Annotated in this window: 29 protein-coding genes and 1 riboswitch; of the genes, 16 read left to right on the forward strand and 13 right to left on the reverse strand. The window is 32.8% G+C overall.

Translation table 11 applies throughout. From position 1 onward, the window contains the following. Positions 1–66 precede the first annotated feature (66 nt). Positions 67–276, reverse strand: a riboswitch (cobalamin riboswitch). 339 nt (positions 277–615) lie between these two features. Both OA93_RS05545 and OA93_RS05550 read left to right on the forward strand, forming a co-directional pair. Further along, entirely contained in the window at positions 616–1,458 is an 843-nt protein-coding gene (locus tag OA93_RS05545; RefSeq protein ID WP_039112124.1) for a GNAT family N-acetyltransferase, read from the forward strand. Positions 1,459–1,777: 319 nt separating this feature from the next. Next, a complete protein-coding gene (locus tag OA93_RS05550; protein ID WP_039112125.1) occupies positions 1,778–2,239 on the forward strand; it encodes a DUF1810 domain-containing protein in 462 nt (153 codons plus the stop codon). A 92-nt stretch (positions 2,240–2,331) separates the two neighbouring features. Here the strand turns inward: OA93_RS05550 and OA93_RS05555 are convergent, their stop codons facing one another. The 6 genes from OA93_RS05555 to OA93_RS05580 form a co-directional block, all read right to left on the reverse strand. Further along, positions 2,332–2,613 (reverse strand): hypothetical protein, encoded by a 282-nt coding sequence (locus tag OA93_RS05555; protein WP_131474456.1) that lies wholly within the window; start codon positions 2,611–2,613, stop codon positions 2,332–2,334. A gap of 938 nt (positions 2,614–3,551) precedes the next feature. After that, complete coding sequence (locus tag OA93_RS25325) at positions 3,552–3,869, reverse strand: redoxin domain-containing protein (RefSeq protein ID WP_240474682.1); 318 nt, start codon at positions 3,867–3,869, stop codon at positions 3,552–3,554. Positions 3,870–3,895: 26 nt separating this feature from the next. Continuing rightward, the gene (locus tag OA93_RS25330) at positions 3,896–4,189 is read right to left on the reverse strand and encodes a redoxin domain-containing protein (protein WP_240474683.1); all 294 of its coding nucleotides are present in this window, start codon (positions 4,187–4,189) and stop codon (positions 3,896–3,898) included. 289 nt (positions 4,190–4,478) lie between these two features. After that, positions 4,479–4,880, reverse strand: coding sequence for a hypothetical protein (locus tag OA93_RS05570; protein WP_039112128.1), 402 nt, complete (start codon positions 4,878–4,880; stop codon positions 4,479–4,481). 263 nt (positions 4,881–5,143) lie between these two features. Continuing rightward, positions 5,144–5,437 (reverse strand): DUF1493 family protein, encoded by a 294-nt coding sequence (locus OA93_RS05575; protein ID WP_052259386.1) that lies wholly within the window; start codon positions 5,435–5,437, stop codon positions 5,144–5,146. Positions 5,438–5,758: 321 nt separating this feature from the next. Beyond that, a complete protein-coding gene (locus OA93_RS05580) occupies positions 5,759–6,157 on the reverse strand; it encodes a hypothetical protein (protein WP_039112129.1) in 399 nt (132 codons plus the stop codon). 557 nt (positions 6,158–6,714) lie between these two features. On the opposite strand from OA93_RS05580, the gene tyrS reads away from it, so the two are divergent. Further along, the gene (gene tyrS / locus OA93_RS05585) at positions 6,715–7,920 is read left to right on the forward strand and encodes a tyrosine--tRNA ligase (RefSeq protein WP_039112130.1); all 1,206 of its coding nucleotides are present in this window, start codon (positions 6,715–6,717) and stop codon (positions 7,918–7,920) included. A 199-nt stretch (positions 7,921–8,119) separates the two neighbouring features. On the opposite strand, the gene OA93_RS05590 is transcribed toward tyrS, so the two are convergent. The 7 genes from OA93_RS05590 to OA93_RS05620 form a co-directional block, all read right to left on the reverse strand. Beyond that, positions 8,120–8,623, reverse strand: a complete 504-nt coding sequence (locus OA93_RS05590) for a hypothetical protein (protein WP_039112131.1) — start codon at positions 8,621–8,623, stop codon at positions 8,120–8,122. A gap of 549 nt (positions 8,624–9,172) precedes the next feature. Next, the gene (locus OA93_RS05595) at positions 9,173–9,562 is read right to left on the reverse strand and encodes a hypothetical protein (protein WP_039112132.1); all 390 of its coding nucleotides are present in this window, start codon (positions 9,560–9,562) and stop codon (positions 9,173–9,175) included. Between the two features lie 10 nt (positions 9,563–9,572). Next, positions 9,573–15,251, reverse strand: a complete 5,679-nt coding sequence (locus OA93_RS25545) for a DUF6443 domain-containing protein (RefSeq protein WP_346425742.1) — start codon at positions 15,249–15,251, stop codon at positions 9,573–9,575. Between the two features lie 10 nt (positions 15,252–15,261). Beyond that, a complete protein-coding gene (locus tag OA93_RS05605) occupies positions 15,262–18,525 on the reverse strand; it encodes an RHS repeat domain-containing protein (protein ID WP_131474457.1) in 3,264 nt (1,087 codons plus the stop codon). 10 nt (positions 18,526–18,535) lie between these two features. Next, positions 18,536–20,191, reverse strand: coding sequence for a T9SS type A sorting domain-containing protein (locus OA93_RS05610; protein WP_039112134.1), 1,656 nt, complete (start codon positions 20,189–20,191; stop codon positions 18,536–18,538). A 386-nt stretch (positions 20,192–20,577) separates the two neighbouring features. Continuing rightward, positions 20,578–21,399 (reverse strand): alpha/beta hydrolase-fold protein, encoded by an 822-nt coding sequence (locus tag OA93_RS05615; protein ID WP_039112135.1) that lies wholly within the window; start codon positions 21,397–21,399, stop codon positions 20,578–20,580. Between the two features lie 71 nt (positions 21,400–21,470). Then, a complete protein-coding gene (locus OA93_RS05620) occupies positions 21,471–22,043 on the reverse strand; it encodes a Crp/Fnr family transcriptional regulator (RefSeq protein ID WP_039112136.1) in 573 nt (190 codons plus the stop codon). A 240-nt stretch (positions 22,044–22,283) separates the two neighbouring features. Here OA93_RS05620 and OA93_RS05625 point away from each other — a divergent pair, with 240 nt between their 5' ends. The 13 genes from OA93_RS05625 (at position 22,284) to OA93_RS05685 (ending at position 49,381) form a co-directional block, all read left to right on the forward strand. Then, positions 22,284–23,498 (forward strand): glycoside hydrolase family 88 protein, encoded by a 1,215-nt coding sequence (locus OA93_RS05625; RefSeq protein WP_039112137.1) that lies wholly within the window; start codon positions 22,284–22,286, stop codon positions 23,496–23,498. Positions 23,499–23,513: 15 nt separating this feature from the next. After that, positions 23,514–25,496: a heparin-sulfate lyase HepC gene (gene hepC / locus OA93_RS05630; protein WP_039112138.1), complete on the forward strand. Its 1,983-nt coding sequence runs from the start codon at positions 23,514–23,516 to the stop codon at positions 25,494–25,496. Between the two features lie 146 nt (positions 25,497–25,642). Beyond that, complete coding sequence (locus tag OA93_RS05635; RefSeq protein ID WP_039112139.1) at positions 25,643–28,426, forward strand: chondroitinase family polysaccharide lyase; 2,784 nt, start codon at positions 25,643–25,645, stop codon at positions 28,424–28,426. A 122-nt stretch (positions 28,427–28,548) separates the two neighbouring features. Further along, positions 28,549–30,531, forward strand: coding sequence for a heparin-sulfate lyase HepC (gene hepC, locus OA93_RS05640; RefSeq protein WP_039112140.1), 1,983 nt, complete (start codon positions 28,549–28,551; stop codon positions 30,529–30,531). 1,080 nt (positions 30,532–31,611) lie between these two features. Beyond that, the gene (locus OA93_RS05645; protein WP_039112141.1) at positions 31,612–34,761 is read left to right on the forward strand and encodes a TonB-dependent receptor; all 3,150 of its coding nucleotides are present in this window, start codon (positions 31,612–31,614) and stop codon (positions 34,759–34,761) included. A gap of 16 nt (positions 34,762–34,777) precedes the next feature. After that, complete coding sequence (locus OA93_RS05650) at positions 34,778–36,664, forward strand: RagB/SusD family nutrient uptake outer membrane protein (RefSeq protein WP_039112142.1); 1,887 nt, start codon at positions 34,778–34,780, stop codon at positions 36,662–36,664. 11 nt (positions 36,665–36,675) lie between these two features. Continuing rightward, complete coding sequence (locus tag OA93_RS05655; RefSeq protein WP_039112143.1) at positions 36,676–38,103, forward strand: alpha-L-fucosidase; 1,428 nt, start codon at positions 36,676–36,678, stop codon at positions 38,101–38,103. Between the two features lie 28 nt (positions 38,104–38,131). Continuing rightward, positions 38,132–38,470: a hypothetical protein gene (locus OA93_RS05660; RefSeq protein ID WP_131474458.1), complete on the forward strand. Its 339-nt coding sequence runs from the start codon at positions 38,132–38,134 to the stop codon at positions 38,468–38,470. A 467-nt stretch (positions 38,471–38,937) separates the two neighbouring features. After that, positions 38,938–40,317 (forward strand): sulfatase-like hydrolase/transferase, encoded by a 1,380-nt coding sequence (locus OA93_RS05665; protein WP_039112145.1) that lies wholly within the window; start codon positions 38,938–38,940, stop codon positions 40,315–40,317. Beyond that, positions 40,289–43,021 (forward strand): DUF4962 domain-containing protein, encoded by a 2,733-nt coding sequence (locus OA93_RS05670; RefSeq protein ID WP_240474684.1) that lies wholly within the window; start codon positions 40,289–40,291, stop codon positions 43,019–43,021. Before OA93_RS05665 ends, OA93_RS05670 begins: the two co-directional genes overlap by 29 nt. 260 nt (positions 43,022–43,281) lie before the next feature. After that, entirely contained in the window at positions 43,282–47,337 is a 4,056-nt protein-coding gene (locus OA93_RS05675) for a two-component regulator propeller domain-containing protein (protein ID WP_039112146.1), read from the forward strand. Between the two features lie 61 nt (positions 47,338–47,398). Continuing rightward, positions 47,399–48,241 (forward strand): 5-dehydro-4-deoxy-D-glucuronate isomerase, encoded by an 843-nt coding sequence (kduI, locus tag OA93_RS05680; protein ID WP_039112147.1) that lies wholly within the window; start codon positions 47,399–47,401, stop codon positions 48,239–48,241. Positions 48,242–48,247: 6 nt separating this feature from the next. Beyond that, complete coding sequence (locus OA93_RS05685) at positions 48,248–49,381, forward strand: DUF4861 family protein (RefSeq protein ID WP_039112148.1); 1,134 nt, start codon at positions 48,248–48,250, stop codon at positions 49,379–49,381. Positions 49,382–49,733 lie beyond the last annotated feature (352 nt).

Consider the following 49,733-nt stretch of genomic DNA (forward strand, 5'->3'; position numbering starts at 1 on the left):
ATAAGAAAGTCCCGCTATAAAATAACAGGCTAATTTTCTTGTTCTTCAACTTTATTCCTCGAAAGTTTTAAACTATGTGATTTTGGCAGGTCTCCTGACTTGTTCCATCTTTAAACAACCTTCTCATCCCGAGAATCGGGACAATGGCATAAGTAACGTTTAAAGACTTATATAGAACTTACAGTAGCGGGTCTGTTCAGGATTTACACCTGATTCCCTTTTAACTATTTTTCCTTAAATTTTAAGAAAAAGTAGACCAAAATTTTGAGCAAATATATAACATAAGTTTATGAAAAAAAGTTCTTATTTAATTTAATTAGAATTAAGACAATAAAATAAGGGCATAATCTGCTAATTTGATAATTTTCATTTATATCCAATAAATTTAAAAATATGACAATATATCAGTTTGAAAACTAGACGATTCTTGTAAAAAAACAATATCTCGATGTTTCGACATCCATGTGGTTACCTCCTATTTTTTAATAAAATGTAAAATAGTTCATCATTGTTTTTTACATAAAATGTATATTTGATTTTCTCTATTTCAATATTTAGAAAACCTTTATAAATTAGAGAAACTCAATCTTAAACTCAAAAAATTTAGCATAAAAAATGGAAGTAAAAAGTTTAGAAAACATTGATATTAAAGATCTATTAGCGGTTATTAATTTATCTTTTTCAGATTATATCGTGCCTTTTAGTCTTAATTTAGAGCAACTTAAAGCTAAGATTTCTGCCGAAAATATTAAATTAGATTTGTCTATCGGAGTTTATGCCGAAGATAAATTAGTTGGATTTATGCTGCATGCTTTAAATACTACAAACGAAGAATTTGTTGCTTATAATGCTGCAACAGGAGTTGTTCCAGATTATAGAGGAAAAGGTTTAGTTGGTAAAATGTATGCTATTTTAGTGCCGAAATTAGAAAATCTTGGCGTTAAGCAAATGGTTTTAGAAGTTATAGAAGGAAATCATCCTGCAATACGAGTTTACGAAAAGATGGGTTATACAATACATAGAAAACTAGATTGTTTTAAAGGTAAAGTACCGGCATTAGATATAAATCCTAAAGTTGATATAAAGAATCTTAAAGAAGCTCAATGGGAATTGTTTAAATCTTTTTGGGATATAGAACCTTCATGGCAAAACGATATTATGGCAGTGAACAATAGTATAGAATTTAGCCAAATTCTTGGAGCTTATATAGATGCTGAATTGGTAGGTTATGCAATATATAATCCTACATCCAAAAAAATTAATCAAGTAGCTGTAGCTCCTAATTATCGCCGTAAAGGAATTGGTACGAGTTTATTTAATCATATTAACAATGCTGTGGATCAAAATGAATTATTAGTATATAATGTTCAGAATAGTTCTGCAGAAGCAAAAGGATTTATAAAAAATTTAAATATACCATATACAATTTCGCAATTTGAAATGAAAAGAAATCTTTAAGTAAAAAAGAAATATAAATTTTCGGTTGTAAAATTAATTAGGCAAAAGAATTAGTGACAATTAGTGTAATTCGTGTTTAAAATTGATTTATAATATTTGAACCTGGACGAAAGTTTACTAAAATTTGATTTTTTTTTATAATTTTTCAACAGAATTGTATATTTAATTATATCAGTTATTTGAAGCTGTTTTTTATAAAATTTTAAGTAAGATTATTACTCAACTTAGTCATAAAACTCACATAGTCTGAGTCTTCCATTAGGAAGAACCTATATTTTTTAGTATTTTTGCACCCTTTTTTACACAATATAATACAACAATGGCACATTCAAACAATGATTTAATCCGTTTTTTAGAAGCGCAAAACCAGCTGTATCTTACCGCTCTTTCTGAAATTAAAAAGGGGAAAAAAGAAACCCACTGGATGTGGTTTATTTTTCCACAAATTACGGGTTTAGGCACTAGCGATACAGCCAATTTTTATGCTATTACCGATTTAAAAGAAGCTACAGAATTTGCAGCACACCCAATTTTGGGAAAACACCTTGTTGAGATTTCTGAGCTTTTATTGACTTTTAAAATGAAATCAGCAGAATCACTTCTGGGAGAGTTAGACGCTAGAAAATTACGTTCTTCGATGACGCTTTTTAGCTTAGTAGAAAACTGCCACCCTATTTTTCAGGAAATATTAAATGCTTTTTTCTCAGGAGAACAAGACCCACGCACTTTGACCATTATTAATTCAATTATAGAGCAATCTATTGAAACAACTACGCTGTAATTATACAGTAATGTAATAGATTATTTACTCAAAAAAAGACACTACATTGTATTTGCTTTCGCAAATCGGTAGTGTCTTTTTAGTTTTGTTAATTAGTAAAGAAATTCATCAATAAATTCGTTTTCTTCATTGATATATAGATAATATGAACTAACATTTACGTCATCATCTTGGTGATGAAGTTCTAATCTTATTTCGATACATGGTGTCGGAATGAATTCATGATCAACTAATATTGAGATTGATTTATTTACAATCTTACTTATGTTGTCTAAATATTCTTTATCAATATTATAATAATACTTAATAGCTAAATTATAAAACTCTTCTTTTTTATCTAATATATCTTTATAGGAATTCATGTTGAGGATCATTTCTAAAATGTAAATTATTCATTCAATTAGTAGTAGTTACAATTTCTGAAGTACTAAAATTTATTATTATTGATAATTTATTTTTTTGATCTCTGCATTAGCTCCTCAAAGTACACATTATAATCAAATACTTGCTTTACGTTTCTTAATACTATAACAACAATTGGCTTTGTATAAATTGAATAGATTGAGTTAAATTATTGAAAATTAGTTTTAATATATAATTGCTTTAAAAAAATATATTACTGAAAAAAGCGCAGTTCTTAAAATAATTACCCAATGTTTTACTATACTTAAACGGTTACCCTCTTTTACAAATAGTTCGTTTTTACTGTTTTTAAGCCAAAACTTATGAAATTTATAAAAGATAAATGAAAAAATAGCCAAACAAACGCTAATAAGCATGTTATATATCATAAACTTTAATTTTATATTACGTAATATTTAGGAAAGGTAAAAATCATCTAACAGATTTCAATAATAGCTATAATTTATGATGTGATTAATTATATGATATCATTTATAAGATATATTATACAGCATATGTAAAAAATGAAAGACGGTATTACAAAATAAAAAGCTTTAAGAGGTTTTTTAAATTTATTTTTAAGATAAAATTGAAGCACTTTTATTGCTAGTATTAAATTAATAATGAAAAGAGGCAAGTGAAAAAAATAGGATAGTATAACTTTTGATCCTCTAATATAAGTACCATAACTATTAATTCTATTATCTATCATAATAATTTCCAAAATTAGAAGGATTATTAGAATAGTAAATGAAATGTAGGAAGTTCTTAGTGTTTTATTTTTCATATAGTTAAATTCCAACCTCTTTTGCTTGAATATATACAAATATAACATTGATTTACAATCAGTGTTTACAATAAGAATTAAAATAAAAAAATTCCCGTTCATTAAAACGTGATTTTATGTAGATCATAATTGTTCAATTAATTCTTGAATGTTTATTCTGTTCATATAATTGGAATCAACAAATTTATAGGTAATACGATAATCGGTATCGATAACAAAAACTGCAGGAATAGGTAATTCGTTGTTATCATTATCGTTATAATCAGATAACTTTATTCCTAGGCTGTTGTAAGTAGGAATTACATACTCTTGAAGTTCAAAAGAAATACCAAGTTGTTTGGCCAAAGCATTATCTTTATCCGTTAATAACTCAAAATCTAGTTGGTGATTATTCTTTAATTCTTTGCTATAATCAGTTTTTTGCGGAGAGATTACTAACAATTTTGCCTTTCTGCCGACAATCTGTTTTAGGTATCCTGCAATGCTTTCAATTCTAAATTACAATACGGACACCAACTGCCTCGAAAAAAAGCTACAATCACTTTCCCGTTTTTAAGAAGCTCTTTTAATTCTATTTTTTCATCATTTGTATTTGAAAGACAGAAATCAGGAAACCGTTCGCCTATCTCGATGCTACTCTCTTCAATGCTCTGATCTTTCAATTCCTCTATGGATTTACTAAATATTTCTAAAACTTCTGTCGGAAGCTGTTTTGCCAAATTTTCATTTAACTCCTCTATCTGTTGCGCTAAAATCTTCATATTTTGTTTACTATTTCCGCAAAGATTTAAAAGTTAATTCAGAACCGCAATACCGCATAAAATTGTCCTTATGGGATAAAAAAGTCAATTTTAAGAAAACAAAGGAATTAGTGATATAATAAAAAAATATCAACTGGAATTTTTAACTTTTATCCGATTGCTATGACAAAATTCACTAATGCTGAGATGGCTAGTCCAATTATAATAAGCCAATGTTTAAAAGTGTCAGCGTATGTAATAAGAACGCTTCGGAGAAAAGGATTGTGCTATTGATATACTATCTAAAATATTATCCACCACCATACATATAAATATCTTTAGTCTGAATATCTTTCTCTTTAACAAATTCAACTTTTTTCTTCATACTACCTAGCACAAAAGTTCCTATATAATTCTGAGGAGGAATCTTCATCCAAAACTTCCCTTTCAAAGTAACTGTTCCGTCATTCTTATTAATAATATACCAACTACTATCACAATCAATTAATACATAAGAATTGCCGTTGTTATATAAATAACTTTTTGCTCCGGTTCCTATATCACCTTGTATCTTGATTTCATAAATATTTTCCTTATTACAAGTTATTAGTAAATAACGATCATATTCTCTCAAAATAGGATTGCTTTTCTCAATCTTAATCTTTATATTTTTTAAACCAATCTTACCCTCACATTCTATTTTTTTTTTCACAAGAAATAAAAGTTAATATTAAAAAGATAAAGTATTTTTTCATTCTAATTAAAATTTATAAAAGTTAAACCTATTGCTAAGATATACGCAACGATAGCGCTGATTTACAATCAGTGCTCACAATAAAAATTAAAAGAAATAGTTTTTGTTTGATAAAACGGAAATCATTTACTATACATTCAATTACATCTAATTTTTAAAACGTTATAAGCATAAGATAGTGTATTACTAACCTTGAAACTTGCAACCGGCACAATCTTATTTTACAACAATTTACCATTAATCATTCCATTGTATAAATCATTAATTCTAATTGGTGATATTGTTTTTTTTAATGCATTAAAAATTCCAGGCTCAGGATAAAAATATTTATCAAACTTAAAATCAGTTATATCAACATTAAATTGTTTACTATAATTACAAATAAGTTCAATCCCATCATCTCCTGTAACACCTAATTCATCTTCTATCAAAGTATCTTTCTTAATTTCTAAATGAAATTCACCGATTTCTCCTCTGATAAAAGAAATAAGCATTTCAAATTTTAAATCTTCCATTTTGTTTTTGTTATAAGCTAGAACAGAACTGTTTGTTAATACTATCGCCTCAATAATGCAATAACAAACTCAAGGTTTTACTTTTTAAACTTGATTGTTCAGATATACGCAACGATAGCACTGGTTTACAATCAGTGTCCACAATCAAAATTAAACTAAAATTTCGTTAGCTAAAATGAGATTTTAAACTAAGTCAAGATTGTTTAATGTGATTCCCTTTGTGGGTGCGAAGTCTGGCGACATTCGCACAGCACTTCGGAGAGCGGGTTTATCAATGTCTTTTAGTTTTTAAAAACAAGAACTACACTATTGAGGCATTACCTAATTGAACTTATTATTATTTACTTGTATGGACTCTTTTCCTTTTTGTGTTGTTGTTGCCCAAAATAGTTCATTCGGAAGTGGTAATTCATAGTTTAACTTTGACCATCTTAAATCAATTTCTTTAATAAATTTAGAAATATCATCATCTGAATCATAATAATATGATTCAAATTCAGTTTCACTTACATAGTAAACATCTATTAATTTTTCGTGCATTAATTCTTGTAGTATTTTTAATGTAAAAAATATTTTACTTTCCTTACTTACAATACTATCAAATTCACCTAATACTGAGATCATCATATCCGCAAAAATATAATCATCTTCTCCAAAAACCAAAATTTTATCTTTAATATAGTCCCAATCCATAGTTTTAGTAATTAAATCTTCACTCATTCTGGGATTCAATAAATTCTAATGTTTAATAATTTAAAAACCCTTTTGTAGAAAAGTTACGCAATTAAATGATACCCCGATTTCTCAGATATCCGCAAAGATATCGTTGAATTAAAATCAGTGCCTGCAATCAAAATTAAACTAAAATTTCGTTAGATAAAACGAGAATTTAAACTAAATCAAAATTGTTTTATGTCATTCTCTTTGTAGGTGCAAAGTCAGGAGATATTCAAACACCGTTTTTATTAGAATACTTCGAAGAATGAGGAACGTCTGACTGCATTTTTCAATAATACGTAAATAGAAGTACTTTAATTATTTTCTTAATTATCAATGTATAAAAACTTGTAGATAAAACAATAAAAATTACCTTTGCTTACCAAATGAAAATTTTGAACAACATATTACATTTAACTTTTTTCAGCACTTATTATTATAGAATAGTATCTGTTCGGAAAGATTATGTATATATGTCAAAGTAAATCAATAAGAAAAAAGACTTTAATTATATAACCTAAAGCCCGAGCAGATGCTCGGGCTTTTTTATTTAAAAAAAAATGGAAACAATAAAGAAATTAAAAGAAAACGTAGAAATCATTCTTCCTAAAAATGGATTGGAAGAAAAAATGGAACAAGCTAAAAAAGAAAATCGAAAGTTGATTATCAAACTTGGTTTTGACCCGACTGCCCCTAACTTGCATTTGGGACATGCTGTTGTTTTGAAAAAACTAAAACAATTTCAGGATTTAGGACATCAAATTGTGATTCTGGTTGGAAGTTTTACAGCAAGAATTGGTGATCCAACAGGAAAAAATAAAAGTAGAAAACCTTTATCTATCGAAGAAGTTCAGCATAATGCAGAAACTTACCTCAATCAGTTATCTCAAATAATTGACATTACAAAAGCAAAAATTGTTTTTAATTCTGATTGGTTAAACGAACTGTCATTTTCTGAGGTTATTCAGATATTATCAAAAGTTACTGTTGCTCAGTTAATGCACCGAAACGATTTTAACAAACGCTTTACCGAAAATACACCTATAGCAATGCATGAATTGATTTACCCTATTTTACAGGGATTTGACTCTGTAAAAATTAATGCAGATATTGAAATGGGTGGTACAGATCAGCTTTTTAATTGTACGATGGGCAGACAATTGCAGGAAACTTTTGAAATGAATCCTCAAATTGTTATGTGCATGCCATTGTTGAAAGGGCTTGATGGAAAAGAGAAAATGAGTAAGTCACTCAATAATATCATCGGATTAACAGACGAACCAAACGAAATGTTTGGAAAAACGATGTCTATTCCCGATAGTTTGATTGAAGAGTTTTTGAATTTGACCACCGATTTTTCAATTGTAGAACAGCAATTAATAAAAGAAAGACTGGCAAACGGAGAAAACCCAATGAATATCAAAAAAATAATTGCACAAAACATCATTACACAATACCATAACAAAGATGAAGCTCAAAAAGCAGAAGATTTTTTTACCAACCAATTTCAAAACAAAAACTTTCAAGAAAAAACATTTGAGCCTATTTTATTTTCTTCCATTCAATTTGAAAATGGGGTAATTAGTTTGGTAGATTTATGTGTACAATTAAAAAAAGGACATACTAAATCAGCTATTAAAAGACTTATTGAAAGTGGAGCTGTTCAAATTGACAATGAAAAAATCACTGAACCTTACATGCATATTGAACTAAAAGTAACATCTAAAATTAAAATTGGAAAAAGAGATTTCTATGAGCTAAAATAATGATACTTCCTGATATCAAATTAGATACAATAAATAAGGAGTTCATATTTTAGCACTGATATTATTTGAATTAGTTTAAAATACTTCGGAGATGTGGGACATTCTACTCCATAATTAAACCTCGCCAAGTATTGGCGAGGTTTAATGTATTTTCTTTTGATTGTGAGTGCGAAGTCGGAGACGTTCGCACAGCGCTTCGTTAGAATACTTCGGAGAGCGGGGTAACTTTATATGTTCCACTTCCATCAAAGTCATTTTCTGAATCTGAACCTGCTAAGACTAATCCAACGTCTACCAACTTAAACTTTGAAATTATTTGTTTCCAATATATTTCATTTATCAATTCATTTTCTGAATCAACTAAATCTTCATAATTGAAATCTTTTAAAAATTCTATTAATATATCTTCTGAAATGAATACTATTAATCCTGTATCAGTCGAAAAAAAAGAGAAATCTTCTAAAATAACTTCATCATAATCTACTTTTATAATCTGATTTATATAAAAAGTACTCTCATCTGGTTTATATAGTGCAAAAGGTGTATCTGTATAAAGAAAAACCTCCTTTCTAATATCTTCTGGCAAAGAACTAGCTTTTAAAAATTCATTTTTTATATCTGTCAAATAAAGAACATCAATAATATAATATTGACTGTATACATTCAATTCTAAAGATTCATTATTAATAGACACGTTTTTCATCTTTCTTTATTTTTTATCTTTCAGGGAACATACCTATTCCCACTACCATGTACAGAGTTTAAGTGATTTTTCACACTCATTTGAATTGTGTAATCATCTATGTTTTTAATTCCTCTACTTGCAAACCATTTTCTAAAATGTTGAGAAAGGACATGATGTTTATGAAGCTTCCCAGATTTAAGTGAACCAATTATTGTTCTCTAGATCGCTCTGATATACGCAAAGATAGCGCTGATTTGGAATCAGTGCCCGCAATCAAAATTAAACTAAAATTTCGTTCGCTAAAACGGGAATTTTATTTAGGACATTATTGTTTTATGTGATTCTCTTTATGAGTGCAAAGTCTGGCGACATCCGCACAGCTTGTATAAAGAGCAATTCGGAAAGGTGGAACATTCTGCTTAATAAATGAAACCTCGCCATTTCTGACGAGGTTTCATTGGTTTAAATGATTCGCTTTGTGGGCACGGAAAGGATTTCCGCGCTATCGTTGCGCATATCCGAGCGGTCGGGTCACCTTCTCATTTGTTCCGCCAATGGACATTATTTTTACTTCTCCTTATATTTCTTTAAATATTCATTGGCAATTTCTTTTGTTTTATTATCTATTTCAGTTGAATTTAAAATTTCATATACATCATAATACGCTTGATTATAATTATATTTATTAGCCATTATAAGTGCATAATACAATGCTGATGTTCTTTTTTGTTCAGCAATATTATATATAGATTGAATTTCAAAATAAGCTATAGTGTCGCCGTATTCTGTGACTCTTTTGCTCAAAGAATCCATAAGGACAAGATTATTCAATTTCTTTTGAAAGTAACTAGCTGAATTTTCAGATTCCACGATTTCATCAACGTCATTTTCTTTCTTACAAGCTGCGAAAATTATTAATAAAATAAAAAAATTCAAGGCAATTTTAATTTGTTTCATAATGATTGTTTTATTTTTTTCTAACTCTTTTTAAGACATCTGTATACAGTTCTCTACTTACTCTTACTCCGTTTTTATACGAAACCATATAACCTAGTTCATTGGCAGAATGTTGAATTGATTCAATTCCTGCTATTTTGTATTTATCACTTTTTAGTTTTACAAATCTATAAAATCCTTCAGCTCCTACTACTCTCATTTTTGGGTGTGCTTTAGAAATTATTTGTGCCAAATTAATCCCATTCCTATCATTAGTTGCACCAGAGTTACATGAAAATAAAAAAAGAACAGTTCCTGCTTTGTCTTTGGCATTGACCCAATTTGGGCTCATTTTTTCCATCATAGCCTCAAATGCTTTTAAAGTAGTAATATTGCCGCCATTTATATAGTCAGCCATGAGACCTGGTGCACCATGCGTCCAAACACTAAATACTCCATCTCCATCATTATATTTCCTAGTATTTACAACACTATTAAAAACATCACCTTTAAATGCAGTGAATAGATTAACCGGTGGCTCACTATCATTATTTACTGTTTCATCACTTTTATTTTCGCTCTCATTACTGCCCATACCTTCACTAGATGAAATAGTTTTGTCATTTTCATTATCCTCTCCTTTATTATTACTACTTTCAGTTTTGTATTGATCACTCCAGTGTCCTCCATTTTTATTCAAAAATTTACTTTTAAAAAAAGTACTTGCTTCCATCCCGTCTGGGTCTATGAAAAATACAGGATTATTAAGAGCGTATGTGTATGGTGAAAAACGTCTTGATGTCTCTGATAATGGATCAATATTCATCCAACGTCCCAAAGTAGGGTCATAATTTCTTGCACCATAATCGTACATGTTCAGTCCCAGTTCATCTTGTAGCTCTTTACCGTTGTACTTATATTTGTAATTCGACTGGTTATCTTCTGCATTATATCCTTGATGTTTTAAACCAAACGGATAATAATTATTTTCTTCAAAAATCTCAAGAACGTTTGCAGCATTTTTTTTGTAACTAACACGAACATTTCCTAAATGATCCGTATAATTAAATACATAATTGTAATTATTCGTTCCATTTACAAACGTATTATTTACATACCCCTCTGCCGTTGGGAAAAATTGCAACGTAGGTGTAGATGGAATTTCTTGATTTACCGACTGGCCTCTTAACGCATTATTCCTATTGTTTTCTATAGGTGGAGGATCTGTACCATCAATAGGAGGATCTTTAGGGCCTTGTGGATCTTCAGGTACAGGAAGATCTCCACCACCTTGGTTTTCTCTATAGTAGTACTGGAACCCTCCCAAATAATTGGTGTAGGTATTAATCGTTCCTTCTGTTATAATTTTTTCTATCTTTTGACCTGCTGCGTTGTAAATATAAGTAATTGAATTTCCAGCTCCAAAAGTTATTTGAGTTGGCAAATTAAGATGATTATAGTGTATTTCGGTAATATTTTTGTTTTCATCTGTGATCAAATTACCGTTAGCATCATAGCTATAATCGTCTGAACTGTCATTATATCCATTACTATCATCCTTAAATCCTTGCGGAGAATTAGAGGTATCGCTTACTTTCATCAACTGGTTTGAGCTATCTGAATAAAAATATCCTAAATTATCCATGTCTCCAACATAAGGATTACTTAATACCCCAGCCATGAACTTACGCTGTAGTCGGATAATATTTCCGTTTTTATCGTAATCCAGATTCTCTCCAAAATAATTCTTGTTATCTGTAAGATTTGGAGTTTGATAGGTAGCATCTTTCAAACGGTTCAATTGGTCGTATTTATATCCATACCCTCGTGTAACACCAGTAATATCATTTCCAGTTATCCAGGAAGTTTCTGCGATATTACCGTTATATAGTTTTTGGGTAGCTCCTGCATCCCAATCAACTTTATTATAATTAATCTTAAAAGCAAATAAATCCTTTGGATCAGTATCTTGCTGTAGATTATCTGTTTTATTTATTCCAGTTAACCAGCCTCTTATGTTATAACTATAATCAATTTTTTGAAGAGGATTTCCAGTGCTTTCGCCTACCTTTTTAGCTTTAAGTTGTCCTAACACATCATAAATATTTTCGGCAAGAAGTTGCATTACCCCTCCGTTAATTTGGTGTGTATGGGTAAGTAGGAGACTTTGTGCTGAATAAGTAAATTCTTCTCTTACCGTAAGCTCTACGTCTCCTGTTGCACGCCTATGTTTGGTTGTTGTATACAACAGTTTTCCTGAAAAATCTAGTTTGCTATCAATACCCGTATATCCGCCTAAATAGTTTTGAGAATAACTGCGTATCGTTCTTGCTTTACTATCATAAAAAGTGCTTGTAGTTTCTCCCGAAATCACAAAAGCTGATCTAAGTACTCGTATCCATCTACCTGTTGCCAACCCTTTAGCATTAGCCAAAACAGCTTGTCCTTCGATAGTTGTAGCTATAGTCGAAACATTAGGATACTCATAATTGTCATAATAGTTTACTGTAAGTAACTTAAAACTAGTTGGTGCTATAAGATTACTGTAATTGGCAGCAATTCCGTCAATCATACCCGATGTTTGTTTGGTTTCGAATAATTTTATTGCTGTATTTTGTGCATCTTGCATGTTTTTTCTGCTCGAACTATTTGAGGTAGAATTTAACCAGCCAGTATAAATTGGTCTGCTAAAAGCATCATATTTAGTTATTAACCAACCTATTGTTGTTTCTCCTTTAAAGGGAGAATTTGCAGGTCCAGTAGCCACAGGACGATCCAATTTATCGTACACAATAAACTCCCATTGCTTTCCTGGTAGTTTCTTCTCGACCAAACGGTTGCGATAATCGTATTTGTACTGGTAACATAACCCTTTTAAAACTTCGTCACTTATAGCTCCATCAGCTTTTGGAGGAATTACATAGGTTAGATTCCCGTAATCATCATATACATAATAGGTATCGTATTTTTGTTGTGATTCGTAGCTTCTCTTTAAAATTACCTTGCCTTCTCTATCTTTAAATTCTACTGTGCTTCCTGCTGTTTCGGTTGGATTTGCCGAAGTGTTCTCATCGTAAGTTACCATTTTAGATAACTCATTAGCATCGTAAAATAACCCATTATCCGAAAAGGAAATATCAAATATTCCCGCCGAAGCATTCCAGCTTGTAGTTGCTGTATATAATTTTACTTCACTACCTGAATTAGTTTGGTAATCCAATTTAATTTCATGACCTCCGCCCATAGCCCAGTCCGTTCCAGGAGCAGCTTGTTTTAGAACTCTGCTAAGAGGAGATGATTCTAATTCCTTTACAGAAAAAGGATTTGCTGTATTTTCATATTTTTCTGTATTATAAAAATTAATAGTATTTACATCAGCATTTGCTTCATAAGCCATATTAGTTGATGTTGCTTCATAAGGCAAGTATTCCTTCGTTTGTCGGCCAAAATCATCATAGCCAATATGTGTTATAATATCTTTACCCAAATTAGATTGCTGATTAGCAATTTGTTGTATTGGTCTGCCTAATCCATCAAAATAAGTAATACTAGTTTGAGCTTGATTAGGTGATGGATTCGATAAAACAGTTTTAACTGGCTCTTTGTAATTTGTCGTTATGACATAATTATGATCTGATGAAGGATTTTTAATACTAGAACAATCTGGATCTGAGCCATAAAGCAATGGACAATTATCAGAGTAATTATCTACATAATTCCCAGCCGGTTTGGTACATTGTTGCACAAAATTAGAAGGATCTCCCAAGCCATCAACTTCGTTATCTGCATACCATTTTGTATTGGGATTTATAAGTATAGCTCTATCATCGCAATCTGAAGCATTGGCTACATAACCTGTAGGCTGAATACTGTAATACAGGCTTACATTTGGATTCCCAAAAGTATCTTTATCAAAATCTTCATAAAAAGTTTGTGGAGGAATATTAGTAATATTTCCGGTTCTATCGTTATAGTCTGAATTATTCGTTACATATCCTACAGGCTGAATACTGTAATACAAACTTACATTTGGATTCCCGAAAGTATCTTTATCGAAATCCTCATAAAATGTTTGTGGAGCGATGTTGGTAATAAACTCTGTTCTATCATCATAGTCAGAATTATTGGTTACATATCCTGTAGGCTGAATACTGTAATACAAACTTACATTTGGATTCCCAAAAGTATCTTTATCAAAATCCTCATAAAAAGTTTGTGGAGCTATATTGATAATATTACCTGTTCTATCATCATAGTCTGAATTATTAGTAACATACCCATCAGGTTGAACACTACATCTAACACTCACATTCAGATTCCCAAAAGTATCTTTATCAAAATCTTCATAAAAAGTTTGCGGAGGAATATTAGTAATACACCCTGACTCATCATCATAATCACTGGCATTATCTACATAATTAGCAGGTGGGATACATCTATCTAGCGTAGTTGTACTTCGTCCATAAGTATCCCCATCTTTGTCATAGTACCAAGTTCTAACATACTTATATGACGGGTTATAATCATCACAATCGTCGAAATTTTGAACATACCTGTCTGGTTTTGTACAACTTTGGATAAATACAGAAGCATCACCAGCTCCGTCTCCATCATTATCAAAATACCAAATATTATTAGGATGTATTGTTACATTGCCATCATCACAATCTCCAAACTTATCAGTATACCCCTCAGGTCTTGTACAATTCAATACAAAATTAGCAGTCACACCAAATCCATCACCATCCACATCACGATACCATATTGTATATTTATCTATTTCTGGATTATCATCATCACAATCGCCTCCTCTTCTTACATATTTACGAGGTGCAGCACATCCTTTAACTGTTATATTATCGTTTCCGCCACCATCGCCATCGTAATCATAATACCAAACCGTATCAGGATTTAGATCTGTAGCTGCATCGTTACAATCAGTATCATTATCTACATAATCTGTAGGTTGGGTGCAGCTTACTACCGTTACTGCGCGATTTCCAAAACCATCATGATCTCCATCAAAATACCAAACCGTCTTAGGATTTATTAATTTTTCTCTATCATTACAATCCAGATTATTGGTTACGTAACCATCAGGCATTACACTACAGTATATTGTCTCGATTGTACTACCATAAGTATCTTTATCAAAATCTCTGTAAAAAGTCTGTGGTGTAATATTGGTAATCGCTCCATTACCATCATCAAGATCCCATGGATTTAATACATAATCTGCTGGCTGTAAACAACTGGTTGTAGTAATAGAATGGTTTCCAAAACTATCATGATCGCCATCAAAATACCAAACCGTCGTAGGCTTAATCGCACCATTATTATCATTACAATCTTGATTATTGGTTACATAGCCAGGTGGTTGTAAAGTATAAAACACACTGGAATTGGGATTCCCGTAAGTATCACCATCTATATCCTCATAGAAATATTGGGTAGGAGGCCTATTGGTAATATACTGATTGTTATCATCTAAATCGTCACCCTCCGATACATATCCCTCCATTGGTTCTGTACTCATATAATATTTGGCTGGATTCCCAAATCCATCTCCATCAACATCTCTATACATTTTAACAGGACGGTCACCACCTCCACCTCCACCAGGAGGGGCAGCTTTAAGGATTTTAGCCTGTCCATATCCTAATGAAACTATTAAGAATAGTAGTAAGAAACTGTATATATATTTTTTCATCGTTCTCATACTAGTTTTTATAATGATATTGGTTTTCTGATAAAATGTTTCCCTGACTGTCTTTTACTACTTTCAAACGATTAAATTCGTCATATTCATAATAGGTAGTTAAGCCTTTAGGATCTGTTACAGTACTTACTCCTATTAATGGTTTATAAGTATATGTTGTAATCATTGCATTGGGTAAGTTATTCCTAAATGTATTTTCGTTTGTTGCGTACGCCGCACTTGCCTGATCGTAAGTTGCATTTTCAACCTTAGCAATGGGTTTTGTCTTATTATATCCCCAAATAATTGTTACTGGTGTACCACTCTCTAAAGTATACTGAAGAATATTACCTGCATCATCATATTTATCATATGTAATTTTTCTTTCTAAAGAATTTGCTGTAGAAAGTGAATTAGGGAATTTGGCAGCATAGATAAACTTTGGCAACAATAAATTACCCGTTGAGGCATCCTTTGCATATTCTGTTTTTTGCTCGGATTGTTTTGTACCACCTCTAAAAGTTTCTGTTTTCAGTGGGGTATCAATTCTATTATTTGTAATCATTTCAGAAACAAAAGGTTCTGTAGTTAAATCCTGAGGATAGTAATACTTGGTTTCCAAAGTTTCTTTTAACGAGGATTTGGTACTTTGCGAAGTTAGCTGAAGATGTACAGGATTATTATATCCATAATTTGTTGTAGTTTCTATTGGATTTAATCCTTTAAGATCATACGTTTTAGATATGGAAGATTCCAAATAGAACCAGTATGCTATTGTTTTATATTCTGCGATACTCAAATTATCAACAGAATTTACAGTTGCGCAGAGTTCTTCAAAATCTTTTCTTACAGTATATCCTTTTATCTCCTTGTTATAAGAAGCATCTAACTTGTACTTATTTTCCTTCTCGGTTACAACTATAAATGGAGCACCTCCAATTTTTTTCTGAAATACCTGTGATTTTATTTCCAAGCCGTTATCCCATCCAGTATTAGTAAGCGGCGCGCTTTTAAGTTCGCTTCCTAAAATAGGATTACTAAAATAGTCTCTATGAATAATAAATTCTTTCATTTCTCCTCCATTTTCAAAAGCATCTCCTCCTTCACTAACAGTTACGTACTTATAAAAACAATTACTACTACCGGTATCAAATAAAGAAATCAAACTACTAGAGCTAATTGTAAGATTACTATTATCTACAAAAGAACATGCTACTCCCATTTGTCCATCTGATACTGGACACTTAGTCCTTTGAGTGGATATATCTGCATAAAAAGGAGTTTTCCCTCTATCTCCCGAAGAATGATTGATATCATCTTTATTGGCATAATAATATCTTTTATAATTTGCCTTAGCCAATGGTTCTGAAAAATCTTTAGTAGCTTTAATTCGTACGCCTCCTGTTTCTATATTTGTATTTGTCGTTACTGAGGCGGTAGCGTAATAGGTAATATTTACCCATGCTGAAGCTTTGATTCCGTTTTTAGAAAGATGAAGTGTATATGTCTTACCCGCTTTTGCATCAAAATAAAATTTATTGTCTACAACATGATGATCTCCATTACTGGCAGTTATAAAAACAAAACCATCATCATGAAAAAAATCACCAAACTGAGAATCTTCATAAAATCTAGGGCAATCTTCTGAAGGATCTGCACAGGTTATTTGCATTGCTGCACTATAATGTCCTGTATTGCCAGAGCCTGGTATTGGGTTACCATTCTGATCCAAAAGAGGTTCTTGTTCACCTGCATAAACAACACTACCCATAAGCTCAATTTTTTGATCAGTAGGTGAAGTAATGTTTATAGTTTTTGCTTCATGGTTTGTTTCTGTTTTGTCTTTTTCTAAGATTAGTGTAGTTTTTTTAGGATAAGTTGTTTTCTCTCCCCAATAAGTATTACTCTCATAATCAAATTCGGTATATCCTTTGGTAGGATAAATAATTTTATTTAACAATCCTATTTTAGTAAAATTCCCATCAGGCTCTTTATCAGCTCCATAGTAGTCTATATCATCTAAGCCTAAACCAAAATCCTTTATATTTTTAGGCACTAAATTAATATTATCCTTACCATTATAATACCCCCAATGATCCTGGCTTGTAGAGAGTCTTCTAGGGAAACCAGACTGGTTTAGATATTCGAAAGCGTATTTTTTACTTGGATCGTTAAACGTGATATTTTGCAAAAAAACACGTTGGTTAGATGTTTTTAAATAATTGAAACTTATTTTTTCAATCACAAGCCCATCGGCATTATATTGCGTAATGGTTTCGATTTTGCTATTCCCATCGACTTCCTCATTAATCCCCGAAGCAGTATAAGCAAAAGTTACATAGCCATCACTACTATTATTACTGCTTATTTTGCTTACTCGTTTCCCAATAACTTTCATATTAAACGATATAATACCACTAAGGGCTGGAGCATTACTGTATGGAGAATTACCCTCGCAACTTCTTTGCGTTCTTGGATACGACATAGAAAGTGTTTGAGAATTTGAAGCAGTATAATCCATATTGGCTCCATCGTAGGTTAGATAAATTTCGGATCCGTTTGGGTGTACCATCTTGCTTAAATACCATGCCGTTACACTGGCACTTATTACTGAGTGTCCCTCCCCCTGACTTCTAAAAGCTGTTGTTTCTTTTTCGGTAAAATAATATTTAACACCATTAGTAGTAGTCAATAAAAAATCGGCATTATTAGTGATTCTTTCTATTTTAATTTTTTGGTTATTTATTAAAACCGGTATATTATTTTTATCATATATAAATTTTCCCGAGTTGCCATTAAAATTAAAAGAATATATATCTCTTTCTGAATCAGCATTGCCTTGCGCAGCTGCTTTATAAAACGCTACTCTTTCAGCATTGGTAGCATTAGGCATATCATCTGGTGGGTAAATCATTGTTTGCAAATCATCTGATTTATCTCTTACGGTTCGGGTAATAACTCCTCCAAAATTAAGATTCCAACCCAATCCCACATTCGAAGCAACTTCATCTACCTTAATTCCGTTAGAGCCATAAAAAAGTGACATAGGAGATTCTAAATCTTTAGTTTTAAAACTTATTAATGGAACTGAAATATTTGCCGCTCCTGTAAACATTCCAACAGGAACGTTACCATATTTACCTAATTCTCCAGCTATAGGTGATGGTGGTGTTATATTAGGCATGAATTTACTATCATCTGACTGTGCAACACTATGCAAGGTTGTAAAAACGAGCAACAAGAAAAATATATGTTTAATCCTGTTGGTGGTATGTATTGTATTCATTATAATTCTTTTAATTTTTTCCTCTTCTTATTACTTTCACACCATCACTCTGCACATTAGTTTTTATGTTTATTACATAAATACCTTCAGGGTAACGGCTTAAATCTACTGGAACGGTTCGCTCAGTAATACTAAATTGTTGCAAGATGCGACCCGCCATGTCTACAACCGTAGCAGTACCGGTCTCATACTCATATCCTATAATAATATTGGTAAATGTTACAACTGGATTAGGAATGGCTTCCACACTTATTTTAACTTTTTCGAGTTTGGTTTTGTCTTTTAGCTTGACTACCCAAAAATCATTTCCTCCTATACTTCCGCTTTTATCCTTAGATGCGCTGGAATTTGATGTTCCTGCCATAAGATATCCACCATCTCTGGTTTCTACAAGCTTACGAAGGATATCCTCTCCTGCACTTCCTACTGTTTTCTTCCAAAGTTCTTCACCTTTATCATCTATTTTTAGAGCGATATAATCATTGATCCCTTCTTTATCTTTGTCTATCAAACCAGTTACTTTACCCACAATACCTTCTTTAGGAGATTTTTTTTCGCTTTGAGCATACCCTCCAATCAGGTAGGTATTGTCTTTGTTTTCTACTAATGAGGTTAAAATATCTACTTTGCCAAAATCATAGGTTTTACTCCATATTACTTCTCCTTTTTCATCTAATCGTAATACCCAATAATCGGTACCATTACCAACCGTACCTCCCAAAGTAGTAAGGGGTTGAGTACTATTAGAATTCCCTCCTGCTATATAACCTCCATCTTTTGTTTGGTGAACTACATACAACTGATCATCACCATTGCTTCCATATGTATTTTGCCATTCTATCCCGCCTACATCGTTAATTTTTATAATCCAGTAATCTCCTATTCCTTTATTGGGTTGGTTTTTGTCTCCTGATAGTGTGGAATTAGAATATCCTCCTAATATATATCCTCCGTCTTGGGTTTGCTCCATACTTCTTAATAAATCAGCATACTGACCTCCATAGGTTTTTTGCCACTCTACTACTCCAGCTTTATCCAATTTCACGATCCAATAATCCATGTTTCCACGGCTTTTTTCAGATTTAGCGTATATATCTGTTTTGGTATCCAGAGGTAAAGATTTTGAAGTTATTAATGCTGGGCTTGAACTTGAAGAACCTCCAAGCATATACCCACCATCTTTGGTCTGAAAGGCACATAAAAGTTCATTTTGTCCACTACCGCCAATCGTTCGCTGCCAAAGCTCTTCGCCTTTGGCATTGAGTTTTATAACCCAAAAATCGGAAATACCTTTACACGGATCTTTCTTTTGGAAATCATTTGGTGAGCTGGAAGTTCCTGCAAGGATAAAACCGCCATCACTTGTATTTTTTATGCTTTGTAGTAAATCAAAACCGCTTCCTCCAATGCTTTTTTGCCAATCGAGGTCGCCTTTTTCATCCATTTTCCAAATCCAATAATCTAAATCGCCATGATTATTATCGGTTTTATTGCCTGTTTTATCAGATAAAGAACTGCCTGCTAGTATAAAACCATAATCGGCTGTGGGTTGTGCATCAAAAAGATAATCTGCATGTTTGCCTCCATACGATTTTTCCCAAAGTATGTCTTGAGATTGCATGAATAACGGGCAAATAAATAAGAGTAGTAAGTAGTTTTTTTTCATATTAAAACTGGATTAAGATAAATGCAGCTATATATTACATAATACTGTTAAATAGCTATAATTTGCGCAATGATAGTTCTGCTATTCTGAAGATACAATACCCACTTTTAGTGATTTTATTATAAAATCATCAAAAAAAAACCTTATATATTGATAATTAGTTAATTATAAAAAACATCAATACATATAATAAATAAAACATTAACATAATAAAATAATGTTAGGAAGAATAAGCGTACAGTTAAAAAGTCTATTCTTGCTTCAGTTACATTTATTTTAAGCAATAAACAGTTAAAAGTCAGTATACTTAAAATCATAAACTAAAAAAGCTGATACGAAATGTATCAGCTTTTTTAAAATAAATCTTGCAACAATCAACATAAGCTTTACTTTCCCTCACTACCAAAATAATTTTCAAACAAAGCCAACTGATTTGATAACGCTTTGCTCCAATAATTTGTATCGTGTGCGCCCAGAGATTCTATATAAAGGTGTTCAATTTTTTCATTTGTTAGGAGTTTATGAAAATCTCTATTCATATCTATCATTTGAGCATCCTCTGTACCACAATCAAATATATAAAACTGATTTGAGGCTTGCATTTGTTTCGTTTTATCAAATGTTAAGTATTGTTTTGGTAAGCTTTTAAATTCGCCTAAAAATTTATCTACTTGATAATTATGGAAACTTTCTCCAAATCGATTAAAATCTAAAGCGCCACAAGAACTTCCTACTATCGAAAAAGTATTTTGATATGCAATTCCGATGTTTGTTGCGCCATATCCTCCCATACTCCACCCTAAGATTCCTCTAAATTTTCGGTTTTGGATTGTTGGATAATTGGCATCGATATAATCAACTAATTCTTTCCCGATAAAAGTTTGATATTGCGAAGATTTATCCACAGGACTATCTACATACCAACTATTAAAATTGCCATTGGGTAGAACATAAATAGTCTTATTTTTTTGAGATTTGCTTACAAGATCAGGAATATCCTGCTTATATGCTCTATCAGGATTACCGCTATAACCATGGAGTATATAAATGGTTTTATATGTTTCACCATCTACAAGATTTGGTGTAATAATTACGGTTTCAATTTCCTTATTCATCTTTTTGCTATATACATTCTTATGAATGATTTTCTGAGCAGAAATTGATACAGATAAGGCAAGTAATCCAACTGTGGTAAGTAATGTTTTCATTTTTTTGTTTTTTATTTATAAGGCAAAAGTCAGATATATAAAAAGCAAAAAAGTTTACAAATGTTGATGGATTAAAAGTTTATTTCTTTACGAATACGACTTAACTGAGTTGGTGTAATCCCTAAATATGATGCAATATGATGTTGTTTTAACCTCAGGAACAAATGTTGGTTTTCATATAATTCGATATAGCGCTGTGTAGCCGATTCCCATTTTAAGTTTATTTCTAAAGGCTCTTTTCTTACCACCCAATTTTTCTCTAGATAATTGATGTGAAATAATGCTAAATCATGATGTTTTTTAACCAATTCGCGAAAAGCATTTGCAGGATAAACAATCAATTCTACATCTTCTAAGGCTATGATATTAAAATTACTGGGCTTGTCTTCAATAATTGCTGCTGTAGATGCTACAAAGTTATTCTCTTCAAAAAATATTTTATAAATCGTATCCCCATTTTCATCAATCGTATAATAGCCAAGCAAGCCTTTCTGAACAAAATAATAATACAATGCCAGATCTCCAGCCTGAAGTATTAATTCGTTTTTCTTAAATTTTTTTACTCTACAAATACCTAATAACGCTTGCGAAGTTTCATCGGAGATAGGATAATATAAATTGATTTGTTTTAAGAAGTCTTCCATAATTGTTTTAAATGAGTTTTATTAAATCAATCCCCATTTATGAGCAACAAATTTACTCATTATTGATTGACTATTTTCTCTAATAAATGATTGAATTAACTTGAATAGATGCATAAAACACGATGTTTACACAAATTCGAAACATTTATGATAAAATTTGAAAGTTCGTTTTCTAACTCCCGTCTAACTTCGCTTAATTAAAGATTTAGAACAAAAGATTATAAATAAAAATATCAAACCATGAAAAAAACCTTTAGCCTATTTTTAGCAATCACTACCATTACCATAAGCTCCTTTGCCAAACCTAAACAAGATGATCCCTCTTTTGATTGGTTCAAAAAAACAACAGAGGTAATTCATTTTCAATTAAACAAAGCAGCTCAAACTTATAAACCGGGTAAAAACCCACGTTCTGTAAATCCTGATGGATCAGTAAGATTAGCTGGTTTAACCGATTGGACAACTGGTTTTTTCCCAGGAAGTCTTTGGTACGGATATGAACTTACTGGTGACAAAGTAATGGCAGAAGAAGCTAAAAAGTTTACCCTAGCTTTAGATTCTATCAGAAATATAAAAAACACGCATGATGTTGGTTTCATGCTTTATTGTTCTTACGGAAATGCCTATAGAATTACTGGTGATAAAACCTATCTTCCTGCACTTGCCGATGGTGCTGCAAATCTTTATGCTCGTTTTAACCCAACAGTTGGAGCTATTCGTTCTTGGGATTTTGCTTGGTTACATTATCCTGTAATTATAGATAATATGATGAATCTTGAATATTTATATTGGAGTGCGATTGAGTTTAATAAACCTGATTATGCTAAGGCTGCAAGCACTCATGCATTGACAACGATGAAAAATCACTACAGAAAAGATTATAGCTCGTATCATTTAGTTGATTATGATCAAAAAACGGGTAAAGTATTACGCAAAGGAACACATCAAGGTGTTACCGATGATTCGGCTTGGGCTCGTGGGCAAGCGTGGGGACTTTATGGCTATGCTATGTGTTATGAAAACACCAAGAATCCTAAGTTTTTGCAACAAGCAGAAAATATTGCTTCTTTTATCATGAATCATCCGCGTATGCCTAAAGATAAGGTGCCAGTTTGGGATTTTGATGTACATAATGCAATGGATACTGCAGAACTTGCACCAAGAGATGCTTCTGCAGCTGCAGTTATTGCATCAGCTTTACTAAATTTGAGCACTCAGGTAAAAGACGGAAAAAAATATGCAGATTATGCCGAAGATATTTTGAAATCATTATCATCAGAGGCTTATTTGGCTAAACCGGGTGAAAATAGTTATTTTTTATTAAAGCATAGTGTGGGTGCTTTTTTATATAATTCAGAGATTGATACACCACTTGATTACGCAGATTATTATTATTTGGAAGCTTTAAAAAGATATGCTACCATCAAAAAAATAGATTTTTCGGAAAAATCATAATTTAATAAATTAAAAATGAAGATTAAAAAATATACATTCATTTTAGCATTTATCTTACTTCTTGTGCAAAATATTTTTGCGCAAGAAGCAAAAATCAATCAATCAAGTTTTGAGAATATTAATCTTGACAGCAAAGGACTTGAAAAAGTAAAAGCATTGGTCGTTTCTAAAAAATATGAAGATGCTGCCGCTGCACTTTTAAAATACTATAGAACTCGTACTGGTGTTAAATCTCTGGATTTTAATCCTGTAGATAAAGAAAATTTGGCTGGCAAAAAGGTAAATGCTAATACATTAGAGCTTGCCAACAATATATTATTACACAAGTTTAAGCCCCATAAAGGATATCCTGCTTACGATTATGGCAAAGATATTAATTGGCAATATCGTCCGGTACAAGATCAGTTGGTAACGACTTTTTTGCATCGTACAGCTTTTTGGGAATCCTTAGGGATTGTATATAACAGTACTGGCGATGAGAAATATGCTCAAGAATGGGTACTCGAAGTGCGTGATTGGATTAAGAAAAACAAACAAGGAGCATATCCAGATGATAAAGATTACTCTTGGAAGGCATTTGTTGTTTCTTTTAGACTTAATCATTGGTCGAGTTATTTTAATATGTTTTTAGATTCGTCAAATTTTACGCCTGCTTTTTTAATGGAATTTTTAAACTCCTATAATGAACAGGCAAATTATGTAATGGCAAATTACACCGATATAGGTAATCATCGACTGTATGAAGCACTTCATTTAATGTATGCAGGAAGTTCATTTCCAGAATTAAAACAAGCTACAACTTGGCGTAAAAGCGGTATTGAAGTATTAAACGAAGAAATTAAAAAACAAGTATTACCAGACGGAGTTCAGTTTGAGCTATCCCCTTCTTACCATATCGGAAGTATTAAAATATTTTTGGATGCATTGCAAATTGCCCAATTAAACGGCGCTGAAAATGAGTTTCCGGAAAGTTACCGCAAACTGGTAGAAAAAATGATTCTTGCAGTGGGCAAATATTCATTTCCAGACTATACGTTTCCGTTATATGGTAATTCGTTTTTAACGAATAAAAATATGATGCTCAAAAATTATGAGAAATGGGCTAAAGCTTTCTCACAAAACGAACAGATTAAATATTATGCAACAGATGGTAAATCAGGAAAACAACCTGATTATCTTTCTAGTAGTTTGCCTAATGCAGGTTTTTATGCTTTTAGAAATGGCTGGGATTTAGCAGCAACAGTAATGCAAATTAAAGTTGGGCCTCCTGCAGAGTTTCATTCACATCCAGACAATGGTAATTTTGTTCTTTGGGTAAAAGGTCGTGATTTTACTCCCGATTCAGGTAGTTTTATCTACGCCAATGTTGGTAACCAGGAAAACTCAAAAAGAGATTGGTATCGTTCTACCAAAGCCCATCAAACCCTAACTATTGATAATAAAAATATCATAAATGATGCTAAAGTAATGAAGTGGCAACCAGATGGTAATCTTCAGCAGCTTTCTTATATAAATCCTAGTTACAAAGATTTAGATCATCAGAGAAGCTTTCTTTTTATAGACAAAACTTTTTTTGTAATTATAGACAGAGCAATCGGGAGCGCTATAGGCAATTTAGGAATTCATTATAATCTAAAAGAAGATAGTAAAGCCTCTTTTAATGCTTCAAACAATCGTATTATTACCAATTATAACGACGGTAATAATCTCTTGATTCAAGTGTTAGATAAAGATAAAGTAAGCCTAAAAGAAGAATCTGGTTTTGTATCGTACCAATATCAAAAAGAAACTAGCCGACCGGCATTTGTTTTCGAAAAAAATAAAAGCGATACTACAACTCAAGGTTTTATTTCGATACTATATCCATACAGTGGTACTGCTGTGCCTGTTGTAAAAATCACCGAAAATACAGCACATAATCTATCTAAAGGAATAATTGATATAACACTAACTATTGATAATAAAACTACTCATATTAAAGAAAATTTAAACTTATAAAAAATATAAAAACCTGATTTAAAATTAAACAATGAAATACCTTTATAAGTAAACTATTTTGATGTTTTTGATGAGTTAAAGTTGATAACGGATGAATGGCTAAGAATACAAAAAATAATAAATGAAACTATTTAATAAATAATCTTATGCGTAAAAAATTATTTTTATCCGGATGGCTAATTGCCATAGTATTCAACTTTTCGTACGCTCAAATGAGTGATATAAATAGCATTAAAACAAAATATAGAAATTGGCTCACGGGTGAAAATCTTGATTATTCGAAAACACAAGTTAATGAAAGATACAGCCGGTTCCTGAGCAACGGAATTGCTGCTAAAAATCGATCTGCGTATAATTTTGCTAATCCAGGACCAGTTTGGAATTTCACTGTAAGTGCAGATCAAAATGCCTATCAGGTTCTTGTAGAACAAAAACTAATTAGACTTGTATTTTTATATCAGTTAAAGGGATCAAGTACCACTCCTAATCCAGATTATCATAGTCCGGCACTTAGAGATATGATCCTCAGTCTTTTTAATTATATGAAAGCAAAAGGAATAAGTAGTACAACCAATTTTGATTACGTTTCAATTCCTGCTACCGAAGAGATTATTACCAGTGGTCATGGTGTATGCCTGCGTTCATCGGGATATGCAACAGCAATTTTCTTAATGAAAGACGAACTAGTTGCAGCAGGAGAATTTACGCATCATATGGGAGCACTTAATGCGCTTACCGCTTTTATAGCGCCAGAATTTCAACCGTTTAATTTTACTAATCCAGGTTTTAATACAGATGTTATTCGTTCGTCAGTTCAACAACGACTTTGCTATGTCTTGGCTCAGGATGATTCAGACAATTCCAGACTTGCCAATATGGATTTTCTAAAAAGGTTTATTAATAATGCCTTAAAAATAGGCAATGGCTGGAACGATTGTATTAAACCCGATTTTATTACTTATCACCACAGAGGAGCGTATTCTAATACCTATGGTGTAGAGGCTTTAGAGCAATCTTCTATCATGAATATGATGCTGAAAAATTCGGCGTATGAATTAAATACAGAAGCACAAAGCAATTTAAAAAGTGCTATTTTAAACTATAGCAAATTCAGTAAAGATTTCGAAATGCCTTTAGGACTTGCCGGAAGATTCCCTACTAATACTGATGCAATAAATGATTTAAGACAAGCTTTGGCATTTTTATATGTAACAGATCCTGCTAGTAATCAAGATGCAGGAAGAGAGTTTGTAAGACTTTGGGATATATCTGTAACAGCTAATACTGCTTTGTTAAGACAGAATGCCTTATCGATTACCATGATTTATTCACCTAGTGGTGTAATGGATATTTTGCAAACTTTAAACTCTGGACTTACTCCTCTTCCCGAAATAACCGAAGCACAGTTTAGTTTTCCGTATGCGGGATTAAGCGTTCATAAGTATAACAGATTTCAGGTAAGTGCAAAAGGAACAAGCAAGCATATTTGGCATTTTGAGAATTCGAGTACCGAAAATGTTTTTGGAAGATACACTTCTGCAGGAGCTTTGGAGTTACTTACAAAAGGAAGCCAAATGACCCGTGCTACAAATGGTTATATAGAAAATGGCTGGGATTGGTCGCACGTACCTGGAACTACAGTAGCATATCTTCCGTTAAGTACACTTGCAATTGGTACAATGAGAGAAATGAACGGAAAATCTTTTCTAGCACACGCATCTCTTGATAATAATGGAGTTTTTGGAATGGATTATAAAGATTTTAATTCCGCAACAGGAATGACAGCCTTAAAATCTAATTTCTTTTTTAAAGATATCATACTTTGTTTAGGTTCTAATATTCAGGACACAAACGGAACCTTTCCTATTCATACTACTTTGTTTCAAACTGCTCTGGCAGATACCAACACTCCTACTTACGTAAATGGAAATTCTGCTACAGGAACTAGTTTTACGATTACACAAACTGGCGGTGATTTTTGGGCAACCGATGCAATTGGAAATGGTTATGTAATTCCTGCAAATCCTAGCAATACTGAAGCTATTACAGTTACCAGATCAGCACAAATCTCTCGTAATAATGCCAATACGGTTAATACTACAGGTAATTTTGCTACAGCATATATAAATCATGGTATTGCTCCTACGGCAGGGAAATTTCAGTATGCAATTGTAATGCAAGGTGGTCAAACAGTGACACAACAACTGGCTAATAATTTTGATTCTTATTTTAAAATTCATCAACAAAATAATCAGGCGCATATTGTTGAGTATGTACCAGATGCCATATTTAGTTACGTTATTTTTAACCCAACGACTGTATTTGCTTATGATGCTGTGATAAGTGTAAATAAACCAGCTATAGTAATGACTCAAAAAACAGATGGAGGAAATAAATTAAAAGTAAGTCTTACGAATCCAAATCTGGGGTTATTATCAGCTACCGAAACTTATAAATGGAGCCAGATTAGTGGTCAAAACGCAATACTAAACAGAGAACCACAAACTGATGTTGTTACACTTACTATTGCAGGTAATTGGGTTTTAGTATCGCCAACAAATAATGTAACAGCGGCTATTAATGGTACTAATACCGATATTAGTTTTAGTACTATTAACGGTTTAACTATACAAACAGAATTGATAAACTCATCTCTAGGAACTAACAATCCTAAAGACGAAGATGCAAACGGATTAAAAGTAATTGTTGCTCCCAACCCAACGCAAACAGACTTTAAGATAAACGTAAAAGGAAATTCTACACAAGGAATTTATGTACTTGTATTTGATGCTTTAGGAAGAAAAATAAAGACTTTAAAAGCCGATTATAATCAAACAATTGTACTAGGGAGTGATCTTAATTCAGGAATATATTTTGCCGAAATACATCAGGGTAACAATAAAAGAACAGTAAAACTGATAAAACAATAAATAAAAACATTAATCAATTTAATGAATAAATAAAGACATTAAGAAGCTATTTTTGACGTAAAATATCAATATAAATAGCTACTTAATTATTACAGAAATTAAATCTATTTAATTAAAAACCAATGATAAATTTAAAAAGAACAGCAGCATTATTTTTTATGCTAATGACATTTTGCTTAACCCATGCACAAGAAGCTCCTATTACTAAGGCAAGTTTTGACAACATTAATCTTGCCTATCCGGGTTTAGAAAAAGTAAACAAACTTTTTACTGAAGCAAAGTATGATGATGCAGCCAAAGAATTACTTACCTATTACCGCAATCGTAAAAACATCAAACATCCTGATTTTAATGTTGGTGATGAAGCCCGTTTTAGAGGAAAAGATATTGGCAAAGCCAATCAGGAAAAAGCAGACAATGCCTTATTACATAAATTTCAGCCGCATAAAGGATATGGATTTTTTGACTATGGCAAAGATATCGATTGGGATTATTGGCCTATAAAAGACAATGAGATTCGTTGGCAATTACACCGCGTAACCTGGTGGCAATCTATGGGAATGGCATATCGTGTAAGCGGAGATGAGAAATATGCCAAAGAATGGGTTTTCCAGTTTCGTGATTGGGAAAAGAAGAATTATTTAGGAAGATCTAAAGGAAATGATAGTATCGCTTGGCGTCCGTTAGAAGTTTCTGAACGTATACAGAGTTTCCCAGGAACGTTTAATTTATTTGTAGTTTCGCCAAACTTTACTCCAGCATTCTTATTAGAATTCTTAAATAGCTTTAATAAGCAAACAGCTTATATCCCTAAACATTATAGTAAAGAAGGAAATCATTTATTGTTTGAAGCACAGCGTGTATTAGGCGCAGGAGCATTTTTTCCTGAGTTTAAACAAGCTGAAGAATGGCGCAAAAGTGGTATCGAAATCCTGAACCGCGAAATAAAACTACAAGTATTTGCCGATGGTGTACAATGGGAACTTTCACCAACGTATCATGTAGGTTGTATCGAAATTTTTACAAAAGCATATAATTCTGCAAAAATGGCGGGTGTAGAAAAGGAATTTCCAGAATCCTACATTAAAACAATCGAAAAGATGGTTTATGTTACAGCCAATATATCTTTTCCTGACTATAACTATCCTATGTTTGGTGATACTTGGGTTGTTGATAAAAAAGTAAGAATCAAACAATTTTCAAGTTGGTCAAAAATGTTCCCTCAAGATGGGCTTATCGAATATTATGCTACAGAAGGAGCTTCAGGTAAACTTCCTGATTATCTATCAAATGCATTCCCAAATGGAGGTTTTTACACATTTAGAAACGGATGGGATAATAAAGCAACCATACTAGTTTTAAAAGCCGGACCACCTGCAGAATTTCATGCACAACCTGATAACGGAACTTTTGAACTTTGGGTAAAAGGACGCAATTTTACACCAGATAGTGGTTGTTATATTTACAGCGGAGATGCCGAAGTTACCAAAATGAGGAACTGGTTCCGCCAAACAAGAGTTCATAGTACGCTTACCTTAGATAATCAGAATATGGTTATTACCAAAGCAGAGCAAAAGAAATGGAAAACGAGTAAAAACCTTGATATACTAACGTATACAAACCCTAGTTATACAAGTTTAAACCACGAGCGTAGTGTACTTTTTATCAACGAAAAATATTTTATAATAATTGATAAAGCAATAGGTAAAGCAACAGGGAATTTAGGAGTACATTTTCAGTTAAAAGAAGATAGCAAACCTGTTTATGATAAAGCCAATAATAGAGTATATACTACATATGCAGATGGTAACAACCTATTAATTCAGTCATTAAATAGTGATAAAGTTATTCTTAACGAAGAAGAAGGAAAAGTATCCTATTCATACGCAAAGGAAACGGCAAGACCAGCTTTTGCTTTCGAAAAACCAAAGAATGATGACAAAACACAACAATTTATAAGTGTTGTATATCCTTACGATGGCAATAATGCTCCTGAAATCAGTATTAAACCAAATACAGGTAATGATTTTGAAAAAGGAAACATAGACCTGAGTATTATTGTTGATGGCAAAAAAAGCGATCTAAAAGCTAGTTTGAATGACTAAATCATTCTAATTATAAACAAGTAGTTCAATTTGTAAAAGCGTCTAGAAAGTAATTTTTAGGCGCTTTTTTTATGTTTCAAACATATCTGTGAGCTAAAATGGTACGCGGATGACGCAGATTTACATAAGTAAAGACGCTGATCCCGAAGCGTCGGGACGGATTTTAAAACAATCTAAATCTCGTCAGAAACTTTGTATCGTGATGAGAGAAAATCAGTTTTTATCCGCGTTTTCGCTCTAGCGAATCCGCGTCATCCGCGTACCAATATAGACAATCTGCAACAGAAAATTAATAGAAAAACTCGTAAAACTTTGCGGAATCTACACCTAAAAAGACTCTTTATGAACAGAAAATAACTCATCAGAGTTTAATTTTTCTAAAATTTTGAATTATTTATTGTTAAATAGATTTAAAAAAATCAATCCCATATAAAAAAGAGAAATGTAATATCAAATTCTCAATCAAAATTGCAATAAAAGTAGTACTTAATTGTCTTTATTGGTCAAATTTACTTAACATTTCATTAAATTTTATTTAACCATTCTCCCCTACTTTCTATCTCAAAATTGTCCAGTAATAGCGGTGTTTTCTTCAAAAATAGAAGCAAAAATAGTTTAAGTTTTTTCTTGTTTTTCCTTTGTTTAAAGGGCGTATTAATCAAATTCAATAGTATTTTGGACGTATTCAAAACATTGATGTACCCTTGATGTATATATTTGTTTTTGTTAAACCAAAATCAAATTTAAATAAGCCACAAAATGAATAAACCAACACACCTCCGTTTTTATTTACCAGACGCAAAACTCCCCAGCGTTTTTCTCCCAGTTAACAAATTGTTATAATTTATTAAACTGATAACAATTCAATAATTGATTAAAAAAAAATAACCACATTAACTAACACTAAAAACCCAACTTATGATAAAAACTAATTTAGAGTTTCTATAAGGCTCATGAAAAATTATTTGATGAATATCTTTTGAGAAATAACAAAATTTATAAATCAAAATCGAATATCAATTTAAATAATATCAATTAGGAAATAAGAGGGTAAAACTTATTCCAGTTTAAACAAAAAATATGAAAAGGACTATATTTTTATTTTTGTTGCTACTAGTTTGTAAAGTTACGTACGGACAGACTATAACCGTAAAGGGTGTTGTAACTGATAGCCAACAATTACCATTACCAGGAGCAACAGTTTACGAAAAGGGAACTAAAAACAGTACGATTACATCTATGGATGGAGAATATCAAATTAAAGTAAAACCAGATGCAACATTGGTATTTAGTTTTATGGGAACCAAAACGGCAGAAATAAATGTAAAAAACAGAACAACTATAAATACAAAATTAGTAGATGATGCTAATAATCTAGACGAAGTAGTTGTTGTAGGTTACGGAACAAAATCAAGAAAAAATCTTACTGGAGCTATATCATCCTTAAAAGGTGAAGAAATTGCAAAAATGCCAGTGCAAAACGTTGCGCAAGCTTTGCAAGGTCGTATAGCAGGTATGCAAGTTACAATGGCCGATGGAACACCAGGATCTGAACCTTCGTTAAGGATTAGAGGAGGAACATCTATTACACAAAGTAACGAACCATTGTATGTTGTAGATGGAGTGGCTCAAACTGGCGGATTAGGCTTTATTGATCAAACAGATGTAGAATCTGTAGATGTTTTAAAAGACGCCTCCTCTACTTCTATTTATGGAGCTCAGGGTGCAAACGGAGTTGTTCTTATAACGACTAAAAAACCAAAAGGCGGAAAACTTACAATTGGTTATGATACTTATGGAGGAATAAAAACGATTGCCAGAAAACTTGACGTAATGAAACCGTATGATTATGTTCAATTAATGTACGAAGGAGCGACTGACGATGCAAAATTGCAGAAATTCACAAAAAATTTTGGAACATATGATGAATTAGCATCTCTTTATCAAAACAGACCGGGTATTAACTGGCAAGAAGAAATTTTTGGAAAAGCTGTAGAAACTCAATATCACAAAATAAGTTTCAGCGGTGGCGGAAGCGAAACTAACTTCAATGCTTTTTATTCTGTAAATAATGATCAGGGTATCATGCTAGGAAGCGAATCGGTAAAAAATATTGCAAAATTGGCAGTAACTCATAATGTGAGTAAAAAATTAACTGTTAGCGCAATTGTTAACTATTCCAATCAAAAAATAACAGGATTAGATACAGGCGAAGGTGGAAATGCAAGATTAAGTATGTTACAAACTTTGCTGCAATACCGTCCTACAATAGGGAAAAATGGTGTAGATGAAGATCTTAAAACTCTTGTTGTAGATCCATTTGATAATCAGGATTCACCTATATTTCAGAGTCCATCGATTACAATAGATAGTCAGAAAAGAGAAGCGATTAAAAAGTCTCTTAATATGAATTTTCAACTTCAGTATAATTTAACTCCTAAGTTGGTATATCGCGGATTAGTTAGTTATACAGATAATAATAATAGCGACAAATATTTTAACGATGCCAGAGGTATTCAGGCTATCAGAAGCGGCGGACCTAATGGTGGGGTTACTTACACTACATCTAACCGTTTAAACTATAACAATGTCCTAACGTACAGTAATACCTTTGCTAAAAATCATAAATTTGATGTTACAGCAGGTCAGGAATATATTTATAATTATTCTGAAGGAATTAATGCAAGTGCAAGTGCATTTCCAGATGTAAACTTAGGTTGGGATAAATTACAATTAGGTACAATTGCCGGAATCCCAACATCATATGCTGAGGATGATAAAATGTTGTCATTTTTTGCAAAAACAAGTTATGCATTCAAGAATAAATATTTATTTGCAGCAAGTATAAGAGCCGATGGATCTTCAAAATTTGGTGCAGATAACCGATGGGGTTATTTTCCTTCAGTATCTGCTGCATGGAGAATTATCGAAGAAGATTTTATGAGAAGCATACCTGAATTTTCAGATTTAAAACTTCGTGTAAGTTATGGTGAAGCTGGAAACAACCGAATTGCAAATTATGCAGCATTAGGTATTTTTAATTTAGGATCCTACCCTATTAATAATCAATCAAATATTACAGCGTATCAAAATAATATTCCTAACCCACAATTAAAATGGGAAGCTACAAAATCGACTAATATAGGTTTAGATTTAGGATTTTTTAAACAACGCATCTCACTTACAGCCGAGGTATATGAAAACCGTTCTAAAGATTTACTTTATAACACACGTGTACCAGCAAGCTCTGGTTTTAAAAAGCAGTTTCAGAATATTGGAGCAACTTCTAATCGTGGTTTAGAATTTACATTGAATACTGTAAACATCAAAAAAGCCGATTTTAGTTGGAATACAAGTTTTAATATCGCCTTTAATGAGACTAAAGTACTTGCTTTAAGCGAAGGAGAAAACTCTTTAATAACAAATAGTTACACCAATGCAAATGACTATATCCTTGAAGTAGGAAGACCAGTTGGAGTTATGTACGGTTATGTAAGAGATGGTTTGTATCAGGTAAGTGATTTTGATTATAACCCTACGCTTAATACCTATACTTTAAAATCGGGTGTGGTTAGCGATAATGTCGTGGTACAACCTGGATTTATAAAATTTAAAGATATTAGTGGGCCAAACGGTGTGCCAGATGGTGTAATTAATGATCTTGACAGAACTGCAATAGGAAATTCTAATCCTAAATATACAGGAGGATTAAATAATACATTTAGTTACAAAGGATTAGATCTTAGTATATTTTTAGATTTCTCAGTAGGTAATGATATCTATAATGCAAATATGCTAAACAATTCAAGGCTTAATCAGGAAAACCTAAACACATTTGCGGTATATGCTGATAGATGGACAACTATTAACTCAAGCGGACAACGTGTTACTAATCCTGCTGAACTAGAAGCTCTAAATGCTGGGAAAAAGAATCCCGCATTTAATGGTAATTCAACAGGACGTTTGTATAGTGATATTATAGAGGATGGTTCATTCTTGAGAATCAACAATATAAGTTTAGGATATACTTTTCCGAAAAAATGGTTGAGTAGTACGAAAATTTCAAACTTAAGAATTTATTTTACTGCTAATAATGTGTACGTATTTACTAAATATTCAGGGTATGATCCAGAAGTAAGTGTTATAAATAGCGCCATAACAAGAGGAGTCGATTTTAGTGCTTATCCAAGAAGCAAAACCTTCCTTACAGGTTTAAATATCTCACTATAATTTAAAGCTTAAAAAAATGAAAAAATATATATTTTCCTTTAGAACAATCGCAATAGCTGGGATAACTTGCCTACTATTACCGCTTAATTCTTGCGAAAAAGAACTAGAAGTAACACCATACTCCTACTTTACAACGGATGCTTTTTTTAGTAATATAAATGAAGCCTATATGGCAACATTAGGAGTTTATGAGCCAATGTCATCTGTAGATAGTTATGGTTGGAATATCTCATTAACTTTTGATGCCGATACAGATATTGGTCAATTAAGCGGAATAGGTTCTGATGATTGGCGTACTGTAGCACATTACCAGGGAATTTCTCAAACAAACACATTCTACCTTGTATGGAGTAAATTATACGAAGGCATAGACAGAGCAAATGTGGTGATTGAGAGAATACCTAAAATGGATTCGTATTTAAATGGAAGTCAAGCTGAAAAAGATCAACTAAACAGAATGATTGGCGAAGCAAAATTTTTGCGTGGTTTTTACTATTCAGAGTTAGTACGTTTATGGGGAGATGTTCCTTTTAAAACAAAAAGCTCACAACCAGGAGATAATCTTAGAGGAGGACTTGTAGATCGTTATGAAATATACACACAAATCATAAAAGATATGCAAGAAGCTGCGCTTGTCTTGCCAGTTCAAACACCAGTAGATGAACGCGTTAATAAATGGGCTGCAAAAGCCATGCTTGCCAGAGTGGCTCTTTTTGCAGGTGGATATTCCTTAAATGCAGACGGAACGATGAAACGCCCAGCTAATTACAAAGAATATTACCAATTAGCACAAAAGGAAATTAATGATATTATGGCGCAAAATCCATATAAATTAAATCCATCTTATTCTAAAGTATTTAAAAACCAATGTCTGCACGTTTTAGAACCTACAGAAAATATTTTTCAGGTTGCATTTTTTAATTCTGCCGGAGCAAAAGAGAATGGATCTTGGGTTGGATATTTTAATGGAGCATTAACATCAAACGGAGTTTATCCTACTAGTATAGGCAGATGCTTAGTACCAAAACCATTTTATAATAGCTTTACCGAAGGAGATCAAAGACGAGATTTCTCTATAGCAACCTATACAATTAATGCACAGGGAAATAAAGTAGCCCTTTTAACCGCAAAACAAGACGAAAGCTGGACAGCTGCAAAATGGAATAGAGAATATCAAACTAATTCTACGCAAGAGAGATCTTATACCCATATAAACTGGGTGGTGATGCGTTATTCAGACTTATTGTTAATGCGTGCCGAAGTAGAAAATGAATTAAACGAAGGACCAAATGCCATTGCTTATGATGCCATTAATCAGGTAAGAAAAAGAGCATTTGGTGGTGATATAGCAGGTAGTAGAATTGCTATTGATTTAAAAAATAAAGGAACAGGATATACATCGGCAGCCAATGTTTTAATAAAAATTACTGGTGGTGGTGGTACAGATGCTGCGGCTGCAGTAGTTACACTAGCAAGTGGTGGTATTAGCACAATTGGTATGTTACGTTCAGGAGATGGATATACATCTGAGCCTACTGTAACGATTACCAGTGTAGACGGAAAAGGTTCAGGAGCAACTGCTGTAGCAAGAGTTTTACCAAAACTAACAACTACAGAAATGAATCTTACAACAGGATTAAGCAAAGCTAATTTTCTTAAGGCATTACAACAAGAGAGAGCTTGGGAACTTAGTAACGAAGGTATGCGTAGAGCCGATTTAATAAGATGGGGAATTTTGGCAGATAAAATAGCCGAGACAAGTGCAGCAGTAAAACTGATTCGTTCGGGTTATTTTTATCCATCTGTAACAAACTTTGTAAGCGGTAAACATGAATTGTATCCGTTTCCTCAAAATGAAACAGATGTAAATAAGTCAATTACGCGTCAGAATCCTAAATATTAATTTATAGATTTATGTATAAAATAATAGTTTTATTAGTCGTTTTTTTTCTTCCACTTTTTGGGCAAGCCCAAGTAGATGTTCACGAAGCTTCTGGCGAATACGAATATCCTACAGATCCATTAGTTCGTGAAAAATTAGACAAATGGCAGGATTTAAAATTTGGAGTTATTTTACACTGGGGACTTTACAGTATAACCGCCATGAATGAATCGTGGCCTTTGGTTAACGAACTTTGGAAAAGAAGAGATACTACAAAAACATACGAAGAATATAAAAAATGGTATTGGGATCAATCAAAAAGCTTTAATCCTGTTAAATTTAATCCCGAAAAATGGGCTGAAATTTCTAAAAATGCAGGAATGAAATATCTGGTATTTACTACCAAACATCATGAAGGCTATTCGATGTTCGATACTCAACAGAGTGATTTTAAAGTTACCAATGGGCCATTTGCAAACAACCCAAAAGCCGATGTAACCAAATATATTTTTGAAGCATATCGTAAACAAGGCATGATGATTGGCGCTTATTTTTCTAAACCCGATTGGCATTCAGAATATTTTTGGTGGCCACGTTTTGCAACAGTAAATCGTAATGCAAATTATAACACAAACGAATTTCCAAAACAATGGAAAAAATTTAAAGATTTCACTTATAATCAAATAGGGGAAGTTTTAGGGAACTATGGCAAAGTAGATATTTTATGGTTAGATGGTGGTTGGGTTAGAAATCCTCAGCCAGGAGAAATGGAAAAAGCATATGTACAAAGTAGCAAATCCTACTATCCACCCTATCCGCAAGATGTAGATATGCCTAGAATCGCTAAAATGGCAAGAGAAAAACAACCTGGGATTTTAGTGGTAGACAGAACCGTACACGGATCTTATGAAAACTATCGTACACCAGAATTAACCATCCCAAAAGAACAATTAAAAGATCCTTGGGAAACTTGCCTTACTATAGCTAAAGGTTGGGGATATACAAAAAAGAAACCAATAAAATCAGGTACTTGGATAATACAAACGTTGGCAGAAGTTGTAGCCAAAGGTGGTAACCTACTTTTAGGCTGGGGACCAACGGCTGAAGGTGAATTTCCAGAATATATTAATAAACCATTAGAAGAAATTGGTGCTTGGCTTAAAGTGAATGGTGAAGCCATTTATGGAACACGAATCACTGAAAACTATAACGATGGTTCGACTTGGTTTACACAATCAAAAGATGGGAAAAAGAAATATGCCATTTCTTGTATAAAAGAAGGAACAACAATTCCTGCAACAATAAAATGGAAAGGAAATATCCCAACAAATGGAAAAAAAATAAAACTAATTTCTACAGGTAAAAATGTAGTTTGGAAACAAGAAGGAGATTCTGTTGTGATAGAAATACCAAAAGAATTAGTAGGAAGTCAAACAGCTGCTTTAGCTTTTGCATTTTAAAAAAATCAATCAAATAAAAATTATGATTATGAAAAACATACTATTGGTATTAAGCTTCGCCTTAATGACTACAGTTACATTTGGACAAAGCAAGCCTCAAAATATGAAAATATTAAGAGATTCCATTTTTACAGTCATGAAACTTAGTGATGAAAACAAACTCAAAATGCATAATTTAATTGCAGAGAATGGAAAAACTCAAAAAGCAATAAAAGAAGATGCAACACTTACTGAAGAACAAAAAAAAGAAAAACTACAAGCTTGGAGAAAAGAGATATCAGTAAAAGAAAAATCAATTCTAACTCCAGAAGAATTCCAAATATGGAGAGATTTTGGAAAATCATTAAGCGATAAGTCTAAGAAATAATAATTGTCAATTGAATCTTTTCTAGTGAATTACCAAACTAGAAAGTTGCTGAATACGGGTTTTAATTGAATTTAATATCATTTTGAACAAAATTAAAACCCTAATTAAGCATTGATGATTAAATTCGTTTTGTGGTTTTAAAGGGTAGTAAAAGAATAGTTTTATTTGTTGATGTTAATTTGAAAAAAATAGGATTAGCATAGTCCCGATACCGATCCAAAAGCTTCGGGCAATGTCATTAAGTTAAGCCCTTTTGAGCTAATTATGGTTAATTGTTTTCTCGCAAAGACGCAAAAGCGCAAAGATTTTAGGCGAAAACTTGGCGGCTTGGCGACTTTGCGAGAGATTTATTTGGTACAGTATAACTGCTGTTTTTCTTATCTTAATGACATTGAGCTTCGGGATGGGATGGGACTATGTGTTAAAAATAATAACAAGAATAAGCTAATCTATTAATATAAGTAGATATGAAATTTAGAATAAACATTTTGCTTTTATGCGTACTAGGATTGATAATTACTCCATTAATGAGTATTGCTCAAACCAAAGAACGTCCAAATATTCTTATTATCATGACCGATCAGCAAACTGCTGATGCGATGAGTATTGCGGGTAACAAAGACTTACATACACCCGCAATGGATAAGCTGGCACAAAACGGAGTTCGTTTTACCAAAGCTTATTGTGCACAACCACTGTGTACGCCATCCCGTACAGCGATCTTTAGCGGAAAAATGCCTTATGAAACAGGTTTTATAGGCAATGCACCAGAAAAAGACGGACAATGGCCAGATGATTTATTAATGATGGGCAAAATCTTCCAAAACGGAGGATATAAAACAGGTTACGTAGGCAAATGGCATTTGCCAGTTCCTACTACAAAAAAGAGTCAACATGGTTTTGAATACATAGAGAACACCAATTTTCAGGATTATAATGATGCAGCTACACCATCATTTTGTGCCCGATTTATCAAAGAGAATAAAAACACCCCGTTCTTGCTAGTAGCTTCATTTTTAAATCCTCATGATATTTGCGAATGGGCAAGAGATGAAGATTTAAAAATGGATGTATTGGCCAAAACACCTCCAGTTGATCAGTGTCCGCCATTGCCGATTAACTGGAGAATTCCAGATAACGAACCACAAATAGTACGTGATCAGCAAAAAGTAAGTGCCCGCACCTATCCTACTGTAAACTGGAGCGGAGACCAATGGAGACAATACCGTTGGGCGTATAATCGCTTAGTCGAAAAAGTAGATAATTATATCGAAATGGTATTGGCATCATTAAAGAAATATGGTATCGAAAAAAACACCATCATTGTTTTTACAGCAGATCACGGCGATGGTTATGCAGGTCATAGCTGGAACCAAAAGCAAATATTATATGAAGAAGCCGCAAAAGTACCTTTTATCATTTCAAAAATAGGACAATGGGAACCTCGCACCGATGATATGTTGGTTTGTAATGGTATCGATATAATCCCAACCATTTGTGGATTTGCTGGCGTAGAAAAACCTACCTATTTAAAAGGAATTGATATTAGTAAAAAAATTGAGAATCCAGCGCTAGACTTACGTGATACACTAGTTATAGAAACTGATTTTGCCGATAACGAAGAATTATTAGGTATAAGTGGTCGTGCCGTAATTACTAAAGATTATAAATATATTGTTTATAATAAAGGAGAGATTAAAGAGCAACTTTTTGATTTGAGCAAAGATCCGGGAGAAATAACTAATCTGGCAGTAAATAAATCACATAAAAAGAAACTCGTAGAAATGCGCAATTATTTAAAAAATTGGTGCAAAATAAATGGAGACACTTTCGTATCAGGATTATAAATCAGATGAAAAGAAAAGAATCATGATAAAGAAAAAAATAATTGCTTTGTTATTGTTAATCACGTTTAACGCGTTTAGTCAACAAGAACCAGCAACAATCAAATTAAACGTAGAAAAACTGCATTCGAGAGTACGCGAATGGCCTTATCCTATAAACGGAATAACGGTGCCAACGAATACTCCAGCCCTGCTTTGGCCTGCAACCAATGGTAAAACCATGGTAAAACCTATGGAAAGCGGAAGTGCAGTACCAGAAGATCCTAATATTGGCAATGTACGTTACAAAGTAATGTTGGCAAGTGATATAAATTTTACAAAAGAGCTGCTTACTAGTTCAGAACAGCGTTGGGCTGTTTATCCGTTACATCAATCATTAAAACCAGGAAAATGGTACTGGAAATATGCGTATGCTTTAAAAGGCAGCAATCATTGGACCTGGTCTACTGTTTATGATTTTGTAATTGATGCTAAATATGCCAATGAAAAAGTATCTCCACCAATAACCGAAGTGCTAAAACGAAACCAAGGTTCACATCCCCTATTATGGGATATGAATCGCATAGGTGAAGATTTTTATAAAAATAATCTGGAAAATCCAGAAGCCAAAACGTTTATCGCTTTCGCTGAAAAACTGATGTTAGCTCCCCTTCCTACAGAGAAACCTCAAAGAGTAATTGATACAACGGGGAAAAATGCACTGGAAAAAAAGTTAATTATTGAAAGAATGTACCATGGTTTTGGAGATGCCGTAGGTACACCAGTACGTAATTTGTGTATTGCGTATCAATTAACCAAGGACAAACGATTTATTTTAGATGCAAAACGCAGAGCATTAAATATTGCTAATATGAATCCCGATGGTTTAGCCACAGGGGATGATTTTACAAGCGGTGCAGTTCTCGAAGCATTAGGTTGGTTTTATGATGCCGGATATGATTTTTTAAATCCACAGGAAAAAGAATTATTCAAAAATATAATTACACTTAGAGCACAAAGAGTTTATAATCATTTGCCAAACCGTTTTGAGTTGCATGTAAGTGACAATCACGTATGGCAAATCACCATGCGCAATTTAGCCATTGCAACAGTAGCAGTTATAAATGATGTGCCCGAAGCCAAAGAATGGCTTACGTATATGTACGAAGTCTGGTCGGCACGTTTTCCTGTATTAGGCACAACCGATGGAGGCTGGCATGAAGGGAATGGCTATTTTAGAGTAAACTTTAAATCTATTATCTACCTTTCTCAAATGTTTGGAGATTTTAGTGGAGTAGATTATTTTAAACTACCATGGATGCAAAATCTACCTTATTATATGTTATATACACATCCTAATGATGGGGCAAGTACCGCCATTGGGGACATATGGGAAAACATACCATACATTGTAAAAGGAGAAGCTTGGTTTGCAGATGCGCTTACTTATAAAATAGATAACCCGTATTTAAACTGGTATGTAGATAGAATAAAAAAAGATCATCCAGACTATTTTCGAGGAACAGATGATTACTTATTATTTAGATTATTAAACTTTAAACCAAATAGAAATTTACCTGTTTCTTCGCCTACTGATTTGCCTAAAACACGCAAGTTTGGTGATGTCGGAGTAATAGCAATGCACGAAGATTTGGCTAAAGCCGATAAAACACTAAGCAGTTATTTATTCAGTAGTCCATTTGGTGCTTCAGGACATGGACATGCTTCGCAAAATGCATTTACAGTAAACTTTAAAGGGAAAGTAATCTTTGGAGGAACTGGGTATTATAGCAACTTTAGCGATAAGCATAACCTTTTGTATTATCGTACATCCAAGGCATATAATACAATTTTGGTAGATAGTTTGAGTCAGAAAATTGGAGAAGAAGGTTACGGATGGACACCACGTGCTATTTCGGGACAACATATTCAATATGCTTTAGGTGATGCAAGTAACGCTTATGGCGAAATTAAAAGTGAATTTTGGCTGAATAGATTCAATCAAATTAATGTAGTTCCAAATAAAGAAAATGGTTATGGAGATCCAGGAGTAACATTATATCGCCGACATATGTTACAACTAGATGGTGGGTATATTGTATTGTATGATGAACTAGAAGCTAAGAAACCAGTAAAATGGACAACGCAATTTCATTGCCCCTATTACACAATCGAAGCACAAAATACCGAAAACACAAACCAACAAAACTTCACAGTAAAAACAGATTTAGGTAGCGTAACGGCAAGTGTTTTTGCTAATAGTCCTTTGAATATGAAGGTACACAACAAGTTTTTTGAAGCAGCGGTTAATTGGAACAAAGTAACCAATGATACAGGCGAAATAAAAGATTTTAAAGATCAATGGCACGCAGGAATTACATCAGAATCTAAACCAAAATTCAGATATTTAACCATTATACAAGTTAAAGATGGTAAAACTGAAGTAATTAAAACGGTTTCAAACATAGATGGATTATACAATTTACAAGTTGGAGATTGGGAAATACAAGCACAATTAAATGGAGAAAAACCAGCGGCATTACAAGTAGCTGGCAAAGCAGTAAAATCATTATTTAATTATGGTGGTATATCAATTAAATTTCAAGGAAAAACATATATCCCTAAAGTTATGGGAAGTTCTATTTTGTTAGAAATGGAAGGTTCCAAAGTAAACAAACAAGAGGTTGTAGATGAATTACCAGATGTAGCTAAATACGATAAGAATTAAAAAAGTGAACTATACAAGTTATCTAAGTTCATTTAATCGAAATTTATTATATTTTTAAAGTAAAAAAAAAGTTAGATTGCTTCAGCTTAACGCATTGAATAACCTCCTGCTTTAGCTGGAGGTTTAAGAAATGATGATGAATGATAAGGCTTTAGTAAAAATGAAAATAGAATTTGTGAAAATCATCACAATTTAATTACAATACCTACAAGGTCAAAAAAAGACCTTGCAGGAAAAAAACAAGAATTATTTAAACTACCATGAGAAAAAAGATTGCTATAATAACCCTTTTGTGCACTGTGCTTTTTGCAATAAAAAGTCACGCCCAAGTGCAAGACCGATATTTTCGCAATATTTCGGTTGATAAAGGCTTATCGCAAAGTTCAGTTTTTGCAATTCAGCAAGATCAACTCGGATTTATCTGGATTGGAACTCAAGATGGTTTAAATCGTTATGATAGTAAAGGTTTTAAAGTATACAGACCCGTAAAAGGAGCTAAAAACAGCTTACAATCCTACTACATCCGAAGCTTGTTTAAGGATCATAAAGGGCAATTATGGGTTGGAGGAAACCAAGGAATCAGCGTTTATAATTACGATACAGACAATTTTGTTAATTATAAACTTCCGCGTAGTCTTGGCGAATGGTATATATCATCAATAACAGAAGATAATGCGCATAGAATCTGGGCTACATCAATAGCAGGAGATGTATTTATGCTTACTCCCGAAGCCGAAAATTTCACTACAATAAAGTTTAATGCTTCATCACACGAAGTAAAAAAAATAGCCTATATCGGCGTTTGGCAACAACAAATTATTTTAGGAACAGATGTTGGGCTTTTTAAATTAAAACCAAAAACACACGAATTAATCAAAATTAATCTAGGAGCAAAAAAGCCTTATATTAATGATGTTTATGTAGATGGAAAAAAATTATGGGTAGCAACCGAAGGATACGGAGTAATACAATATAATAGCCAGAATGGGCAAGCTACTTCCCTCCTGCACAACTCAGGAACCAACAGTATAGCCGATAATAATATAAGATGTGTTGGTAAAGATACCGAAGGAAATATTTGGCTAGGAACTTTTAAAGGGCTTACTATTTTTAATCCTAAGGCAAATTCTTTTGCAAATTACTACCATCAAATATCACAGCCTTACACCATTAGTCAGAACTCGGTGCGTTGTTTCTTTAAGGATAATCAAAACGGAATTTGGCTAGGAACGTATTATGGTGGACTCAATTACTATCATAAGAACGATATTAAGTTCAATTTACTAAGCCAAAACTCGGGTAAACCATCCTTAAATGACGAAGTTATCGGTGTTATAAAGCAAGATCCAAAAGGTGATTTTTGGATTGGAACGAATGACAAAGGAGTAAATTATTGGAACAAAAATAATAATACAATTAGCTATTATTCAAACAGCGAGAATAACCCAAATAGTCTAAGTTCTAACAATATCAAAGCCATTGCTTTTGATGATAACGGCAATGTATTAATTGGGACTCACAACGGCGGATTAAATTTATTGAACCCAAATAGTGGTCATGTGCAGCGCTTTCGCCACGACGAAAACAATCCAAGTTCTATTGCGGGCGATTTAGTTTATAGTATTCTTAAAGATCATAAAGGACGTATTTGGGTAGGAACAAGATCAGGATTAGATCAATTTCATCCAGAAACAAAATCATTTACACATATTCATTTAGATAAAGCTGGCAAACGACCAACTTCTGATGATATTACTTTTCTTTTTGAAGATAGTAAGCATCGAATCTGGATCGGAACTACCAACGGAGTTACGCTGTTTTATCCTGATAATCTTTTATTTGGAAACATCGGACACGGAAAAGTCAGCGAAGATATTGTCAATTGTATTACCGAAGACAAAAAGCACAGAATATGGATTGGTACAAGAGAAGGATTGAGTTTATATAATGAAACGCAGGAATCTTTTATCAGTTTTAAAACAAAAAACGACTTTGTAAAAGGAACTATTTACGGCATAATTCCAGATGAAGATAATAATTTATGGATTTCGACTAATAGCGGATTAATTAAATTTAATCCCGACAGTGGTTCTATACAAACTTTTGACGAAAGTGACGGACTTCAAAACAAGCAATTTAATGAGTATTCATTCTACAAAGCCAAAGATGGAATGTTGCTTTTTGGAGGAATAAAAGGTATTTCATATTTCTATCCTGCAATGGTTAAGCAGCAATTGCTTCCGCTAAAACTTAGTTTTACAGGACTGGAAGTTTTAAATAAAACCGTTGCTGTAGATGATGAAACAAATATACTGGAACAACATATCGATCAGGCCGAAGAATTAGAGATTGGACCAGAATACAAACAATTCAGTATCTTTTTTAATACATTTAATTACATATCTGCCAATCGTACCCATTATTATTACAAATTAGATGGACTCGACAAAGATTGGCAACGTACCGATGAGCTAAAAATAAGCTATAGTAATTTGCCCGCAGGAAATTACAATTTGCAAATAAAAGCAATGGGACCTAACGGAGAAATGAGCCCAATAAGAAGTTTAAAAATTATAATTCTTGCTCCATGGTATAAAACAATATGGTTTTATTTATTGCTGTTGGCAATTATTGGTACAGCGGCATATATTGCTTTCAGAATGATTACTGAGCGTATAAAAGCGCTACAACAATTAAAACTAGAACGAATAGATAAAGAAAGAGTGAGTTATATTAATCAGGTAAAAATGGATTTTTTCACCAATGTATCTCACGAACTAAGAACACCTTTAACATTGATTTTGGCACCTCTGGAAGATTTATTAAAATCACCATTTGCAGATAAAACATCCAAAAAGAAACATGAACTCATGTTTATCAATGCCAAAAGATTATATAACCTGGTTGATCAATTATTTGAGTTTAGAAAAACCGAAATGGGAACGCGCCAACTTAAAGTAGGTAAAAGCGACCTTGTGAGTTTTACCAATGAGATTTTTGAATCCTTTAAACCACTTGCCGAAAAAAATCACATTCATTACACCTATCATTCATCAGAAACGCAACTTATATTTTCTTTTGATAAAGATGCTATGGAGAAAATCTTGTTTAATCTACTTTCAAATGCATTTAAATACACCCAAAGTGGTCAAAGCATAAAAGTAGAATTATTAAAGGAAAATGAAAAAGTATTTATAAAAGTAGCAGACACAGGAGTTGGAATAAGCGAGGATGATTTGTCTAAAGTATTTGATCGTTTTTATCAGGTAAATAATAAAGAAATGAATTTGGGTTCGGGTGTTGGTTTAGCTTTTACCAAACGATTGGTCGAACTACATCATGGCGAAATCATTGCCGAAAGTACAAAGGAAAAAGGAACAGTTTTTACTGTAGCAATTCCTACTTCAGAAACTATATATATAAATGATTCGCGTGTAGAAGACTCTGTATATGAGTTATCTATGGTAACAGACGATAATCTTGTTATAGAAGATGATATACTCCTGCAGGAAAATGAAATTTTAATAGATGAAACTGCCGATGGAGATCAAATAATCAAACTACTTATTGTAGATGATAATAAAGAGATTCTGGATTACCTGCAAGATTATTTGGGCAAGATGTATGAAATTGTAGTTGCTTACAACGGACAGATGGCACTGGAACTATTAGAAATTCAACAATTTGACCTCATTATTAGCGATGTAATGATGCCAGAACTAGACGGATTGCATTTTTGTAAACGTGTAAAACAAAACATCAATACATCACACATTCCATTAATGCTTTTAACTGCAAAAACAGAAACGAGTCAGCAAATAAAAGGATTAGAAATGGGAGCTGATGATTATATCACAAAGCCATTTTCGCCAAATTTGCTTGCCGCAAAAATTGCAAACTTATTACGCTCCCGCAAACGATTAAAAGAATACTATTCGGCTGGAAAAGAAATGGTACCCGAAAACATCGCTTTTAATGCCCTTGACGAAGAGTTTTTAAAACAAGCCATAAATATTGTCGAAGAACATTTAGCCGATTCGGAATTTACAGTAGATAAATTCAGTAAGGAAATCGGAATGAGCAGATCCAATCTTTATTTAAAATTAAAAGCAATTACAGGAGAATCGGCTATGGATTTTATAAAAAGGATACGATTTAAAAAAGCAGTCGAGCTAATGCAAAACAAGCGGCATACTATTGCGCAAATTACTTATATGTGCGGTTTTAACTCGCCTTCGTATTTCTCAACAGCATTTAAGCAATACTATGGTTGTATGCCAAGTGAGTATTTAGCCAAGCTAAATGATGAAAAATAATATTACCAAAATACAGTGTAAAAAACTGAAATTTCAATAATACAAAACAAACCAAATTATTATGAATACCAATTTTGAAAGCCGTTTTGCAGTAAGTCCAAAAGAAGCAAAACAAATGGATACAGAAACATTACGCGAAAATTTTTTAATCGAAACTATTTTTAGCGCAGAACAAGTAAAACTAACCTTATCACATTACGATAGATATATTATTGGTGGAGCAATGCCAGTAAACCAAAAAATTGTATTACCTAATCCTACCGATTTAAAAGCGGAATATTTTCTGGAAAGAAGAGAAATCGGAATCATTAATGTAGGAGGAAAAGGAATTATTACCGCTGATGGTGAAAGATTTGAAATAGATTTTAAAGAAGCTTTATATCTGGGAAAAGGTATCAAAGAAGTAGTTTTTGAATCTGTAGATGTTAATTCTCCAGCCAAATTTTATTTAAACTCTGCTCCTGCTCACCACAAATATCCATCAAAAAAAGTAACAAAAGCCGATGCTGAAATTGTAGAATTAGGAACTATGGAAACGGCAAATCATCGCATTATAAATAAATTAATTGTAAATAGTGTGGTACAAACCTGTCAGGTTCAAATGGGGATGACAGAGCTAAAATCAGGTAGTGTTTGGAATACTATGCCAGCGCACACTCATGATCGCCGTATGGAAGCTTATTTCTATTTTGAAGTACCCGAAAATCAAAGTGTTTGCCATTTTATGGGACAACCACAAGAAACAAGACATATCTGGATGCAAAATGAGCAAGCCGTAATCTCTCCTAATTGGTCTATTCATTCAGGGTCAGGAACCTCTAATTATACCTTTATTTGGGGAATGGCTGGAGAAAATTTAGATTATGGAGATATGGATCATTGTGCTATTAACGATTTAAAATAAGTGATTATGAAATTGATTAAACTCTTTCTTTGCCTTGCTTTTGTCTCGCCATTAGGTGTTTTCGCACAAGGAAAAGCAACAATAACCATTCAGAATAATTCGGCTCAGGAACGAAAAGAAGCTGTTGTAGCTATAAAATGGGCAACGGTTTTATCACGTTATCCTCAAATAGATACAGCAAATTTTGTTGTGATTAATCAGGCGACAAAAAAGCAAGTTCCTTTTCAGTTAGAACACCGCGGACTTTCCTCAATTCAAAATCTTTTAGTACAAGTTAATGCTAAAGCAAAAGCGTCACTTACTCTGGTAATACAAAAAGGAAAACCAGAAACTTTTGCTACAAAAACTTATGCGCGTTATGTACCAGAACGCAAAGATGATTTTGCTTGGGAAAATGACAAAATAGCCTTTCGTGCCTACGGTAAAGCGATAGAAAACACAAAGGAAGATGCTTCTGGATTTGATGTTTGGGTAAAAAGAACCGATAAAATGGTCATTAATGAACGTTATAAGATTGGAAATTACCATATCGATAGTGGCAACGGAATGGATTATTACCACGTAGGCACTACATTGGGCGCAGGAAATATGGCACCATATGTAAATGACAGCATTCGCTATTCGGGAAATTATCGCAAATGGTTAGTGCTGGACAACGGGCCTTTGCGCAGTACATTTCAATTAACTTACGACACCTGGATTGCTGGAGGAATAGAAGTTAAAGCTACAAAAATCATTTCTATAGATGCTGGATCACAACTTAATCGTGTAGAAAATACCTATACATTTAATGGAAATAAACCACCTATGGAAGTTGTAGTTGGCTTAAGCAAAAGACCAGAAGCCGGAGTTATTTCATTAAATGAACAACAAGGTATTATGGGATATTGGGAGCCTACATTTGGTGAAGACGGAACTACAGGAGTTGGTTCTATACTAACTACACCAGTAAAAAGTATGTGGGTAGATAAAACACAAATATTAGGAAAAACGACCGTTGTAAATAATGAACCTATCGTGTACTACACGGGAGCAGCTTGGAATAAAGCACGAAAAATTACCGATGCAAAACAATGGTTTACTTATTTGGATAATTTTTATCAGCAACTGAAAAATCCATTAATTGTAAAAGTCGAATAAGGCTACAGTAACGCTCAAATAAAAACTTTAGATAAAATATACCTAGTCAGCGCATTAAATTGTAGTTGAGAGCCATACTTATGCCTTTTTTGAAAAGAATTTAGCACATTCCTGCAAGGTTTTAAACCAAAGATCCAAGGAATTTTGATAAAAGCTCAAGTTTAAAGTTGGTCTGCGCATTTTTGTCATCCTATGTTTGTAATAAAAAAGGATTTCTGTTTTTAGTACATTTATGTTTAGATTTTCAACAGAAGAAAGGGAAAGATAAAAACTAAAAATTGTCATTTGTCATAATAGACTGTTCGAAATGGTAGTTCCTTTCCCTCTCTGCTTTTGAGCTTGGACAGTTCAT

Source organism: Flavobacterium sp. KMS, from assembly GCF_000813005.1.
In the GTDB taxonomy this organism is placed as follows: domain Bacteria; phylum Bacteroidota; class Bacteroidia; order Flavobacteriales; family Flavobacteriaceae; genus Flavobacterium.

Excerpts from the sequence above, each read along its gene's own strand:
- OA93_RS05635 (WP_039112139.1), top strand. The coding sequence starts at position 25,643 with ATGCGTAAAAAATTATTTTTATCCGGATGGCTAATTGCCATAGTATTC.
- OA93_RS25545 (WP_346425742.1), bottom strand. The coding sequence starts at position 15,251 with ATGAAAAAATATATATACAGTTTCTTACTACTATTCTTAATAGTTTCA.
- OA93_RS05665 (WP_039112145.1), top strand. The coding sequence starts at position 38,938 with ATGAAATTTAGAATAAACATTTTGCTTTTATGCGTACTAGGATTGATA.
- OA93_RS05650 (WP_039112142.1), top strand. The coding sequence starts at position 34,778 with ATGAAAAAATATATATTTTCCTTTAGAACAATCGCAATAGCTGGGATA.
- OA93_RS05655 (WP_039112143.1), top strand. The coding sequence starts at position 36,676 with ATGTATAAAATAATAGTTTTATTAGTCGTTTTTTTTCTTCCACTTTTT.
- hepC (WP_039112140.1), top strand. The coding sequence starts at position 28,549 with ATGATAAATTTAAAAAGAACAGCAGCATTATTTTTTATGCTAATGACA.
- OA93_RS05670 (WP_240474684.1), top strand. The coding sequence starts at position 40,289 with ATGGAGACACTTTCGTATCAGGATTATAAATCAGATGAAAAGAAAAGA.
- OA93_RS25330 (WP_240474683.1), bottom strand. The coding sequence starts at position 4,189 with ATGAAGATTTTAGCGCAACAGATAGAGGAGTTAAATGAAAATTTGGCA.
- OA93_RS05685 (WP_039112148.1), top strand. The coding sequence starts at position 48,248 with ATGAAATTGATTAAACTCTTTCTTTGCCTTGCTTTTGTCTCGCCATTA.
- OA93_RS05555 (WP_131474456.1), bottom strand. The coding sequence starts at position 2,613 with ATGATCCTCAACATGAATTCCTATAAAGATATATTAGATAAAAAAGAA.
- OA93_RS05545 (WP_039112124.1), top strand. The coding sequence starts at position 616 with ATGGAAGTAAAAAGTTTAGAAAACATTGATATTAAAGATCTATTAGCG.
- OA93_RS05660 (WP_131474458.1), top strand. The coding sequence starts at position 38,132 with ATGAAAAACATACTATTGGTATTAAGCTTCGCCTTAATGACTACAGTT.
- tyrS (WP_039112130.1), top strand. The coding sequence starts at position 6,715 with ATGGAAACAATAAAGAAATTAAAAGAAAACGTAGAAATCATTCTTCCT.
- OA93_RS05605 (WP_131474457.1), bottom strand. The coding sequence starts at position 18,525 with ATGAATACAATACATACCACCAACAGGATTAAACATATATTTTTCTTG.
- OA93_RS05675 (WP_039112146.1), top strand. The coding sequence starts at position 43,282 with ATGAGAAAAAAGATTGCTATAATAACCCTTTTGTGCACTGTGCTTTTT.
- OA93_RS05625 (WP_039112137.1), top strand. The coding sequence starts at position 22,284 with ATGAAAAAAACCTTTAGCCTATTTTTAGCAATCACTACCATTACCATA.
- OA93_RS05590 (WP_039112131.1), bottom strand. The coding sequence starts at position 8,623 with ATGAAAAACGTGTCTATTAATAATGAATCTTTAGAATTGAATGTATAC.
- kduI (WP_039112147.1), top strand. The coding sequence starts at position 47,399 with ATGAATACCAATTTTGAAAGCCGTTTTGCAGTAAGTCCAAAAGAAGCA.
- OA93_RS05580 (WP_039112129.1), bottom strand. The coding sequence starts at position 6,157 with ATGAGTGAAGATTTAATTACTAAAACTATGGATTGGGACTATATTAAA.
- OA93_RS05645 (WP_039112141.1), top strand. The coding sequence starts at position 31,612 with ATGAAAAGGACTATATTTTTATTTTTGTTGCTACTAGTTTGTAAAGTT.
- hepC (WP_039112138.1), top strand. The coding sequence starts at position 23,514 with ATGAAGATTAAAAAATATACATTCATTTTAGCATTTATCTTACTTCTT.
- OA93_RS05550 (WP_039112125.1), top strand. The coding sequence starts at position 1,778 with ATGGCACATTCAAACAATGATTTAATCCGTTTTTTAGAAGCGCAAAAC.
- OA93_RS05615 (WP_039112135.1), bottom strand. The coding sequence starts at position 21,399 with ATGAAAACATTACTTACCACAGTTGGATTACTTGCCTTATCTGTATCA.
- OA93_RS05620 (WP_039112136.1), bottom strand. The coding sequence starts at position 22,043 with ATGGAAGACTTCTTAAAACAAATCAATTTATATTATCCTATCTCCGAT.
- OA93_RS05610 (WP_039112134.1), bottom strand. The coding sequence starts at position 20,191 with ATGAAAAAAAACTACTTACTACTCTTATTTATTTGCCCGTTATTCATG.
- OA93_RS05595 (WP_039112132.1), bottom strand. The coding sequence starts at position 9,562 with ATGAAACAAATTAAAATTGCCTTGAATTTTTTTATTTTATTAATAATT.
- OA93_RS05575 (WP_052259386.1), bottom strand. The coding sequence starts at position 5,437 with ATGGAAGATTTAAAATTTGAAATGCTTATTTCTTTTATCAGAGGAGAA.